The 55,568-nt window shown below is 65.4% G+C and carries 52 protein-coding genes and 1 tRNA gene; 24 read left to right on the top strand and 29 right to left on the bottom strand.

Features of this window, described 5'->3' with window-relative positions; genetic code table 11:
- Positions 1-151 precede the first annotated feature (151 nt).
- Positions 152-784, top strand: coding sequence for an EcsC family protein (locus tag AACH00_RS18740; RefSeq protein ID WP_341400709.1), 633 nt, complete (start codon positions 152-154; stop codon positions 782-784).
- 76 nt (positions 785-860) lie between these two features.
- Here the strand turns inward: AACH00_RS18740 and AACH00_RS18745 are convergent, their stop codons facing one another.
- Complete coding sequence (locus AACH00_RS18745; RefSeq protein ID WP_341400710.1) at positions 861-1,649, bottom strand: hypothetical protein; 789 nt, start codon at positions 1,647-1,649, stop codon at positions 861-863.
- 265 nt (positions 1,650-1,914) lie between these two features.
- Here AACH00_RS18745 and AACH00_RS18750 point away from each other — a divergent pair, with 265 nt between their 5' ends.
- A complete protein-coding gene (locus AACH00_RS18750; protein WP_341400711.1) occupies positions 1,915-2,127 on the top strand; it encodes a hypothetical protein in 213 nt (70 codons plus the stop codon).
- A 400-nt stretch (positions 2,128-2,527) separates the two neighbouring features.
- On the opposite strand, the gene AACH00_RS18755 is transcribed toward AACH00_RS18750, so the two are convergent.
- From AACH00_RS18755 to mltG, 7 genes are all read right to left on the bottom strand, one after another.
- The gene (locus AACH00_RS18755) at positions 2,528-2,755 is read right to left on the bottom strand and encodes a hypothetical protein (RefSeq protein ID WP_341400712.1); all 228 of its coding nucleotides are present in this window, start codon (positions 2,753-2,755) and stop codon (positions 2,528-2,530) included.
- 163 nt (positions 2,756-2,918) lie between these two features.
- The gene (locus tag AACH00_RS18760) at positions 2,919-3,578 is read right to left on the bottom strand and encodes an ankyrin repeat domain-containing protein (protein ID WP_341400713.1); all 660 of its coding nucleotides are present in this window, start codon (positions 3,576-3,578) and stop codon (positions 2,919-2,921) included.
- 15 nt (positions 3,579-3,593) lie between these two features.
- On the bottom strand, positions 3,594-4,379 hold the full coding sequence (locus tag AACH00_RS18765) for a TatD family hydrolase (RefSeq protein ID WP_341400714.1): 786 nt from the start codon (positions 4,377-4,379) through the stop codon (positions 3,594-3,596).
- 64 nt (positions 4,380-4,443) lie between these two features.
- A complete protein-coding gene (locus AACH00_RS18770) occupies positions 4,444-4,836 on the bottom strand; it encodes a PilZ domain-containing protein (RefSeq protein WP_341400715.1) in 393 nt (130 codons plus the stop codon).
- A complete protein-coding gene (locus AACH00_RS18775) occupies positions 4,833-5,888 on the bottom strand; it encodes a DNA polymerase III subunit delta' (protein ID WP_341400716.1) in 1,056 nt (351 codons plus the stop codon). Before AACH00_RS18775 ends, AACH00_RS18770 begins: the two co-directional genes overlap by 4 nt.
- Positions 5,885-6,523 (bottom strand): dTMP kinase, encoded by a 639-nt coding sequence (gene tmk, locus AACH00_RS18780; RefSeq protein ID WP_341400717.1) that lies wholly within the window; start codon positions 6,521-6,523, stop codon positions 5,885-5,887. The genes AACH00_RS18775 and tmk overlap by 4 nt, the downstream gene beginning before the upstream one ends.
- Complete coding sequence (gene mltG, locus AACH00_RS18785; RefSeq protein ID WP_341400718.1) at positions 6,520-7,515, bottom strand: endolytic transglycosylase MltG; 996 nt, start codon at positions 7,513-7,515, stop codon at positions 6,520-6,522. The genes tmk and mltG overlap by 4 nt, the downstream gene beginning before the upstream one ends.
- 57 nt (positions 7,516-7,572) lie before the next feature.
- Between mltG and ygfZ the strand changes: the two genes are divergently transcribed.
- The 3 genes from ygfZ to AACH00_RS18800 are packed head-to-tail and all read left to right on the top strand — an operon-like array spanning position 7,573 to position 9,780.
- Entirely contained in the window at positions 7,573-8,499 is a 927-nt protein-coding gene (gene ygfZ / locus AACH00_RS18790; protein ID WP_341400719.1) for a CAF17-like 4Fe-4S cluster assembly/insertion protein YgfZ, read from the top strand.
- Between the two features lie 37 nt (positions 8,500-8,536).
- Complete coding sequence (locus AACH00_RS18795) at positions 8,537-8,842, top strand: DUF4936 family protein (protein WP_341400720.1); 306 nt, start codon at positions 8,537-8,539, stop codon at positions 8,840-8,842.
- Positions 8,833-9,780, top strand: a complete 948-nt coding sequence (locus tag AACH00_RS18800; protein ID WP_341400721.1) for an NRDE family protein — start codon at positions 8,833-8,835, stop codon at positions 9,778-9,780. The genes AACH00_RS18795 and AACH00_RS18800 overlap by 10 nt, the downstream gene beginning before the upstream one ends.
- A 14-nt stretch (positions 9,781-9,794) precedes the next feature.
- Here the strand turns inward: AACH00_RS18800 and AACH00_RS18805 are convergent, their stop codons facing one another.
- Both AACH00_RS18805 and AACH00_RS18810 read right to left on the bottom strand, forming a co-directional pair.
- Positions 9,795-10,661, bottom strand: a complete 867-nt coding sequence (locus tag AACH00_RS18805; RefSeq protein ID WP_341400722.1) for a YbgC/FadM family acyl-CoA thioesterase — start codon at positions 10,659-10,661, stop codon at positions 9,795-9,797.
- Positions 10,658-11,578, bottom strand: a complete 921-nt coding sequence (locus AACH00_RS18810; protein WP_341400723.1) for an alpha/beta hydrolase — start codon at positions 11,576-11,578, stop codon at positions 10,658-10,660. Before AACH00_RS18810 ends, AACH00_RS18805 begins: the two co-directional genes overlap by 4 nt.
- Before the next feature lie 74 nt (positions 11,579-11,652).
- Between AACH00_RS18810 and AACH00_RS18815 the strand changes: the two genes are divergently transcribed.
- From AACH00_RS18815 to AACH00_RS18825, 3 genes are all read left to right on the top strand, one after another.
- Positions 11,653-12,828: an iron-containing alcohol dehydrogenase gene (locus AACH00_RS18815; protein ID WP_341400724.1), complete on the top strand. Its 1,176-nt coding sequence runs from the start codon at positions 11,653-11,655 to the stop codon at positions 12,826-12,828.
- A 297-nt stretch (positions 12,829-13,125) separates the two neighbouring features.
- Positions 13,126-14,310 (top strand): ammonium transporter, encoded by a 1,185-nt coding sequence (locus AACH00_RS18820; RefSeq protein ID WP_341400725.1) that lies wholly within the window; start codon positions 13,126-13,128, stop codon positions 14,308-14,310.
- A 44-nt stretch (positions 14,311-14,354) separates the two neighbouring features.
- Positions 14,355-14,714 (top strand): hypothetical protein, encoded by a 360-nt coding sequence (locus AACH00_RS18825; protein ID WP_341400726.1) that lies wholly within the window; start codon positions 14,355-14,357, stop codon positions 14,712-14,714.
- A 107-nt stretch (positions 14,715-14,821) separates the two neighbouring features.
- On the opposite strand, the gene aceA is transcribed toward AACH00_RS18825, so the two are convergent.
- Together aceA and AACH00_RS18835 are read right to left on the bottom strand one after the other, a co-directional pair.
- Entirely contained in the window at positions 14,822-16,138 is a 1,317-nt protein-coding gene (gene aceA / locus AACH00_RS18830; protein ID WP_341400727.1) for an isocitrate lyase, read from the bottom strand.
- A 277-nt stretch (positions 16,139-16,415) separates the two neighbouring features.
- Complete coding sequence (locus AACH00_RS18835; RefSeq protein ID WP_341400728.1) at positions 16,416-16,895, bottom strand: Lrp/AsnC family transcriptional regulator; 480 nt, start codon at positions 16,893-16,895, stop codon at positions 16,416-16,418.
- A gap of 165 nt (positions 16,896-17,060) precedes the next feature.
- Here AACH00_RS18835 and aptA point away from each other — a divergent pair, with 165 nt between their 5' ends.
- The 14 genes from aptA to AACH00_RS18905 all read left to right on the top strand — a co-directional run bounded on the left by aptA (position 17,061) and on the right by AACH00_RS18905 (position 34,240).
- On the top strand, positions 17,061-18,371 hold the full coding sequence (gene aptA / locus AACH00_RS18840; RefSeq protein ID WP_341400729.1) for an omega-aminotransferase AptA: 1,311 nt from the start codon (positions 17,061-17,063) through the stop codon (positions 18,369-18,371).
- A gap of 81 nt (positions 18,372-18,452) precedes the next feature.
- Positions 18,453-19,748, top strand: a complete 1,296-nt coding sequence (locus tag AACH00_RS18845; protein WP_341400730.1) for an NAD(P)/FAD-dependent oxidoreductase — start codon at positions 18,453-18,455, stop codon at positions 19,746-19,748.
- A gap of 5 nt (positions 19,749-19,753) precedes the next feature.
- On the top strand, positions 19,754-20,545 hold the full coding sequence (locus AACH00_RS18850) for a gamma-glutamyl-gamma-aminobutyrate hydrolase family protein (protein ID WP_341400731.1): 792 nt from the start codon (positions 19,754-19,756) through the stop codon (positions 20,543-20,545).
- A gap of 99 nt (positions 20,546-20,644) precedes the next feature.
- A complete protein-coding gene (locus AACH00_RS18855; RefSeq protein WP_341400732.1) occupies positions 20,645-22,012 on the top strand; it encodes a glutamine synthetase family protein in 1,368 nt (455 codons plus the stop codon).
- A gap of 63 nt (positions 22,013-22,075) precedes the next feature.
- On the top strand, positions 22,076-23,491 hold the full coding sequence (locus tag AACH00_RS18860; RefSeq protein WP_341400733.1) for an aspartate aminotransferase family protein: 1,416 nt from the start codon (positions 22,076-22,078) through the stop codon (positions 23,489-23,491).
- 165 nt (positions 23,492-23,656) lie between these two features.
- A complete protein-coding gene (locus AACH00_RS18865) occupies positions 23,657-24,772 on the top strand; it encodes a polyamine ABC transporter substrate-binding protein (protein WP_341400734.1) in 1,116 nt (371 codons plus the stop codon).
- Between the two features lie 18 nt (positions 24,773-24,790).
- Positions 24,791-25,906: an ABC transporter ATP-binding protein gene (locus tag AACH00_RS18870; protein ID WP_341400735.1), complete on the top strand. Its 1,116-nt coding sequence runs from the start codon at positions 24,791-24,793 to the stop codon at positions 25,904-25,906.
- Between the two features lie 8 nt (positions 25,907-25,914).
- Positions 25,915-26,844, top strand: a complete 930-nt coding sequence (locus AACH00_RS18875; RefSeq protein WP_341400736.1) for an ABC transporter permease subunit — start codon at positions 25,915-25,917, stop codon at positions 26,842-26,844.
- Positions 26,844-27,689, top strand: a complete 846-nt coding sequence (locus tag AACH00_RS18880; protein ID WP_341400737.1) for an ABC transporter permease — start codon at positions 26,844-26,846, stop codon at positions 27,687-27,689. Before AACH00_RS18875 ends, AACH00_RS18880 begins: the two co-directional genes overlap by 1 nt.
- 55 nt (positions 27,690-27,744) lie before the next feature.
- Positions 27,745-29,088 carry a DUF3138 family protein gene (locus AACH00_RS18885; RefSeq protein WP_341400738.1) on the top strand — a complete coding sequence of 448 codons (1,344 nt, stop codon included), beginning with the start codon at positions 27,745-27,747 and terminating at the stop codon, positions 29,086-29,088.
- Positions 29,089-29,278: 190 nt separating this feature from the next.
- The gene (locus tag AACH00_RS18890) at positions 29,279-30,769 is read left to right on the top strand and encodes an aldehyde dehydrogenase (RefSeq protein WP_341400739.1); all 1,491 of its coding nucleotides are present in this window, start codon (positions 29,279-29,281) and stop codon (positions 30,767-30,769) included.
- Positions 30,770-30,773: 4 nt separating this feature from the next.
- Positions 30,774-32,102 (top strand): type III glutamate--ammonia ligase, encoded by a 1,329-nt coding sequence (gene glnT, locus AACH00_RS18895; RefSeq protein ID WP_341400740.1) that lies wholly within the window; start codon positions 30,774-30,776, stop codon positions 32,100-32,102.
- A gap of 40 nt (positions 32,103-32,142) precedes the next feature.
- On the top strand, positions 32,143-33,276 hold the full coding sequence (locus AACH00_RS18900; RefSeq protein WP_341400741.1) for an ABC transporter substrate-binding protein: 1,134 nt from the start codon (positions 32,143-32,145) through the stop codon (positions 33,274-33,276).
- A gap of 43 nt (positions 33,277-33,319) precedes the next feature.
- Positions 33,320-34,240, top strand: a complete 921-nt coding sequence (locus AACH00_RS18905) for a DMT family transporter (protein ID WP_341400742.1) — start codon at positions 33,320-33,322, stop codon at positions 34,238-34,240.
- A 16-nt stretch (positions 34,241-34,256) separates the two neighbouring features.
- Here the strand turns inward: AACH00_RS18905 and AACH00_RS18910 are convergent, their stop codons facing one another.
- The 14 genes from AACH00_RS18910 to rimP form a co-directional block, all read right to left on the bottom strand.
- Positions 34,257-34,925 (bottom strand): hypothetical protein, encoded by a 669-nt coding sequence (locus tag AACH00_RS18910; RefSeq protein ID WP_341400743.1) that lies wholly within the window; start codon positions 34,923-34,925, stop codon positions 34,257-34,259.
- A 42-nt stretch (positions 34,926-34,967) separates the two neighbouring features.
- Complete coding sequence (locus tag AACH00_RS18915; RefSeq protein WP_341400744.1) at positions 34,968-35,486, bottom strand: hypothetical protein; 519 nt, start codon at positions 35,484-35,486, stop codon at positions 34,968-34,970.
- A gap of 58 nt (positions 35,487-35,544) precedes the next feature.
- A complete protein-coding gene (locus AACH00_RS18920) occupies positions 35,545-36,435 on the bottom strand; it encodes an S-methyl-5'-thioadenosine phosphorylase (protein ID WP_341400745.1) in 891 nt (296 codons plus the stop codon).
- Entirely contained in the window at positions 36,432-37,406 is a 975-nt protein-coding gene (dusA, locus tag AACH00_RS18925; RefSeq protein ID WP_341400760.1) for a tRNA dihydrouridine(20/20a) synthase DusA, read from the bottom strand. The genes AACH00_RS18920 and dusA overlap by 4 nt, the downstream gene beginning before the upstream one ends.
- 42 nt (positions 37,407-37,448) lie before the next feature.
- Positions 37,449-38,333: an alpha/beta fold hydrolase gene (locus AACH00_RS18930; RefSeq protein WP_341400746.1), complete on the bottom strand. Its 885-nt coding sequence runs from the start codon at positions 38,331-38,333 to the stop codon at positions 37,449-37,451.
- A 30-nt stretch (positions 38,334-38,363) separates the two neighbouring features.
- A complete protein-coding gene (locus AACH00_RS18935; protein WP_341400747.1) occupies positions 38,364-39,314 on the bottom strand; it encodes an esterase/lipase family protein in 951 nt (316 codons plus the stop codon).
- A 74-nt stretch (positions 39,315-39,388) separates the two neighbouring features.
- Positions 39,389-40,528: an enoyl-CoA hydratase/isomerase family protein gene (locus AACH00_RS18940; RefSeq protein WP_341400748.1), complete on the bottom strand. Its 1,140-nt coding sequence runs from the start codon at positions 40,526-40,528 to the stop codon at positions 39,389-39,391.
- Positions 40,529-40,601: 73 nt separating this feature from the next.
- Positions 40,602-41,489 (bottom strand): DMT family transporter, encoded by an 888-nt coding sequence (locus tag AACH00_RS18945; RefSeq protein ID WP_341400749.1) that lies wholly within the window; start codon positions 41,487-41,489, stop codon positions 40,602-40,604.
- 96 nt (positions 41,490-41,585) lie between these two features.
- Complete coding sequence (gene typA / locus AACH00_RS18950) at positions 41,586-43,412, bottom strand: translational GTPase TypA (protein ID WP_341400750.1); 1,827 nt, start codon at positions 43,410-43,412, stop codon at positions 41,586-41,588.
- Between the two features lie 16 nt (positions 43,413-43,428).
- Positions 43,429-44,448, bottom strand: a complete 1,020-nt coding sequence (truB, locus tag AACH00_RS18955; protein WP_341400751.1) for a tRNA pseudouridine(55) synthase TruB — start codon at positions 44,446-44,448, stop codon at positions 43,429-43,431.
- Positions 44,449-44,457: 9 nt separating this feature from the next.
- Positions 44,458-44,823: a 30S ribosome-binding factor RbfA gene (rbfA, locus tag AACH00_RS18960; protein WP_341400752.1), complete on the bottom strand. Its 366-nt coding sequence runs from the start codon at positions 44,821-44,823 to the stop codon at positions 44,458-44,460.
- An 83-nt stretch (positions 44,824-44,906) separates the two neighbouring features.
- Positions 44,907-47,822, bottom strand: a complete 2,916-nt coding sequence (infB, locus tag AACH00_RS18965) for a translation initiation factor IF-2 (RefSeq protein ID WP_341400753.1) — start codon at positions 47,820-47,822, stop codon at positions 44,907-44,909.
- Between the two features lie 56 nt (positions 47,823-47,878).
- Positions 47,879-49,357: a transcription termination factor NusA gene (gene nusA, locus AACH00_RS18970; protein WP_341400754.1), complete on the bottom strand. Its 1,479-nt coding sequence runs from the start codon at positions 49,355-49,357 to the stop codon at positions 47,879-47,881.
- On the bottom strand, positions 49,354-49,908 hold the full coding sequence (rimP, locus tag AACH00_RS18975) for a ribosome maturation factor RimP (RefSeq protein WP_341400755.1): 555 nt from the start codon (positions 49,906-49,908) through the stop codon (positions 49,354-49,356). Before rimP ends, nusA begins: the two co-directional genes overlap by 4 nt.
- A 182-nt stretch (positions 49,909-50,090) precedes the next feature.
- Between rimP and fabI the strand changes: the two genes are divergently transcribed.
- Entirely contained in the window at positions 50,091-50,891 is an 801-nt protein-coding gene (fabI, locus tag AACH00_RS18980; protein WP_341400756.1) for an enoyl-ACP reductase FabI, read from the top strand.
- Positions 50,892-50,946: 55 nt separating this feature from the next.
- Here the strand turns inward: fabI and AACH00_RS18985 are convergent, their stop codons facing one another.
- Both AACH00_RS18985 and AACH00_RS18990 read right to left on the bottom strand, forming a co-directional pair.
- Positions 50,947-52,137 carry a GGDEF domain-containing protein gene (locus AACH00_RS18985; protein ID WP_341400757.1) on the bottom strand — a complete coding sequence of 397 codons (1,191 nt, stop codon included), beginning with the start codon at positions 52,135-52,137 and terminating at the stop codon, positions 50,947-50,949.
- Positions 52,091-54,355 (bottom strand): Orn/Lys/Arg family decarboxylase, encoded by a 2,265-nt coding sequence (locus tag AACH00_RS18990; RefSeq protein ID WP_341400758.1) that lies wholly within the window; start codon positions 54,353-54,355, stop codon positions 52,091-52,093. The genes AACH00_RS18985 and AACH00_RS18990 overlap by 47 nt, the downstream gene beginning before the upstream one ends.
- Positions 54,356-54,541: 186 nt before the next feature.
- Between AACH00_RS18990 and AACH00_RS18995 the strand changes: the two genes are divergently transcribed.
- A tRNA-Ser gene (locus tag AACH00_RS18995) sits at positions 54,542-54,631 on the top strand.
- Between the two features lie 181 nt (positions 54,632-54,812).
- Here AACH00_RS18995 and AACH00_RS19000 read toward each other — a convergent pair.
- A partial coding sequence (locus tag AACH00_RS19000; RefSeq protein WP_341400759.1) for a branched-chain amino acid ABC transporter substrate-binding protein occupies positions 54,813-55,568 on the bottom strand: 756 nt, incomplete at its 5' end.

The raw sequence follows: 55,568 nt of genomic DNA on the forward strand, positions 1-55,568 counted from the left end.
CGGGTACATCCCACCCGCAGAGGCTGAGGCAAACTACTACCGGCAACTCGCCAGTCAGACTGCCTTGACGGAAGCCTGACTTAACCCAACGGGCCTCCATGAAACCCGGGGCGCTTCACGTGAGCTGGCGTCTGCCGCCATCACCAAAGCCATGAACGGTGCAGCATTGACGCTGGCCCACGAGCCCGGTGCGAAAGCGTCCACGGGCACGGGCAAGTTGTTGACTGCAGCCTCTGGCGCAGTCGGCGGTGCGTTCGGCATCGTTGGTGCCGTGGCTGAAATTCCGGCCACCACGATGTTGACCTTGCGCGCCATCGCAGACGTGGCCCGCAGCGAAGGTTTTGATGTGCGTTCACCGGCCGTGAGGCTGGAGTGTGCCCAGGTGCTGGCACTCGGCTCTGACGACGCCATCGATGATGACGCGCTGGAAGGTTATTACGCGGTGCGCAGTGGCATGGCCATGGCCTGCAACCAGGCCGCGGCGCAACTGGCGAGCGGCGCCGCCCAGATGAACTGGCTGGCCAAGGTGATCCAGATCGTGCTGGAGAAGTTCGGCGTGCAACTCACGTCGAAGGCCGCCGCGATGTCGGTGCCGGTGGTGGGCGCGGTGATCGGCGCCACGATCAACACCTTGTTCACCGACTACTACCAGACCATCGCCCGAGGCCACTTCATCGTGAAGCGCCTGGAGGAGGCGCATGGGGTGGACGTGGTTCGCGCTGAACTGCAGGCCATCTGTGTGGAGCGCGCCGAGCGCTTGGCACGAGGTCGGCGCGTGTCTTAGTGCGCTGGTCAGGGGCGTAGCGCATGCTCTACAAGCGCTGTGCAAGACAGCAGGGCGCTTGTCGCCTGAGACAACGCTACTTGCCCGGCGCCGCGCCCATGAAGGCGGCCTTGTGCCTCTCGACGATGGGAATGAGGGCAAGCTGCTTTTCGTAAGCGCCAGACGTTACGTATCTCAGCGTCAGGTCGTTGGCGTTGTTGTTGAACGAGAGAAATAGTCGGGCCCCTTCCTCACGCAGCTGTCGCTCCTCATCCTGCCATTGCGCAAGGTTGAAGTCTTTGGGGGCGACACGGCGGAAGGCCTCGTCGCGCAGCAGTGTCAGCAGTTCAAGTCTGTCCGCCTGGGCGTTCGAGCCCACCGACATGTGCTTGATCTGTTGGTCCTCCTCCCGCTTCACCCGAAGCGGGTCGGGCGCACCAACCACCGCCGGCGCGAGTGTCTTGGCAGTTCTGTAGATGTTGATCAACACCACGCTGCGCTTCAGGAACGCCGTCTCCCGGTTGAGCCACTGCAGGCAGCCCGCATCGCAGAGCGATGACAGCGGTTCGTCGAACCCAGGAAGCTGGCGCGCGTAGATCGTTGCGATGACGGTCTCCTTGCCCTTGAAGGCGGTCTGCATGTCGCCGCAGAACGAACTCATCAGTCGGGTGTACTCGGTCAGCGCTTCTTTGAGGACCTCCGGCTGGGAAGGCGCGGCTTTCAGGCGCTGGCCCCACCGCGCCACAAACAAGGGCCGCATCACGGCTCCGGCATAGGTTCCGCAGGTGTACTCGGCAACCAAGGGCGCCGGAAGAACCGCCGCGGCGACCTCGCCGCTATCCGCGGCCGCTGTCTGCGTCATCGAGCTGGCCAGAGCCAGCGGCACGAGCTTGCACAGTCTTCTCCACACCTTCAAATCACCTCCATATTGCGTCGCTGCGGTTGTGCGGCACAGCGTCCGATCTTGCCACCGCATGACCGATTCAGACGCGAACTGTGAGCACCTGCCGCATGCGGTTTACAGCGCCTTACACGCCAGCCGTTTTCCCAGCAAGGCTGCGCGATAGACTCATCGCGCCCGTGGCCTTGCGGGTGCTTTCGGGGAAGAACTCTTGCCGCTGAATATGCTTGCCGCCCTGGCGCGAACCGTGATGCCCGCCGTGCTGGTGTCAGCCACCTTGACGGCCACCGTGCTGCTGACCGCCTGCGGCGCCGATGTGTCTGGCGCAGCCGCCACGGCGGCTGATCTGAAGGCGCGTGAGCTGCAGCAGGCCACCCAGCAGGAAACGCAGGTGCGCCAGAAGCTGGACAGCGCCATGCAGGCCGCCGAGGCTGCCGCATCGGCCGCTGTGCCGCGGCCATGAGCCGCGAGGTGCCCGCAGGCCCGCCACGCAGTTCAACCTGACGACGGACGATTATTGTCACGAGCGAATCAGCAGGGCCGGTTCAGCGAATGCTCCTGTATGTGTCCCAGGCTCGTAATGCGCCGCGCGCAGGTGTTCGCGAGCACTCAGGCGCAGCGACAGCGTCCAGGTAGTGTCTCAACTCACTAAATCAGGTTCGCTATTGATCCTGCATCACTCGTGTATGTAATTTTACATAATATACATTGTCGTGCATTTATGGATCATACAGAAGGCGCTCGTCGATCCCAAAATCCACCAGAAAACCCACCACTCCCACCGCAACCAAAACGCAAAACGGACGCTCAAGGCGTCCGTTGTCGTGGGGTCTGGCGGGTGTCGGTCTGGTTCGTCGCGCGCATCAGACCTCGCTGTCGTCTTCCAGGCACATGTCGATGTCGGCATCGATGTCGTTGTCGTAGGCATCCAGGTCGGACTGCGACACCTTCGGGATCAGCGGCTTGTCGAGCGGACGGCAGATGCGGCGTTGCAGGCCGCTCAGGCGCTCGGAGCGTTCAACGGCTTGAAGGATGGCCTCCGGGTTCATCATCATCATGAACGGGTTGGCTTGGCTGTGGGACTGACGCATGGTGGTTTCTCCGGTGTTGGCTCCGGTGTGGAACCCATGGAAGCCACTGTAGGCGTCAGATGATAGAAACCGTAGTCAGCCCTGAGACAAACGGCGTGTCAGAAACATTCCTACACACGCGTCAGGTTGCTGGGCAGAAGCAGGCGCTTCATGCCCCACCACATCACTTCGCGCTGGCGCTGGCTTTGGCTGCGCGGTCGAGTTGTGCTGCCAGGCTGTCACGTCCGACAGAGCGCGCGAAGTCCGCAGCCGTCAGCCCCTGCTCGTTGCGAGCGACCGGGCTGGCGCCGGCCTTCAGCAAGGCCAGCGTTGATTCGTCAGAGCCGTAACGCGCGGCCATCATCAGCGGCGTGCTGCCGTTGGGCGATTTCGCCTCGATGTCCGCCTTCTGTGCCAGCAGCAGCTGAACCGCTTCGGCGCTGCCGCCCGTGCCGGCGTAATGCAGCGGCGTCCAACCGGTCTTGTTGATGCTGGCGCCCTGCTTGATCAGCGCGTTCATGGCGCCGATGTTCTGGCGCAGCGCGGCCATCATCAACGGCGTTTCACCGACGTCGTTGGTGGCATTCACGTTGATGCCGGGCATGGCCAGCAGCGCGTTGAAGACGTTGGGCGAGCCATCGCGCAGCGCCAGGTAGAGGGCGTAGTGGCCCTGCTCGCTGCGCACGTTCGGGTCGAGGCCTGCCTTGACCAGGTCCACCACCATCGGTGCGCGGTCGATGTTCACGGCGCGGAAGAAGTCGACCGAAGGCGCGGCATGCGCGCAGGCACCCAGCCAGAGGCTGGCGCTGATCAGGCCGATGGCCAGGGCGGGACGAAAGGTCATGGAGCTCATTCCTTGTCAGTGTGGAACAGACACGGCAAACAGATGTTCGAAATTGCGGGTCGTCGCGGCAGCAACTTCCTCGATGGCGAGGCCCTTCACGCGTGCAATTTCCGCGGCCACGTGCGGCACCCAGGCCGGGCTGTTGGTCTTGCCGCGATACGGCACCGGCGCCAGATACGGGCTGTCGGTTTCGATCAGCAAGCGGTCCAGCGGCACCATGCGGGCCACGTCGCGCAAGTCCTCGGCGTTCTTGAAGGTGAGGATGCCCGACAACGAAATGTAGAACCCCATGTCGAGCGCGGCGCGGGCCACCTCGCGGGTTTCGGTGAAGCAATGGAAGACACCGCCCGCCTCTTCAGCGCCCTGCTCTTTCAGCACGCGCAAGGTGTCGTCACTCGACGAGCGGGTGTGGATGATCAGCGGCAGTCGGGTTTCGCGCGCGGCCTGCACATGCACGCGCAAGCGGTCGCGCTGCCATTCCATGTCGGCCACGCTGCGGCCGTTGAGGCGGTAGTAGTCCAGGCCGGTTTCACCAATGGCGATGACCTTGTCGTCATTGGCCAGGGCCACGAGCGTGGCCACGTCAGGCTCGGCCAGGCCTTCGGTGTCGGGGTGCACACCCACGCTGGCCCACAAGTTGGTGTGCGCGCGCGCCAGGGCCACCACGTCGGGGCATTCTTCCAGCGTTGTGCTGATGCACAGTGCGCCCAGCACCTTGGCCTGGGCCATGTCAGCCAGGATGGCGTCGAGCCGCGTGTGCAACTCCGGAAAAATCAGGTGGCAGTGGGAATCGACAAACATGGTGCAGTTCGGCCTGCGGGTGCGGCCAACGCCGCCGTGGCGGCCCTGCCCTTGCGCGGCCTTCTCAGATGGTCTGGGTCGGCTTGGAAGACGAGATCGAGGTGCCCAGGATCTCTTCGATGCGGATCTTCAATTGCCGCGTTTTTTCGTCAGCCGGGAAACGCACACCCACGCCCTGGGTGCGGCCGCCGGAGGTGTTCGCCGGCGTGATCCAGCCGACCTTGCCCGCCACGGGGTAGCGCTGCGGATCGCCTGGCAGTGAGAGCAGCAGGTAAATGTCGTCACCCAGCTGGTATTCGCGGGTCGACGGCACGAACAGGCCGCCGTCGGCAAACAACGGGACGTAGGCGGCGTACAGCGCGCCCTTTTCACGGAACACCAATTGAATGACGCTGGGGCGGCTGCTGGGGGTCGGTGCTGCGCCGCCGGCGCCATTTCGATTGTCTTGATCGCTCATGCGCGAAGTGTACCGATACGAGGCGATTTGGCTTTGCTTGAGCTTGTATGGCCGAGTAACGCTGCACGTCCTTGTCCCGCCAGCGCCTCAATCAGCAGCGGTGCCTGCCAAGGGTGATCGGCATGCCGCGACGTGCGCACCAGCGCGCGTTGCCAATCGATCAGCGCTTGCCAGTCGGGGCCGGCTTCCAGCGCGTCGGCGGGGAAGAACCGGGGCTCGGCGCCAGCGGTCAGCGCCATCACGTCATGGCAGATCAGCTGCATGGCGCGCAGTGCATCGGGCACCGCCATCGCGGCCCATACGCGCAGATCGCCCTGCACCATTTGCGCCGGCAGGCTGGCCCACATCGCGGCGTTCAGGCCCTGCGCAGCGAGCTGTGCGGCCGCCAGAGGTTCACCGCCGGCTGCGGCCAGCAGGATGTGCGCATCGGCATGCCCTTGCTGCTTCAACCAGGCCAGCGATGTCTCCATGCTCGGCGCAGTCAAGCGCACACGCTGGCAGCGGCTGCGGATGGTGGGCAGCAGCTTCTCCGGGTCGTCCACGCACAGCAGCAGGCGCATGCCGGCGGCGGGCTCTTCCAGCGTTTTCAGCAGCGCATTGGCGGACACGGTGTTCATCGCATCAGCCGGGAAGAGCACCAGCACCTTGCCCTGCCCTCGGCCGGAACTGGTGTGTGCCCAGTCGATGGCCTGGCGGACCTGCTCCACTCGAATCTCGCGGCTCGGCTTGCGCTTGGATTTGCTGTCGCCGTCGCCGCCATCCGCATCGCCGTCGCCATCCGAAAACCACTTCAGGCTTTGCTGCAGCGCCTCGGGCAGCACCACCTTCAAGTCAGGGTGGCTGTGGGCCACGGCCAGGTGGCATGAGGTGCAGCGGTCACACGGGCCGGGCGCGCTTTCGCACAACCAGGCCTGCGCCGCGCGCAGCGCCAACTCGAACTGGCCCGAGCCCGCGCCACCATGCAGGATGATGGCGTGCCCGCGTGATTCGTCGCGCAGTGCAGCCAGGGTGTCTTTCAACCAGGGCAGATCATGTTCGTTGCGCATGCTCATGTCGGGGCGCCCCGGCGTGCCAGCACACGTTCCGTCACAACCTTGAGCACGTCGGCACGCACGGCTTCCAATGTTTGCTGCGCGTCGATCCGCACGAACCGGCTCGGGTCAGCCTCAGCGCGGGCCAGATAGCCGGCGCGAACGCGGTCGAAGAACTCCGTGTCTTCCTGTTCCAGCCGGTCTGGTGCGCGTGCTGCTGATCGACGCGCCGCAGCCACCGCCGGGGGCACGTCAAACCACAGGGTCAGGTCTGGTTGCAGGCCGTTCTGCACCCAGGTTTCGAGCTGGGTCAGCACCGCCAGATCAAAGCCGCGGCCGGCGCCCTGGTAAGCGAACGTGGCGTCAGTGAAGCGATCGCACAGCACGGTCTGGCCTTGGGCCAGTGCGGGCACGATGCGGGTGCTGAGGTGGTCCCGGCGGGCGGCAAACACCAGCAAGGCTTCGGTCAGTGCGTCCATCGGGCGGTGCAGGAACAGGCCTCGCAGCTCTTCGGCCAGCGGCGTGCCGCCCGGCTCACGCGTGAGCAGCAAGGGCAGCTCCGCCTGCCGCAGCAAGTCGGCCACGGCGTCGATGTGCGAGGACTTGCCGGCACCGTCGATGCCTTCGAAGCTGATGAAGCGTGCGGCGGTGCTCATCGACCACCTCGTTGGTATTGGTTCACGGCCCGATTATGGTCGTCCAGGTGGTCGCTGAAGACGCTGGTGCCGTCCCCGCGGGCCACGAAATACAGTGCCTTGACTGCCGCGGGGCTGGCCGTGGCCTTGAGGGCATCGCGGCCGGGCATGGCGATCGGCGTCGGTGGCAGGCCGCGCCGCGTGTAGGAGTTCCAGGGCGTGTCGGTTTGCAGATCGACCTTGCGCAGGTTGCCGTCAAAGCGCTCACCCAGGCCGTAGATCACGGTTGGGTCACTCTGCAGCGGCATGCCGATGCGCAGCCGGTTGGTGAACACGGCGGCCACCTTGGCGCGGTCGGCCGCTGCGCCGGTTTCCTTCTCGACGACAGACGCCAGCGTCAGCAACTCGGCGGGTGATTTCAAGGGGGAGTCAGCTTGCCGGCCAGCCCAGGCTGCCTGCAACTGCTGCTGCATGGCTTGATGGGCGCGGCGCAGCACGGTCACGTCGCTCACGCCGCGGCTGTAGGCGTAGGTGTCGGGGAAGAGCCAGCCTTCGATGTGCTCGGCGCTGCTGCCCACGGCCGCCGCCACCTGGGCGTCGCTCATGGTGTCGATGGTGTGGCGCAGGTGTGGCGCCTTGACGAGGGCTTCGCGCACCTGGCGGAAGTTCCAGCCTTCGATCAGACGCACGGTTTCCATGGTCTGGTCGCCGCGCACCATCTTGTCCAGCAACTCACGCGGTGTGATGCCGGTTTCCACCTCATAAGAGCCGGCACGAATGCGTCGCGCCTGGCCCGACAGCCGGAACCACTGGTACAGCGCTTCAGGGGAAGCTTCGACGCCCGCCTGCACCCACAGCCGGGCGATGTCGCGGCTGCCCGTGCCGGGCTCGATCGATACCTCGACCGTGCCCGTGCGCAGTGGCAAAGGCTGGTGCAGCCACCAGGCGGCCGCACCGGCCACAGCGCCGGCCAGCAGCACGCAGATCGCCAGGAACTTGAAAAACCGTTTCATGGGCGGGAGATATGCGCGGGTTGCTGCTCAATCATGGGCCGCGATGATAATCGCCGGATGATGCCGATTGCCTTGTCCCAGCTCTCTCCGTCCCCCTTCCCCACCGGCGTGCAGCGCCTGCAGGAGTGGGGTGTCATTCGCGCCCTGGGCGCTGACAGTGCCACGTTCCTGCAAGGCCAGTTGACGAACGACGTGCAGTCGATGGGTGCTGGCGACGTGCGTCTGGCTGCTTACTGCTCGGCCAAGGGCCGCATGCAGGCCAGCTTCGTGGTCGCGCGGCCGGCGCCGAATGAGTTTTTGCTGGCCTGCAGCGCTGACCTGCTGCCCGCCGTGCTCAAGCGCCTGTCGATGTTCGTGATGCGCGCCCAGTGCAAGTTGACGGATGCCAGCGCTGACCTCTCCGTGTGGGGTGAAGTTGGCGGCGAACTTGCTTCGCAAGCGGCTTCGCTGGACGCTGCCAGCGGCGTGCACCGTCTGCGCCTGGCTTCGGTGCTGGGTCTGGCCCGCCACCTGTGCCTGGTGCCTGCCGGTGTTGTGCCTGAAGCCCCTGCCCTGCCCGAGGGCGCCTGGGGCTGGCTGGAGGTGGGCAGCGCGGTGCCCCGCGTGGTGGCCGCCACGGCTGAGGCGTTTGTGCCCCAGATGGTGAATCTGGAGGTGGTCGGCGGCGTGAGCTTCAAGAAGGGCTGCTACCCGGGCCAGGAGGTGGTGGCGCGCAGCCAGTACCGCGGCACGCTGAAGCGGCGCGGTGCGCTACTCGCGGGCGATGCGGCCCTGGCACCCGGCCAGGAGGTGTTTCACAGCGCCGACCCGGGCCAGCCCGCAGGCACCGTGGCCCTGTCCGCACAATTTGGTGGCCGGCACCTGGCGCTGGTGGAGTTGAAACTGGCGGCGCTGGAAGGCGGCACGCTGCACCTTGGCAGCGCAGAGGGCGCCGCATTGAGCAGCGTGGCCCTGCCCTACGAGATCCCGGCAGAAGCGCCATGATCGGGTGATTCAACACCGCCACCAGCAGTGACACGGCATGAACAGGCATTGGTTCATCTATTACAGGGTTAACCCTTATGATTTGGCTGCTGCGGTGGCCGAAGTGAGGGAGTTCCAAGCCGTTTTGAAGCAGCGGTTCCCGGGTTTGCAGGCGACATTGATGCGTCGGCCAGAGCCCCGGGACGACGGCCTGATCACCTTGATGGAAACCTACGCCGTGGAAGCCACACCGCTGGAAAACGCACAAACCGATTGGCCACGCATCGTGGAGTTGGCGGCCAGGCCGTTGGCCCCGCTTGTGCAGGGTGCACGCCACGTCGAGGAGTTCGTGCCATGTGTCTAGCCTCTCTGGCCTTTGACGTGCACCGGCGATTTCCGCTGGTGGTGGCGGCCAACCGCGACGAATACTTCGCTCGGCCGGCCGGGCGCCTGGCGTGGTGGACGCCCGCCGAGGGCGGCCCCCAGATCCTGTCCGGGCGCGACCAGCAGGCTGGCGGGCTGTGGATGGGCCTGACGGCCGAGGGCCGCTTCGGCCTGGTCACCAACGTGCGCCAGCCCGGCGCGCCTGACCCTGACGCACCGTCGCGCGGCCTGATCGTGCAACGCTGGCTCAAGGGCGACATGCCGGCCCACCGCTTCTGGCCGCACATCGCCCTCACGGGTTACCAGCCCTTCAACCTGATTGCGGCCGACTTCCGGCAAGGCGACTGCTTCTGGGCGACCAGTGAGCGTGCCTCACCTGAGCGCATCGAGCGCGGCATCGTCGGCTTGAGCAACGGTGCGCTCGACAGCCCCTGGCCCAAGGTCGATGCGCTGAAAGAGCGGCTGCATGACGCGCTGGACGCAGCGGACAGCGCCGACACGCTCGCCTCGATGTTGTTTGCCGCCCTGGCCGATCGCACCGTGGCGCCAGACGAAGTCCTGCCCAGCACCGGCGTGTCGCGCGAGGTGGAGCGCATGCTTTCTGCGGCCTTCATCCGCTCGCCTGACCAGCGCTACGGCACCCGATGCTCCACCGTGCTGGTGGCTGAGCGTGTGGGCAAGCGGCTGGTCACGCACATGTTCGAGCGCACGTTCACCCCCGGGCCTGGCCTGGCGCTGCTGCGGCGCTCGACCCTGAAGGACTGGCCGCCCAAGTACCTGCCAGCCGATGCGGCCGAGCCGCATGTGCCCACCGAAGTGGGCCCGGTTTCAGACGCCGAACTGGCCGATGCGCCGGCCGTGTCTGCCCCGCCCAAGCGCCGGGTGCGCAGCCTGCTGCGCCCTGCAGACAAGCTCTGAACCCGGGCCGGCGCTCAGGCGCTGGCCAGGTTCAGGTGCATGTCGATGTGGCTGACGCCAGCCTCCAGGTACACATCGCCGCGCGCCACAAAGCCGGCGTGCTCGTAGAAGCGCTGCGCGTCAGTCTGGGCCTGCAGCCACACCCGTTGCAGGTTCTGGCGGCGAGCCTCGGCGATCAGTGTCTGCAGCAACTGCCGCCCCACCGTGGTGCCGCGCAAGGCCCGCACCACCGCCATTCGCCCGATCTTGCCTTCGCCCGGTGCGCTGATCACCAGGCGCCCACTACCAACGGCCCGCCCGAGCGCGTTGGTAGCCACGGCGTGCATGGCGCCCGCATCGGCCTCGTCCACCATCAGGTGCGCCGCAATGCCTTGTTCTTCAACGAAAACCTCATCGCGCAATTGGCGTGAGGCCGCTTCATGTTCGCCCCAGTGGCCCAAGGCCAGCTGCAACATCGGCGCGCCCGCCTCATGGCCTTCCAGCACGGCCCGAAGCACGTCGGGCACAGGCGTGGGCTGCCGGGTTTGCGGGTTGGCGAACACATAGACCAGCTCACCGCTCACCAGCAGGCTGGAGCCGCGCCAGACGCTTGCGTCGAACGTCAGCGAAGAGCTGCCGATGCGCCGCAGCTTGATGCCGACATCCAGCGTGTCGTCATACAGCGCAGAAGCGTGGTACTCCAGCGTGGCCTTGCGCACGTAGAGGTCACCGTCAAAGCCGGCCATCGTGGCCTGGTACGGCAGCGCCAGGGCGCGCCAGTACGCACCCATGGCCGTGTCGATGTAGAGCAGGTAGTGGCCGTTGAAGACGATCTGCTGCATGTCCACTTCAGCCCAGCGCACGCGCAGGCGGTCAGTGAAACGGAAGGATGACTTGTTCACGGGGTTCCTCCAAAAGCGGCGCGCAAGGTGTCGCCGGCCACTTGCTGGGCAGCTTCCGCTTCTTTCAGCACGCGGCCCAGTTTGATGAAGTCATGCGTCAGGCCACGGTACAGCTCCAGTGTCACGGGCACGCCGGCCAGCCGCAGGCGGTCGCCATAGGCCAGCCCTTCGTCGACCAGCGGGTCACATTCGGCCAGCAGCAGGCAGGCGGGCGCCACGTTGTCGACCTCCGGCACGAGCAAGGGTGCGAAGCGCCAGTCGCTGCGGTCTTGCGCATCGATGTATTGATTGAAGAACCAGCTGATGCTGGCCTTGTCCAGCAGGAAGCCGTTGGCGAAGGCTTCGTGGGAATCCGTGTCGGCATGGGCCGTGGTGCCGGGCGTGATCAGCAGTTGCATTGCTAATCTCAAGCCGGCATCCCGGGCCAGCAGCGCGCACACCGCGGCGAGCGTACCGCCGGCGCTGTCGCCGCCCACGGCGAGGCGGGTGGCGTCCAGCGACAGTTCGTCTGCGCCTGTTGATGCCAACCACTGCAGCGCCGCCCACGCGTCTTCCACCGCCACCGGGAAGCGGTGTTCGGGCGCCAGCCGGTAATCGAGCGCCAGCACCGCAGCGCCGCTGCGCAAGGCCAGCTGGCGGCACAGGCTGTCGTGGGTTTCGAGGTTGCCGATGGTGAAGCCGCCGCCGTGCAGGTACAGCAGCACCGGCAGCTTGTTGGCCGACGGCGCATAGAGACGCGCGGGCAGCAGCGCGCCGTCGGCGGCCGGCACACGCACGTCTTCGACCCGCGCCAGCGGTGCGCGCGGCAAATCGAGGATTTCGGCCGCCAGGGTGTAGGCCTGCCGAGCCTCGACGACCGACAAGCTGTGGAACGGCGGACGGTCAGCGCGGCGGATGCGCTCGAGGATCCCGGCCATGGTTGGCGTCAGCAGCGATGTACTCAAGGTTAATCTCAGGTGTCAGGCGGTGGACTGCAAAGGATACTTTGGCGATGGCACGCATTCAGTACTTGACCCAGATAGACATCGATTTTGGCGTGGTGGGCCTGCTGGCCGCCGAGTGCCAGCGGCTCGGCATCCAGCGGCCGATGATCGTGACGGACCTCGGCGTTCGCGCCGCCGGTGTGTTGAAGCCGGTGGAAGATGCCGTGGCCGGCCTGCCCGTCACCGTCTTTGACGGCACACCGTCCAACCCGACCGAAGCTGCCGTGCGCGCTGCCGTGGCGGCCTACGCCGCTGGCCAGTGCGACGGCCTGATTGCGGTGGGCGGCGGCTCCAGCATCGACCTGGCGAAGGGCGTGGCCATCGCCGCTACCCACCCAGGCCCGCTGACGACCTACGCCACCATCGAAGGCGGCAGCTTGAAGATCACGGCCGCTGCGGCGCCGCTGATCGCCGTGCCCACCACCGCGGGCACCGGCAGCGAGGTCGCCCGAGGCGCCATCCTGATCGTTGACGACGGCCGCAAGCTGGGCTTTCACAGCTGGCACCTGATGCCCAAGGCCGCCCTGCTCGACCCGGCCTTGACCGTGGGCCTGCCGCCCATGTTGACGGCGGCCACCGGCATGGATGCGATCGCGCACTGCATGGAAACCTTCATGTCGGCCGCCGTCAATCCGCCGGCTGATGGCATTGCATTGGACGGCCTGGCGCGCGGCTGGGCGCACATCGAGCGCGCCACGCGTGACGGCAGCGACCGCGATGCCCGCTGGGCCATGATGAGCGCCAGCATGCAAGGCGCGATGGCTTTCCAGAAGGGGCTGGGCTGCGTGCATTCGCTCAGCCACAGCCTGGGCGGACTGAACCCGCGCCTTCACCACGGCACCTTGAACGCCGTGTTCCTGCCCGCAGTCATCCGGTTCAATGCGGGCGCAGACAGTGTCCAGCGCGATCGGCGCCTGCAGCGCATGGCGGCGGCCATGGGCCTGCAGCTTGGCGATGCGTCACAAGCCGACGTTGCCGCTGAAGTGGTCGCTGATTTGGTGGCCAACGCCGTCACTACCCTGAACGCCCGGCTCGGCCTGCCGACCGGCTTGGCGGCGATGGGCGTTGATGCGTCGATGTTCGACGCCATCATCGACCACGCGATGAAGGACCACTGCCACGCGACCAACCCCCGCCTGGCCAGCCGGGCCGACTATCACGTCATGTTGACCGCGTCGCTCTAGGCGCAGTCGGTGCCAGCGCGATCTCCCGACACGCCAAATCGTTCTTGATGCTGCGTGCGCCATGAATTGGCGCGGAATTTGCTCGATCTCCGTCAGCAGTACACAACATGGACGGTGTCGATGGGATCGAATTTTCGTGCTTTCTGGGGGCGCGTTGCGCCGGTCTTTTTTTGCGCGGGGCTGCTGGCAGCTCAACCACCGGCCCTCGCACAGCCGGCAGCGCCAACCACCTTCACGGCCAGCGGCTACACACCGCTCGTGCCCGCAGCGCAGATCAGTGGTGGTGACACCGCCTGGATGATCACAGCCACCGTGCTGGTGCTGTTGATGACGCTGCCCGGCCTGGCGCTCTTTTACGCCGGCATGGTGCGCAAGAAGAACATCCTGTCGACCATGGCCCAGGTGCTGGCCGTTGCCGCTCTCGTGACGCTGCTGTGGTTCGGCATCGGCTACAGCCTGGCCTTCATGCCTGGCACGCCATTCATCGGTGGCACTGAAGGCGCATGGCTCGATTCACTCAAGTTCCACAAGGCCGCGGGCACTTTGTCGGTGCATCCGCTGGCACCCACGGTGCCCGAATCGGTGTTCGTGATGTTTCAGCTCACCTTCGCCATCATCACGCCTGCCCTGATCGTGGGCGCGTTCGCCGAGCGCATCCGCTTCGCCGCCCTGTTCTGGTTCGTGGCTGCCTGGCTGCTGCTGGTTTATGCACCGGTGGCGCACTGGGTCTGGTCGTCAGAGGGCTGGTTGGCCCAGCGCGGCGCGCTCGACTTTGCTGGCGGCACGGTGGTGCACATCAATGCGGGTGTGGCGGGCCTGGTGGCGGCCTGGATGGTGGGTCCGCGCCAGGGCTACGGCAAGATCGCCCTGATGCCCGCCAATCTGGGCATGACGATGATGGGCGCGTCGCTGCTGTGGGTTGGCTGGATGGGCTTCAACGGTGGCTCGGCCGGTGCTGCTGATGGCCGGGCCGGCATGGCCATGCTGGTGACACAGTTGGCAGCAGCGGCTGGTGCCGTCAGCTGGATGCTGGTGGAGTGGCTGGTGCGCCGCACGCCGACCTTGCTCGGCCTGTGCAGCGGCGCGGTGGCGGGCCTGGTGGCCATCACGCCCGCGTCCGGATTTGTTTCGCCCGCCTCTGCGGTGTTGATTGGCTTGGTGGCCGGTCTGGGCTGCTACTGGGGCGCCACGGGCCTGAAGCGGCTGCTGCGTGCAGACGATTCGCTCGATGTATTCGGTGTGCACGGCATGGGCGGCCTGATTGGCGCCTTGATGACGGGCTGGCTGGCTGACCCGCGCATTGGTGGTGTCAGCGGCTCGGTGCTGGCCCAGGCGGAAGCGGCGGGTGCCACGGTGCTGTGGAGCGCCGGCGTCACCGCCTTGATCTTGTGGGCAGTGAACGGGCTGATCGGCCTGCGCGTGACCGAGGCGCAGGAAAACGACGGCCTGGACTTGAGCCAGCACGGCGAGCGGGTGGCGTGAGCGCCCTGCTTCAACACGATCTGACCTGAACCTGGAGGACGGACATGCTTGACAGCGAAAAACTGGCCCTCGCGGCGCACCTGCATGTGGTGATGCGCCGGAAGCTCGGCCGCGTCACTGATGTGGAATGGATGGTGCGCAGTCAGGAATACGCCCGCGAGATCATCCGCGTGGCCCTGGCCGAGCCGGACCAGCCCGAGATGCACGACTGGGCGCGCAAGCTGGAGGCCGCCCTGCTGCCCGCAGTGGCGCCCGTGCGCGCGGCGCGCAACCTGGATGCGCGCGACGGCCGGCACAGTGAGTTTGCCGACAGCCGGCAAGCGCCACGCAGCGCTGTCGAGGCGGCGAGCCCGGCGCCGGCCCCGCGCGTGGCTGCCCCCCGGTACGTGGGCAGCCTGCGCTGAAATGAGAAAGGCCCGGTCGCTTGTGGCGACCGGGCCCGGTTTGCTGCCGCTGTAGGCGGCGGTTCACCGAATGGGGTGATGTCTCCTCAGGCCCCCTGCTTGTTCCTTCAGTGGAACTGTTCTTCCTCGGTCGAGCCGGTCAGCGCCTTGACGCTGGAGCTGCCGCCCTGGATGACCGTGGTCACGTCGTCGAAGTAGCCGGCGCCAACTTCCTGCTGGTGCGACACGAAGGTGTAGCCCTTGTCGCGTGCCTTGAACTCTTGTTCCTGCACTTGTTCGACGTAGTGCTTCATGCCTTCGCCGCGAGCGTAGGCGTGGGCGAACTGGAACGTGTTGTACCAGTTGATGTGGATGCCGGCCAGGGTGATGAACTGGTACTTGTAGCCCAGTGCCGAGAGCTCTTCCTGGAACTTGGCAATGGTGCGGTCGTCCAGGTTCTTCTTCCAGTTGAACGACGGCGAGCAGTTGTAGCTCAGCAGCTTGCCCGGGCAGGCGGCGTGCACGGCTTGGGCGAACTCACGGGCGAAGCCCAGGTCCGGCGTGCCGGTTTCGCACCACACCAGGTCGGCGTACGGGGCGTAGGCGATGCCGCGGCTGATGGCTTGTTCCAGGCCATTCTTGACGCGGTAGAAGCCTTCTTGCGTACGCTCGCCGGTCAGGAACGGCTTGTCGTTCTCGTCGTGGTCGCTGGTCAGCAGGTTGGCGGCTTCAGCATCGGTACGGGCCAGCACGATGGTCGGCACGCCCATGACGTCGGCGGCAAAGCGCGCGGCGATCAGCTTCTCGACGGCTTCACCGGTCGGCACCAGCACCTTGCCACCCATGTGGCCGCACTTCTTCACGGCAGCCAGCTGGTCTTCGAAGTGAACGCCGGCAGCACCTGCGGCGATCATGTTCTTCATCAGCTCGAAGGCGTTCAGCACGCCGCCGAAACCGGCTTCAGCGTCAGCCACGATCGGCAGGAAGTAGTCGACGAAGCCTTCATCGCCCGGGTTGATGCCACGCGACCACTGGATTTCGTCAGCGCGCTTGAAGGTGTTGTTGATGCGGCGAACCATCGTCGGCACCGAGTCGTACGCATACAGCGACTGGTCGGGGTACATGGTTTCGCTGGTGTTGCCGTCAGCGGCGACTTGCCAGCCCGACAGGTACACGGCTTCCAGGCCAGCCTTGGCCTGCTGCATCGCCTGGCCGGCGGTGATGGCGCCGAAGGCGTTGACGTAGCCCTTCTTGGCGCCGCCGTTCACCTTGGCCCAGAGGTTCTCTGCGCCACGCTGTGCCAGCGTGTATTCAGGTTGCAGGCTGCCACGCAGACGCACGACGTCAGCGGCGCTGTAGCCGCGCTTGACGAGCTTCCAGCGGGGGTTTTCAGCCCAGTCCTTTTCGAGTGCGGCGATTTGTTGTTCGCGGGTCAGTCGGGTCATGAGTGGCTCCTTGAGTGCAGGGAAAAAAGTGTTTCAACCTGGGACCAAGATTACGCCCGACCTTGCCGCTTGGGAAGTCCTATGTCTTATATAAGACTAAAAATGTTTTCGTTGTAAATCAATGGCTTGCGATTTTCATATCAGGATGTGAAATCAGATTTTTCGCCATGAAAAATTCTGCTGCGCTGCAACAGGCGAAATTTCCGCATCGTGAAACGCGTTTCCACTCATGGAAACTACCGAGGCCGCCGCCAGCGCGTTCGGGCGCTAAAACGCCTCACAGTGGCAAGGCGGTGGTCTTCTTCACCGTGCGCAGCACCAGCATGGAGTTCGAGCGCTCGACGCCCGGCAGGCGCATCAGCACTTCGGTGTGGAAGCGCTCCAAGTCTTCCGCGTCGCGGTAGCTGAAGCGGATCAGGTAGTCGTTCGAGCCGGCCACGTAATAACAATCGAGGATCTGCGGCTCGTCGCGCACCGCCTGCTCGAACGCACCGAGCAGCGCGTTGCTCATGGTCTCGAGGTTGATGATGGTGAAGCTGGTGCCGTGCTGCCCCACCGCCTTCGGGTTCAGCAGCGCCACGTACTGGGCGATCACGCCCTCTTCTTCCAGCTGTTTGACACGGCGCAAGCAGGCCGATGGCGACAGGTGAACCCGCTGGGCCAACTCCACGTTCGAGAGTTTTCCGTCGTTCTGGAGCTCGGCCAGAATGTTGCGGTCGATCGCATCCAATTGCGGCAAATTGTGGCTACTTCGCATGATGTTCTGATTCTTGCACGATTGTTCGCACAAAGTTGTGTGAAGCGGGGTTGCCCCCGGTTCATCGCGCAAGCACATTGCGCGCCTGCTTGGCTAGACTGATTTCCCAACAAGACGCACACTGTCAAAGCGCCAATCGGCCACGGTGTGTGAAGGAAAGCACGAATGACTGCAGCACTTGACGCTTACTGGATGCCGTTCACCGCGAACCGCCAGTTCAAACAGCAACCCCGCTTGTTGGCACGCTCCTCCGGCATGCATTACTGGACGGACGACGGTCGCCAGATCCTCGACGGCGTTGCCGGCCTGTGGTGCGTGAACGCCGGCCATGCCCGCCCGCGCATCGTTCAAGCCATTGCCGAACAGGCCGCTGAGCTGGATTACGCACCGCCCTTCCAGATGGCCCACCCCAAGGCTTTCGAGCTGGCTGAGCGTGTGGCGGCCCTGGCCCCGGGTGACATGAACAAGGTGTTCTTCACCAACTCGGGTTCCGAGTCGGTGGAAACCGCGCTGAAGATGGCCCTGGCCTACCACCGCGTGCGCGGCGAAGGCCACCGCACCCGCCTGATCGGCCGCGAGCGGGGTTACCACGGCGTCAACTTCGGTGGCATCTCGGTGGGCGGCATGGTCGCCAACCGCAAGATGTTCGGCAACATGCTGGGCGGTGTCGATCACCTGCGCCACACGCACGATCCGGCCAAGAACGCCTTCAGCGTGGGTCAGCCCGCCCACGGCGCTGATCTGGCCGATGACCTTGAACGCCTGTGCGCCCTGCACGACGCCTCCACCATCGCTGCCGTCATCGTCGAGCCCGTGGCCGGCTCCACCGGCGTGCTGGTGCCGCCGCAAGGCTACCTGCAGCGTCTGCGTGAGCTGTGCGACAAGCACGGCATCCTGCTGATTTTCGACGAGGTCATCACCGGCTTCGGCCGCACGGGCGCACCGTTCGGCGCACAGACCTTCGGTGTCACGCCTGACCTGATGACCGTGGCCAAGGGCCTGACCAATGGCTGCGTGCCGATGGGCGCCGTGATTGCCCGCCAGCATGTCTACGACGCTTTCATGCAGGGCCCGGAGCACCTCATCGAGTTCTTCCACGGCTACACCTACTCGGCGCACCCGCTGGCCTGCGCGGCCGGCCTGGCCACGCTCGATACCTACGCCGAAGAGGGCCTGCTGACGCGTGCGTCTGAACTGCAGGGCTACTTTGCCGAAGCGCTGCACAGCCTGCGCGACGCGCCGCACGTGATCGACATCCGCAACATCGGCCTGGTGGGCGGCATCGAGCTCACGCCGCGGCCGGGCGCACCCACCCAGCGCGCGTTCGATGTTTTCCTCGACGCCTTCCACAAGCAAGGGGTGCTGCTGCGCACGACGGGCGACACGATCGCGTTGTCGCCTCCACTGATCATCGAACGCACCCAGATCGACCAGCTGGTGGACACCATCCGCACCGCGTTGAAGCGTGTGGCTTGATGTGCATGGCTTGAAGCTTGCTCGCGTTCACCACGTCAACATCATCCGCACATCACAAAGGGCTTGCCTAGCGCCTACCGTATGACTTTCCTCAGCGTCGATCAAGATCTAGCCCGCCAGTCCTATTACGTCGCCACAGCGCCGCGGACCCAGCGATTTCCTTCCCTGGTCGGCACGATGGCCTGCGATGTGGCCATCGTCGGCGGCGGTCTCGCCGGCCTGACGGCCGCGCTGGAGCTGGCTGAGCGAGGGGTGTCGGTGGTGCTGCTGGAGGCCCGCCAGGTCGGCTGGGGCGCCAGCGGTCGCAATGGCGGTCAGGCCATCCACGGCCTCGCTTGTGACCAGACCACGATCGAGGCCCAGCTGGGCCTGGGTGATGCGCGCAAGGTCTGGGACATGACCATCGAGGCGCTGAGCCTGCTGCGCCAGCGCAGCGAGCGCCACGGCATCGACTGCGACTGGCGCGACGGCTACCTCGGGCTGGCCACCAGCCCGGGCAAGGCGGCTGACCTGGCCAAGTGGTGCGAGCACATGGCCCGCACATACAACACGGCCTTCACCCCCATCAGCGGTGCCGACGTGCGCCAGTGGATCGACAGCCCGCGCTACCACGGCGGCCTGCATGATCCGCAATCCGGCCACCTGCACCCGCTCAAGTACGCGCTGGGCATTGCCCGCGCTGCCGCAGAGGCCGGCGTGCAGATCTTTGAAGACAGCGCCGTCACACGGCTGCAGCGGGGTGACACCGCCGTGCTGCACACCGCCACTGGCCAGGTGCAGGCGAAGCAGGTGCTGCTGGCGGGCAACGTGTATGCCCAGGGCCTGGCGCCTGAACTTGAGCAGCGCATCATGCCGGTCGGCACCTACATCGTGTGCTCCGAAGCGATGGACCCGGCCCTGGCGGACAGCTTGATTCCAAGCCGCTCGGCCGTGTGCGACACCAACTTCGTGCTCGACTACTTCCGCACCACCAACGACCACCGCATGCTCTACGGCGGCCGGGTGAGTTACAGCACGCGCACCCCGCCGAACCTGGCTGAAAGCATGCGCCAGCGCATGGTGGGCACCTTCCCGCAGCTGGCCGGCACCAAGGTGGAATTTGCCTGGGGCGGCTTTGTCGACATCACGATGAACCGCGCGCCCGACTTCGGTCGCATCGGCTCCAACCTCTACTACCTGCAAGGCTTCTCGGGCCATGGCCTGGCGCTAACAGGCCTGGCCGGCCGCGTGGTGGCTGAGGCCATGCACGGCGATGCCAGCCGGTTCGACCTGTTCAGCCGCATCCAGCATCGCAACTTCCCGGGCGGCCCGTTGCTGCGCACACCGGCCCTGGTGCTGGGCATGGCCTGGTACCGCCTGCGTGACCTGCTGGGATGAACACCATGAGCAACGCCAATTCTTCCCCCATCCGCAAACCCGTCGTGCTGGTGCCCGCCTGCAACCGCATGCTGGGTGAGCACCCCTTCCACATCGCTGGCAAGAAGTACCTCGATGCAGTGCGCCTGGCCGGTGCCCTGCCCTTGATCGTGCCCTCGGCCGAGCCCGACGAGATCGACGCGCTGCTCGACATGGCCGACGGCGTGTTGCTGACCGGCTCGCCGTCCAATGTGCATCCGTCGCACTTCGGTGAAGACGTGCATGACCCGAGCCTGCCGCTCGACCCGCTGCGCGACAGCTGGACGCTGCCGCTCATCCGCGCCGTGGTGGCGCGTGGCATGCCGCTGTTCGGCATCTGCCGCGGCACCCAGGAAACCAATGTGGCGCTGGGGGGCTCGCTGCACCAGGCCGTGCAGGAAGTGCCCGGCCACCATGACCACCGTGCCCCCGAAGGTGCGCCTGCGGCCACGGCCTACGGCCCGGCGCACGAGGTGCATGTCGAGTCGGGTGGCGTGCTCGCCAGCATCGTTGGCCAGCCGGCGTTCACCGTGAATTCGGTGCACGGCCAGGCCGTCAACACCCTGGCCCCCGGCCTGCGGGTGGAAGCCCGCGCGCCGGATGGTTTGATCGAAGCGTTTTCAGTCGCCCAGTCGAGCGGCTTCAGCCTGTGCGTGCAATGGCACCCGGAATGGCTGGCTGCTGACAACCCGGTGTCCCGCGCGATGCTCAGTGCCTTCGGCGCTGCCTGCCGGGTATGGCGCGACAAGCACCGCGGCCCCGAGCCTGCCGGCCGCTGAGCAAACACACCGACTTTCCCATCGGGGCCCGCGCGGCCCGATGGCCTGCGTGATGCAGGTTTCCACCGTGCGCAATGAACGATTCAGCAGGTGCCTCACATGGCCAGCAAAAAACACTTCAATTTCGCCGAGCTCGAACAGTGGCTCGACCAGCAACGCGTGACCGAGATCGAATGTCTCGTGCCTGACCTCACCGGGGTGGCTCGCGGCAAGATCCTGCCTCGCCAGAAATTCACCGAAGACCGCGGCATGCGCTTGCCCGAGGCCGTGGTGGCCATGGGCGTGACGGGCGAATTCCCGGAAGAAGGCCCGTACTACGACGTCATCAACCCGACCGACCGCGACATGCACCTGCGCCCTGATCCGGCGTCCGTGCGCATCGTGCCCTGGGCCACCGACCCGACCGCGCAGGTCATCCACGACTGCTACGACCGTGACGGCAATCTGGTGCCGTTCGCGCCGCGCTCGGTGCTGCGCCGGGTGTGCGACCTGTTCGACGCCGAGGGCTGGGACCCGGTGGTGGCGCCGGAGCTGGAGTTCTATCTGGTTGCCCGCAACACCGACCCCGACATGCCGCTGAAGCCGCCGATCGGCCGCAGCGGTCGCTCGGAAACGTCGCGTCAGGCGTATTCGATCGACGCGGTGAACGAGTTCGATCCGCTGTTCGAAGACGTCTACGAGTACTGCGAAAAGATGGAGTTGAACGTCGACACGCTGATTCATGAAATCGGTGCCGGCCAGATGGAAATCAACTTCTTCCACGCCCACCCGCTGGGCCTGGCCGATGAGGTGTTCTTCTTCAAGCGCACGGTGCGTGAAGCGGCCCTGCGCCACGACATGTACGCCACCTTCATGGCCAAGCCGATTGCCGGCGAGCCGGGCAGCGCCATGCACATCCACCAGAGCCTGGTGAACCGCAAGACCGGCCGCAACCTATTCAGCAATGAAGACGGCACGCCAAGCCAGGAGTTCTTCTGGTACATCGGCGGTCTGCAGAAGCACATCCCCTCGGCCATGGCCCTGTTCGCCCCGTACGTGAACAGCTACCGCCGCCTGTCGCGCCACACCGCGGCTCCGATCAACATCCAGTGGGGCACGGACAACCGCACGGTCGGCATCCGCTCGCCAGTGGCATCGTCACAGGCCCGCCGCGTCGAGAACCGCGTGATCGGTGCTGATGCCAACCCGTACTGCGCACTGGCGGCCACGCTGGCCTGCGGCTACCTGGGCATCAAGAACAAGATCGAGCCGTCACCCGAGTGCAAGGGCGACGCCTACCTCGGCGATTACCAGCTGCCGCGCAGCCTGGGTGAAGCGCTGGAGTTGCTGCGCGCCGACAAGGAACTGGCCGCCGTGCTGGGCGAAGACTTCGTCACCGTCTACACCGAGGTGAAGGAAATCGAGCACGCCGAGTTCATGAAGGTGATCTCGCCGTGGGAGCGCGAGCACCTGCTGCTTCACGTCTGATCTCTTACCTCCTGTTGCTCAAGGCCGCCCCAAAAGGGTGGCTTCTCTAACGGAACATCCACCATGCAAGACAACACCATCGTCATCCAGGCCCCTGCCGTGGCAAGCAAGCGCAGCACCCGCGAATGGCAGCAAGCCGACGCTGCCCACTTTCTGCACCCGTTCACCGACTTTGGTGCACTGGCCAAGAAGGGCTCGCGCATCATCACCAAGGCCGAAGGCATCTACCTCTGGGACAGCGAGGGCAAGAAGATCCTCGACGCGATGAGCGGCCTGTGGTGCGTGAACGTGGGCTATGGCCAGAACTCACTGGTGGAAGCAGCCACGCGCCAGATGAAGGAGCTGCCCTTCTACAACGCGTTCTTCCAGACGGCCACGCCGCCGGCCATCGAGCTGGCCGAGCTGCTGGCTGAAGTCACGCCGCCGAACTTCCAGCATGTGTTCTTCGCGGGCTCCGGCTCCGAAGGCAATGACACGGTGGTGCGCATGGTGCGCCGCTACTGGGACATCCTCGGCCAGCCCGAGCGCAAGGTCATCATCAGCCGCAAGAACGGCTATCACGGCTCGACGATGGCCGGCGCCTCGCTCGGCGGCATGAGCTACATGCATGCCCAGGGCGGCCTGCCGATCCCCGACATCACCCACATCGACCAGCCCTACTGGCACGAGCACGGCCACGGCATGGACAAGGCCGAGTTCGGCAAGGTCGCTGCCTCGTGGCTGGAGAAGCGCATCCTCGAAGTCGGTGCCGACAAGGTGGCCGCGTTCATCGGTGAGCCGGTGCAAGGCGCCGGTGGCGTGATCGTGCCGCCGGCCACCTACTGGCCTGAAATCCAGCGCATCTGCGACAAGTACGGCGTGCTCATCGTCTCTGACGAAGTCATCTGCGGCTTTGGTCGCACGGGCAACTGGTTCGGCTGCGAGACCCAGGGCTTCAAGCCCGACCTGATGACCTTCGCCAAGGGCGTCACTTCCGGCTACATCCCGCTGGGCGGCGTGATGGTCGGCGACCGCATGGCCAAGGTGCTGATCGAGCAAGGCGGCGACTTCAACCACGGCTATACCTACTCCGGTCACCCGGTGGCGTCTGCCGTTGCCGTGGCCAACATCAAGCTCATCCAGCAACTCAAGCTGGTGGAGCATGTTCGCGACGATGTCGGCCCGTATCTTGCTCAGCAATTTGCGTCACTGAAAGACCATCCACTGGTCGGTGACACCGAGACATGCGGGCTGATGGGAGCGATTCTGCTGGTCAAGGACAAAGCCAAGAACACGGCCTTCCCGGCCGAGATCGACATTGGCATGGTCTGTCGCGGTCATTGCTTCGGCAACGGTTTGATCATGCGTGCGGTTGGCGACCGCATGATCATCGCCCCGCCGCTGGTCATGAACCGCGCGCAGATGGACGAGATGATGTCCCTGATCCGCCGCTGCCTCGATCTGACCCTGGCCGACGCAACCCGCAACGGCTGGCTCTGATCAAGGTTTTGTGGCCATGCACACACACCGCGCTTCCCCGGATGCCTGCCTGCTCGACCCGTCTCTAGACTCGCACGCTAATGGTGCTTGGTGTGTGCCCCAAAGCCACCCGCTCCTGCCTTTGTTGACCCACCAACCTTGATCCCCTCCGGAGGTCTTTCCATCATGAAGTTCAGTTCCATGCGCACCCTGATCTCGCTGGCCGCTGCGGCCCTGACCCTGGCCAGCGGCAGTGTCCGTGCCCAGGAAGAGGAAAAGGTCCTCAACATCTACAACTGGTCCGACTACATCTCCGAAGAAACCATCAAGAACTTCGAGAAGGAAACCGGCATCAAGGTGCGTTACGACAATTTCGACAACAACGAAATCGTCCACGCCAAGCTGGTGGCAGGCAAGACGGGCTACGACATCGTCGTGCCGTCGTCGAACTGGGCCAAGCTGCAGATCGATGGCGGCCTGCTGCGCAAGCTCGACAAGAGCCAGTTGCCGAACCTGAAGAACCTTGACCCGGCGGTGCAGGCGCAACTCGCGGCCATGGACCCGGGCAATGATTTCCTGGTGGACTGGCTGTGGGGCTACACCACGGTGGGTATCAACGTGGACAAGGTCAAGGCTGCGCTGGGTGGCATGCCCATGCCTGAAAACGCCTGGGACCTGGTCTTCAAGCCCGAGTACATCTCGAAGCTGAAGTCGTGCGGCGTGTCCTTCCTCGACTCGGCCACCGAAGTGGTGCCGGCCGCCCTGCACTACCTGGGCAAGCCGTCGTTCAGCAAGGTGCCTTCTGACTATGCGGCCGCCGGCCAGCTGCTGAAGTCGGTGCGTCCGAACGTCACGCTGTTCTCGTCGTCGGGCTACATCAACGACCTGGCCAACGGCTCGATCTGCCTGTCGCTGGGCTGGTCGGGTGACATCAACATCGCCCGCCAGCGCGCCATTGAAGGCAAGACGGGTCAGAACATCCAGGCCCTGCTGCCGTCCACTGGCGGCCTGCTGTTCTTCGACGTCATGGCCATTCCGGCCGATGCCGCCCACCCGAACAACGCGCACAAGTGGATCAACTACGTGATGCGTCCGGAAGTGCATGCCGCACTGACGAACAAGGTGTTCTACGCGAACCCGAACAAGGAATCGCGCAAGTTCGTGAAGCCCGAAGTGGCCAGCAACCCGACCGTCTTCCTGTCTGACGCAGAGATGAAGAAGATGATCCCGCCGGGCTCGCTGAACAACGACCTGCGCCGTCTGATGACGCGCACGTACACCTCGTTCAAAACCGGACTGTAAAAGGCAGCACGCCGCATCATGACGCTCACTCCCGCCAGCGCACCGCGCACCGATACCGCGTTCCTGCAGATCCAGGACGTGGTCAAGGACTTCAACGGTTACAAGGCCGTCAACCACGTCAGCCTCGACATTGCCAAGGGTGAAATCTTCGCCCTGCTCGGCTCGTCGGGCTGCGGCAAGACGACCCTGTTGCGCATGCTGGCGGGTTTCGAGACCCCCACTTCCGGCCGCATCATCCTGAATGGCCAGGACCTGTCCGGCTTGCCGCCTTACGAGCGGCCGCTGAACATGATGTTCCAGTCGTATGCGCTGTTCCCGCACCTTTCCGTGTGGGACAACATCGCCTTCGGCCTGCGCCGTGACGGCCTGCCGCGTGACGAAGTGGCGGCCCGCGTTGATGCCATGCTCAAGCTGGTGCAGCTGACCAAGTTCGGTCAACGCAAGCCGCACCAGTTGTCGGGCGGCCAGCAGCAGCGCGTGGCCCTGGCCCGCAGCCTGGCCAAGCAGCCGCAGATGCTCTTGCTCGACGAGCCGCTGGGCGCACTCGACAAGAAGCTGCGCGAGCAGACCCAGATCGAGCTGGTCAACATCATCGAGCAGGTCGGCGTGACCTGCGTGATGGTGACCCACGACCAGGAAGAGGCCATGACCATGGCGTCCCGCATCGCCGTGATGAGTGAAGGCCGCTTCCTGCAGGTCGGCACGCCGGGCGACATCTACGAAACCCCGCAGACCCGCTTCGTGGCCGACTTCATCGGCAACGTGAACCTGATGGACGGCGCGGTGTCGGTGGACGAGCCCGACCACGTCATCATCGATTGCGCAGATTGCAGCCACTACGTGGGCCACGGCATCACCGGCACGCTCGGCATGCCGGTGACGGTGGCGCTGCGCCCCGAGAAGATCTCGTTGACGCGCGAGCAGCCGGCGGACACCCGCAATGGCGTGCGCGGCAAGATCGAGGAGCTGTCTTACTTCGGCAGCTTCACGGTGTACCGCCTGAAGCTGGCCAGCGGCGCCATGCTGAAGGTCAGCATGGCCAACACCGTGCGCCAGCGCGCCGACGAATTCACCTGGGGTGATGAGGTCTGGGCGCAGTGGTCGGATTCGGCACACGTGGTGCTCACCACCTGAGGTCACGCATGCGCAACCTCCTCCACTCACTGACACGCCTGCTCCGGGGTCGCACGGGCGTCATCGCCGTGCCTTACCTCTGGCTGGTGGTGTTCTTCGTCTTCCCCTTCCTGATCCTGGCCAAGATCAGCGTTTCCGAAATGGAAACCGTGGTCTTCAAGGACCTGATCACCTACAAGGACGGGCTGCTGGCGCTGACGCTCAAACTGGGCAACTACGTCTTCATCACCGAAGACGCGCTGTACTACAAAACCTACCTGGCCAGCCTGAAGTACGCGGCTGTCACCACGGTGCTGTGCCTGTTCATCGGCTACCCGTTCGCCTATTTCATGGCACGCGCCAAGGCCACGGTGCAGCCCACGTTGCTGATGCTGGTGATGCTGCCGTTCTGGACCTCGTTCCTGCTGCGCGTGTATGCCTGGAAGGGCCTGCTGTCGGAGAACGGCTGGATCTCTGATCTGCTGATCAACACGGGCATCGACAAGGTGCTGGCCATGTGGGGCTTGATCGCCGCACCGGGCAACCTGATGAACTCGCCGTTCTCGCTGGTGCTGGGCATGATCTACACCTACCTGCCCTTCATGATCCTGCCGCTGTACTCCAACCTGGCCAAGATGGACTTGCGCCTGCTGGAAGCGGCGGCTGACCTGGGCGCCACGCCCTGGGTGGGCTTCTGGAAGATCACGGTGCCGCTGTCGAAGGCCGGCATCATCGCCGGCTCGATGCTGGTGTTCATTCCCTGCGTCGGCGAGTTCGTCATCCCCGAGCTGCTGGGCGGCCCGGAGACGCTGATGATCGGTCGCGTGGTGTGGGACGAGTTCTTCTCCAACAACGACTGGCCGATGGCGTCGAGCGTCGCGGTCGTCATGATCCTGCTGATCATCGTGCCGCTGGCCATCTTCAACAAATACCAGGCGGAAGCCCAGGAGGCACGGTGATGTTGCGTCTGTCTCCCGCGTTCAATCAACGCTTCGGCAAGGCATGGCTGCTGGCCGGTTTCGTGTTCCTGTACCTGCCCATCGTGGCACTGGTGCTGTTCTCGTTCAACGACTCACCGGTGGCCAACGTCTGGCGTGGCTTCACCTTCAAGTGGTATGCCGCATTGGCGAGCGACACCGAGATGCTGGCCGGCCTGTGGCTGTCGATGAAGATCGCCTTCTTCACCGCCTGCGGCTCGGTCGTGCTGGGCACCTTCGCGGCCTTTGCGCTGGTCAAGTACAAGCGCTTCTTCGGCCGCACGCTGTTCTCCGGCATGGTCAATGCCCCGCTGGTGATGCCTGAAGTGGTGGTGGGTCTGTCGCTGCTCCTGATGCTGGTGATGGTGCAGCGCGCCATCGGCTTCCCCGAGCGCGGCGCCTTCACCATGTGGCTGGGCCACCTGCTGCTGGGCATGTCGTACGCCACCGTGGTGGTGCAGGCCCGTCTGCAAGAGCTGAACCCGCAGCTGGAAGAAGCCGCGATGGACCTCGGCGCCAAGCCGCGCCAGGTGTTCTTCCTGGTCACGCTGCCGATGATCTCGCAGGCGCTGATGTCGGCCTGGCTGCTCACCTTCACGCTGTCGCTCGACGACGTGGTGCTGTCGGCTTTCCTGTCCGGCCCCGGCGCCACCACCATGCCGCTGGTCATCTTTTCCCGTGCCCGGCTGGGCCTGAACCCGAGCGTCAACGCGGTGGCCACGGTCATCGTGGTGATCGTGGCGCTGGGTGTGGTTGCAGCCAGCTACATGATCGCCCGTGCCGAACGCCGCCGTCAGCAGGAAATGTCTGCTGCCTCGCGGCAATGACGCCCCTTTGAAGACCCGACACCCCCTGATCCCACCCGCCAGAAGGAAATCCAAGATGAAGTTTCTGCGCCCCTCCCTGCTTGCCGTGGCCATGGCTGCGGCCTTCCCGGCGATGGCCCAGTCCAATGCCGACCTGCTCAAGGAACTGCAGTCCCTGAAGGGCCGCATTGCCGATCTGGAGCAGAAGCTGGCTGAAAAGCCGACCCAACCCCAGTGGGGCATGACGCCCGAACAATCGGCCGAGTTCAACCGCATCGCAGTGAAGACCGAAGCCATGCAGGACAACTTCACCGACCAGGGCTACAAGGGCCTGAAGGTGTCGGGCTACATGGAGCCGGTGTTCATCTGGAACAAGGGCCAGAACCGCGCTGGTGTCCAGTTCCTGAACCAGCAGGCCGACGGCTTCTCCTATGACACCTCGTTCATGGGCACCGCCGCGATCGACTTCACCAAGGAAACCGAAAGCGGCACCATCTGGAAGCTGACGCTGGCGCCCAACCGCGGCGTTGGTGCGGCGATTGATGGCAAGAGCATCGTCCAGGAAGCCACCGTCTCTATCCCGCTGGGCGACCTGCAAACCCGTCTGATCGCCGGTCAGATTCCGGACTGGTCGGGCTACGAGTACCAGCAGCCGACGCTGAACCCGTTCACCAGCCACAACCTGCTGTATGACTTCACCCTGCCGATCGGCTACACGGGTGTCGGCATGGACATCAAGGACGGCAAGTGGTGGCTTCGCAGTGCCGTGGGCAATGTGAACTCGACGATCAAGGCCAGCGGCCAGAAGTCGCCGATGCTGGCCTACCGCGTCGACTACGCCAAGGGTGAGTTCAACGGCTTCGGCTTCGCCGGCATGCACGGCAAGGCCGCCAACTTCAACCTGGACGGCGGCGTCACCACCGCGCACCTGTTCGAAGTCGACGGCTATTTCACCCGCGGTGACTGGACCTTCCAGGGCCAGCTGAGCTATGGCCAGCAGAAGCAGGCGTCCATCACGCCGGATGCCGACGGCAACCTGCGTGACGCACGCTGGGTGGGTGTGTCGGGCCTGATGGGCTACATGTTCACGCCGCGCCTGCAAGGCCTGGTGCGCGCCGACTACATCAACAACGCCAAGAACGGTGGCGGCCTGTTTGGCTACACCGGCGTGCAGGACGTGGATGCCGGCGTGTACGCCGACACCCGCAACGGCATCGGCGCCACCGCGGAAGACCCGGACCGCGGCGCCAACCGCTACGCCCTGACCGTGGGCCTGAAGTACGCCTTCGACACTTCCACCACCATGAAGGTGGAACTGCGCTATGACGGCGCTGACCGTGCCGTGTTTGAAGACGTGAAGTCGGGCACGCTGAAGAAGAACAACCAGATGCTGGCGACGTCGCTCGTCGTGGCGTTCTGATGACAGCGTTCTGACGAAGGCTGGCTGGCGGCAACGGGGCCTTGTGCCCCGCCGCCAAGCAGGCTCTTCGCAGCACAGACACGGAACGGGCCGCTACCACGCGGCCCGTTCATTTGGTGCGCGGCCACTTGAGGCCGGCGCAGCCCTGCCGCCACGAGCGGCATGACACAACAAAGAAGGATCACTCGCCATGACTGCTTCCACCTCCTGGGCGCAACGCGCCACTGAACTGCGGCTGGACGGCCGCGCCGTGATCGACGGCCAGCGCGTCAGCGCCGTCGACGGCCAGACCTTTGCCAAGCACTCGCCCATCGACAGCCGCTTCCTGACCGACGTGGTGCGCGGCCAGACGGCCGACATCGACGCCGCCGTGCGTTCCGCCCGCGCCGCTTTCGACGACCGCCGCTGGAGCGGCAAGGCTCCGGCCGTGCGCAAGAAGATCCTGCAGCGCTTTGCCGACAAGATCCTCGGCGCAAAGGACGAACTCGCCCTGCTGGAAACGCTGGACATGGGCAAGCCCATCCAGCACTCGCTGGGCGTGGACGTGCCTTCCACCGCGCGCTGCATCGCCTGGTATGCCGAAGCTGTGGACAAGGTCTATGACGAGATCGCACCGACCGGCGACAACGCGCTGGCCCTGATCACCCGCGAAGCCATGGGCGTGATCGGCGTCATCGTGCCGTGGAATTACCCGATGATCATGGCCGCCTGGAAGCTGGGCCCGGCCCTGGCCGCCGGCAATTCGGTGGTGCTCAAGCCCAGCGAAAAGAGCCCGCTGACCGCCTGCCGCCTCGCTGAGCTGGCCGTGGAAGCCGGCATTCCGCCGGGCGTGTTCAACGTGGTGCCCGGCTACGGCCATGAAGCCGGCGAAGCGCTGGCGCTGCACATGGACGTCGATGCCATCGGCTTCACCGGCTCCACCCGCGTGGGCCGCCGCATGCTCGACTATTCGGGCCGCTCCAACCTCAAGCGCGTCTACAACGAGCTCGGTGGCAAATCGGCCTTCGTGGTGTTCAACGACTTCGACGACATCGCCCGTGCAGCTCGCACGGTCGCTGGCTCGATGTTCTTCAACCAGGGCGAAAGCTGCAATGCGCCATCCCGCGTGCTGGTGCACGACAGCGTGGCCGACGAGTTCGCCGCCCTCGTGGCCGCAGAGGCACCGAAGTACGCGCCGGGTGACCCGCTGAACCCCAACACCGAGTTGGGTGCGCTGGTCGACGAGACCCAGCTCAAGACGGTCATGGGCTACATCGACGCCGGCCATGCCGAAGGCGCCACCTGCGCGGCCGGTGGCCGGCAGGTGCGGACCGAAACCGGCGGCTTCTATGTGGAGCCGACCGTGTTCACCGGCGTGTCGAACGAGATGAAGATCGCCCGCGAGGAAATCTTCGGCCCGGTGATGAGCGTCCTGCGCTTCAAGACCGAGGAAGAGGCGGTGGCCCTGGCCAACAACTCGAACTACGGCCTGCAAGCCAGTGTCTGGAGCCACAACATCAACCGCGCCCACCGCGTGGCCAAGGCCCTGCGCGCCGGCACGGTGCACGTCAACCAGTACGACGAGGACGACATCACGGTGCCCTTCGGCGGCTACAAGCAGAGCGGCAACGGCCGCGACAAGTCGCTGCACGCCTTTGACAAGTACACCGAGTTGAAGACCACCTGGATCCGCCTGGACTGAGCCCATGAAAGACCTGGCCCGCCAACTCGAAGCCGCCGGGGTGCACACCCTGCTGGCCCAATTCACCGATGTTCATGGCGTGGCCAAGGGCAAATACGTGCCGCTGGCACACCTCGACGACCTGCTGCGCACGGGCGCGGGCTTCGCCGGGCCTTCCATCTGGGGGACCGGCTTGCCGCGCACCGGCGCACGGGCCGAGTACTACGCGCGGGCTGACGCCGCCCTCATCAAGCCGATGCCCTGGCAGCCCGGTTATGCCCGGGCCGTGTGCAGCGGCTTTGTCGATGGCCAGCCCTTCGAGGCCTGCCCGCGTCAGGTGCTGCAGCGCGCCACCCAGCGCCTGGCTGAGCGCGGCTGGACCCTGAAAACCGGCATCGAGCCGGAGTTCTTCCTGCTGCGCCAGGAGGCGGGCAAGTGGGTGCCGGCCGATGATGCAGACCGGCTGGACAAGCCCAGCTATGACCTGCGCAGCCTGCCCCGCCAGGCAGAGTTTCTCGACGCGCTCAACCGCACGCTCACGGCCTGGGGCCTGGATGTGCTGCAGCTTGACCACGAAGACGCACACAGCCAGTTCGAGGTGAATTTCGCCTTTGACGAAGCGCTGGCGAGTGCCGACCACCTGATCGGCTTCAAGCTGGCCGCGCAGGCGCTGGCCGAGGCCCGGGGCATGGTCTTCTCGATGATGCCCAAGCCGTTCGCCAACCAGCCGGGCAGCGGCATGCACTTCCATGTGTCGCTGTGGGACGAGGCCGGCCGCGGCCTGTTTTCGCCCGAGGCGGGCAGCGGTGCAGATTTGTCCGAGCTGGGCCGCCATTTCATTGCGGGCGTGCTCGCGCATTCACCGGCACTGTGCGCGCTGGCCGCCCCCACGGTGAACAGCTACAAGCGGTTGGTGGTCGGCGAAAGCCTGTCGGGCACCAGCTGGGCGCCGGCCTATGTGGCCCATGGCCCGAACAACCGCACGGCGGTGGTGCGCACCCTGCCCGGCCGCTTTGAATGGCGCTTGCCCGACGCCAGTACCAACCCGTATCTGGCCACGGCAGCGCTGATTGCCGCGGGCCTCGACGGCATCGACCGCCGACTCGACCCCGGCCCGGCGTGCACAGACGATCTGTTTCAGATTCCGCTCGGTGACATCCGTGCGCGCGGCATTCCTGTGTTGCCACAATCGTTGTCAGAAGCCGTGCAGGCCCTGCAGGCCGACGAGGTGGTGTCCGCCGCCCTGGGGCCCGTTCTGACCGCCGAGTTCATTCGCCTCAAGCAGGCCGAGTGGACTGCCTATGCACGGCATGTGAGCGATTGGGAGTTGAGCAGGTATGCCGCGATGTTTTGATGCCGAGCGCCGGCGCAGCCTTCTGGCTGCGGGGTGGTCGATGGCAGGGCTGTCATGGTCCTCCGGCGCGGGTGCTCAGGCCCAGGCCGGCGGCGGCGGGCCGATCCTGCTCGGCCAGTCCGTGCCCCTGTCCGGGCCGGCACAGCATCTGGGCATCGAATACCAGCGTGGCTGGCAGATGGCGATCGACGTGGCCAATGCGCAGGGCGGTGCGAACGGTCGTCGCATCGAGCTCATCAGCTACGACGATGCCTACGAGCCCGAGCGTGCCGAGGCCAACACGCGTGATCTGCTGGATGCCGACCGCGTGTTCGCGCTGGTGGGCTATGTCGGCACCGAAGCCACCCAGCGCAGCCTGGCGCTGGCCGTGAAGGCTGGGGTGCCGATGGTGGCGCCGCTCACGGGGGCTGAATCATTGCGCCGCCAGCCGACGCGCTGGCTGTGGCACCTGCGACCGGGGCTGGACGCGGAATTGGGTGTGGTGGCGCAGAACCTGTCGACGCTGATGGTGCAACGCGTGGCTCTGCTCATACAAGCGGACGCTGATGGCTCTGCCGGGCTGGAATCCTGGCGCAGCCAGGCGGCGGCGGTGAAGCTGCCGGAGCCCGTCGGGGTGATCAAGGTGCAGCGCAACAGCACCGGTCAGGTCGAGCTGAAGAACCAGGACTTGCGCGCCGCCACCCAGGCTCTGCTGGCGCTCAAGCTGCAGGCTGTGGTGCTGGTAGCCGCGTATGCCTCCACCGCCACGGTCATCCGCATGCTGCGCGAAGCGAACTATGCGGGCGGCGTCTACACCACGAGCCTGTCCAGCACCGCAGCCATGGGACCGTTGCTGGGGGAGCGCGCGGCCGGGGTCTCCATCACGCAGGTGGTGCCCTCGCCGTTTGATGCCGCCCGCCCGGTGGTGGCGGCTTATCAGTCGCGCTTGCGGGTGACCGGCAGCGCCGCGCCCGAACACGCATCACTCGAAGGCTGGGTGGCGGCGCAGGCCTGCATCGAGGCCTTGCGCCGCATGCCGCGCGGCGGCCGCCGTGACCAGTTCATGGCCGCACTGGAAGGCCTTGGCGGACTCGACCTGGGTGGCCTGACGCTGCGCTGGGACGCCCTGCACCGGCAGGCGCTCGGCCAGGTCAGCCTGATGGTGCTGGACGCCAGCGGCCGACCACGTCGATGAGGCGATACTGCCGGCCCCGCACCTGATTGAACTCGTTCCTCGCATGAATCAACGCCCTTGGCTGGCCTATGGCTACCTTGCCGCCAGCATGATCCTGGTTGGCAGCTATGTCGGACTGTCCCGTTCGCTCGTGGCGGTGTTCCCCATCTTCCTGCTGGCCTGGATGCGCTTCGGCCTCGCGGCCGTGGCCATGCTGCCGTGGTTGAAGCGACCGGCCGGCGAAGCGCCCTTGAGCCCGCGTGACCGCGTGCTGCTGTTCTGGGAAAGCTTCCTCGGCAACTTCATGTTCTCGATCTGCATGCTGTTCGGCGTAGCCGCCACATCGGCGGTGGCTGCTGGCGTGGTGATGGCGGGCATTCCGGCGGCGGTGGCCGTGCTCTCGCGCGTCTGGCTGGGTGAGCGGATCGAGCCCCGTGTGATGGCCGGCATCGGCTGCGCAGTGGCGGGTGTGGCTGCACTGGCCTTGGTGGCGGCGCCGGCGCATGGTGGCGCCGCTGGTGGTGCGTCAACAGCCGCCGCTGCGCCGCTCTGGGGCTACGCCCTGCTCGTGGCCGCCGTGTTCTGCGAGGCCAGTTATGTGGTGATCGGCAAGCAGCTCACCGGCAATGTCTCGCCCAAGCGCATCAGCGCACTGATCAACCTCTGGGGTTTGGCGCTGGTGACGCCCTTCGGCATCTGGCAGGCGCTCTCGTTCAACTTCCCCGCAGTGACGCTGCCGCAGTGGGGCCTGCTGGCGTTCTACGCCCTGGCTGCCAGCGTGATCACGGTGTGGCTGTGGATGAAGGGCCTGATGACGGTGCCGGCCCAGCAGGCCGGGGTATTCAGCGTGATGCTGCCGCTGAGTGCGACCGCCGTGGGCGTGCTGCTGCTCGGCGAGCCGCTGGGGCTCGGGCAGGTGATGGCCCTTGGCCTGGCCTTGGCTGGCCTGGTGCTGGCGACCTGGCCGCGCAAGGCCGGGGCCTGAGCGACCACGAGGATTCTCAAAGGCGCCAAGGCGCCGTGCTGATCTTCTCGTCGAGTGCACCGCCTGAGCGGCACTCGGGTGAAAAGTAGGTCTGGCTCTGGTGAGGGTACTGCTCGTTCCAGTAGAAAAGCGCAATGCTGCGCGCCACGTCGCGGCTGGCCCCCAGCGCCTCGGCCACTTCGAAGTTGCGCTGCACGGCCTGGCATTCAGCTTTGTCCTCGCGGTGCTCACCGGCCAGATGGCGCGCTTCGTGGGACACCACATGCAGCGCCTCCACCATCGGCCGCGGGTTGTCTGGCAGGCCCTTCTGGCGTTGCTTGAAGAACTCGGCCAGGCCCTGGCAGCTGTCGCGCCGCAACTGCGCCACGGTGTCGGGGCCATGCTCGGTCCACATCACATAGCCGCGGGCCATGTGCCCGTGTCGATCAAAGAACAGTGACCACAGGTTGCCGCACTCGTAGGTGACGGGCTGACCCAGCAGCCGGCTCATCGCCACCGAGGTGTCGCGCTCCATCGTGCGCACGCGGCGCTCGGGCGTGTCGGCCACCGCCCCTATCAGCAACACCACGCCAATCGGCATCCACGGGAACGCGGCCTTGCCGTCCCGGTTGCCCATGCTGTCGGCGCGCCACCAGTGCCAGACGTAGTAGCTGCAGAGTGCGGCGGTGAGCGTGATGACAACCATGAACTTCCGGTGCCTCGGGGGTTGGGTGTTTGACGGGCAGACTCAGCGGCGTGCGCGTGGCATCTGCGCGCTGGGGATGCGGTCGAGCGAGGTGATGACGGTGCGGTCCAGCCAATCTCGGAAGGCCGTGGTGTGTGCATCGGTGGCCGGTGCCAGCCACGCCATCAGGTCATCAACCTGCACACAGGTGGCAGCGGGCATGCCGATACGCTTGAGCCGGGCACCGTGCACCCGCGCCAGCACGGCGGCCGTGGGCAGGCGAGGCAGGATGCGACGCACATCGTCCACGTTCACCCAGGTGGGCTCGCCGACGCGACGGTGCACGTCCACCGGTATGCCTCGGAAGGCATAGAAGCGCGCCCGTGGCCGCAGCACGAGGAAGCGGACAAAACCGTGGGCGTCACTCGCCAGTTGAATCAGGTGCGAGGCCAGCGCCTTGCCGGCCAGCGGCGCACACAGCAGCAAGCCGAGCACGCCCATCCAGCTGTAAAGCCAGTAGGCCAGCGCGCCGATCACGCCGGCCACCGCCAGTGCTCTGGCGAGATTGCTGAAAACGCCCATGTCTGTTCGCCTGGTTCCTTGCTGGCGCGTGCAGCTTCGATCGATGACTGGGGCCGTTTCAGCCCTGCGCCTGCAACACCCGCCCGGCAATGCCTTGCAGGCGGTGGATCATCTCGGGGCTGCGGGCCGAGGGCGCGGTGATCAGCGCATGGTCCAGCGCAGAGCGGCAGCCACAGGCGGGGGCCTGCGTATCGGCATGCAACTGCGCCACCAGCCCGCTCACCAGCTGCCGGGCCTGTGCCGCATTGCCCAGCAGCACGCCGATGATGGCGTCCACGGTGACACTGTCGTGGCCGGGGTGCCAGCAGTCGAAGTCCGTGACCATGGCGACCGAGGCATAGCAGAGCTCGGCCTCGCGGGCCAGCTTGGCCTCGGGCATGTTCGTCATGCCGATCACGTCGCAGTTCCACGAGCGATACATCTGGCTCTCGGCCAGCGTCGAGAACTGCGGGCCTTCCATTGCCAGGTAGGTGCCGCCGTCAGCATGCGGCACTTCCTGGGCGGCCAGCTGGGCCAGCACATGGCGACCGAGGCGGTGGCACACCGGCTTGGCCATGCTCACATGCGCCACCAGGCCGGTGCCGAAGAAGGACTTCTCGCGGGCAAAGGTGCGGTCGATGAATTGATCGACCACCACGAAGGTGCCCGGCGGCAAGTCGGCGCGCAGGCCGCCCACGGCGCTCAGCGACAGCACATCGGTGCAGCCCATCTGCTTCAGGGCTGCGATGTTGGCCCGGTAGTTCACTTCGCTGGGCGGCACACGGTGGCCCCGGCCATGGCGTGGCAGGAACACCAGTTCCACCTCACCCAGGCGGCCGAAAAACAGCTCGTCAGACGGCGCACCCCACGGCGTGTCCACAGCCACCCAGCGGGTGTCGGTCAGGCCCGGCAGGTCATACAAACCGCTGCCCCCGATGATGCCGATGCGCCCGGTGGGCGGCGCGCTCATGCGGCCACCTCGCGCCGGTGTGCAATCGCATGCACCTGGCTGGCGGGCAGCGCCTTGAGGTGGTGGTCGCTCCAGACGCGGCGCCAGGTGCGCGCGCCGGGCAAGCCGTTGTACAGGCCCAGCATGTGCCGCGCGCCATGCGCCCAGGGCAGGCCCTGGCTCTCGGCTTGTCGGCCGAGGTACTCCACCATCGCACTCTCCACCGCTTCGCGGCTGTCGTGCGGGTTGGCATCCGCGCCCAGGAAGCGCGTGTCCCAGGCCGCCATCGACCAGGGGTTGTGATAGGCCTCGCGGCCCACCATCACGCCGTCCACATGCTGCAGTTGCTCGGCGATGGCGTCATCGCCCACCACGCCGCCATTCACGACGATGGTCAGGGCCGGGAAGTCGCGCTTCAGCCGGTGCACGAACTCATAACGCAGTGGCGGAATGTCGCGGTTTTCCTTCGGGCTCAGGCCCTTCAGCCAGGCATTGCGGGCGTGCACGATGAACACTTGGCAGCCGGCCTGCGCCAGCGTGCCGACAAAGTCGCGCACGAAGTCGTAGCTCTCGATCTGGTCGATGCCGATGCGGTGCTTGACCGTGACCGGGATCGACACCGCATCCAGCATCGCCTTTACGCCGTCAGCCACCAGGCTGCTTTCGGCCATCAGGCAGGCGCCGAAGGCACCGCGCTGCACGCGCTCGCTCGGACAGCCGCAGTTCAGGTTCACCTCGTCATAGCCCCATTGCTCGGCCAGCTTGGCGCAGGCGGCCAAATCGGCCGGGTCGCTGCCGCCGAGCTGCAGCGCCACCGGGTGCTCTTCGGTGTTGAAGTCGAGGTGGCGGTGCTGGTCACCATGCAGCAAGGCGCCGGTGGTCACCATCTCGGTGTAGAGGCGGCTGTGGCGGCTGATCTGGCGATGGAAATAGCGACAGTGTCGATCTGTCCAGTCCAGCATTGGGGCCACAGACAGGCGCCAGGGCGACATCAAAGGGGTTTGCGGGGCATTCACCCCACGATTATCCCTGCCCTACTCTGCCCGTGCACCGTTGCGCGTGATGCCGTCTGCCAGCCGGGGCATCAGGGCGAGAGGAAAGTCGTGGCCCATGCCTGGCACGAGGTCGATGGTGGCCCCTTTGATGTGCTGAGCCAGATGGCTGCCGCAGGCACTCGGCACCAGCGGGTCGGCAAGGCCGTGCATGACGTGGGTGGGCGCGCTGATGCGGGCCAGCAGCGGGGTGCGGTCGCCATCAGCGGCCACGGCCACCAGTTGCCGGGTGGTGCCGCTCGGGTGCCAGGCGCGCAGGATGCTGGCCCGGACCTGCGCTTCAAAGGCCGTCGGGTCAGGTGGATAGTCCGGGCTGCCAATCCGGCGGAACACATGCAGGCCGTGGGTGACGCGGGCCTGCAGGCTGTCATCGGCCGGACGGCTGAGCAGCACTTGCTGGGCCGCCAGCGTCGGACCCGGCAGGTGGCGGGCGCCGGCGGTGGTCATCAGCAACGTGAGGCTGCGCACGCGCTGCGGCCAGCTGGCCGCCACATGCTGCGCCACCATGCCGCCCAGCGAGGCGCCGCAGACATGCGCGCGCTGAATGCCGAGGGCGTCGAGCACGCCGACGGCATCGGCGGCCATGTCTGCCAGCGTGTAGGGTGGCTTGATCGGCATCCGCGTGAAATGCCGTGCGGTGGCCATCAGCATGTTGGGCACGCCGAGGTGATCGAAACCCTGGCTGAGGCCGGCATCGCGGTTGTCGAACCGGATGACCCGAAAGCCCTGCTGCAACAGCTGGCGCACCAGCACATCGGGCCAGGCGGTGAGCTGCATGCCCAGCCCCATGATGAGCAGCACAGCCGGCCCGCTGGGCGGGCCTTGATCGTCCACTTCCAGGGCGAGGCCGTTGGCGCTCAGTTGCATGGGGTGTGTCTGCTCAGGTCAGGTGGCTTGTCAGCCGGAGTTGGCCAGCGGGCCGCTGCCCGTGGCGCGGAAAAACCACTTGCGTGCGCCGCTGGCATCAAAGCGCTGCCAAGTTTCGGGCGTTTGCTGAAGCCGATCAGCCACAGCATAAAGCGCCAGCGGGTTCATGCCCATGCCGATGTGGCTGGCATGCACCTCGATGTTCTCGGTGTGCGGGTGATCGGGGTTGAGGCTGCATTGCCAGGCCACCACGCCATCGCTGCGCGAGTAGATCGAGGTGGTGGGCACCTCGGGCGACTGGCGGATCTGCTCGATCAGTTCGTGGTCGTGCGAGGATTGGCCGCTGACCAGCTCGAACAGCCGCCAGGCGTTGGTGGCCTTGGGGTGGCCGGTGAACGGCGAGCCCAGCGTGATGACGCAGCGCACCAGCTCAGGCGCTTCCTTGGCCAGCTCGCGGGCGTAAATGCCGCCGAGGCTCCAGCCCACCAGGCTCACCCGCTGGCCATGTTTGGCGTGCAGCTGTTTCAACTGCTGCAGGCAGGCGGCCATCACGCCTTCCTTCGGGCCGAAGTTGAAGCCTTGGTGCCAAGGGTGCACGTCGTAACCCAGCCAGGTCAGCAGCTGGCGCATGGGCACAGTGCTGAAGTCAGAGACGCCGAGGCCGGGGAACACGATGACCGGATGCCCGTCGCCGTCGGGCAGCTTGCGCATCCAGGGCAAGCTGGCCAGCAAGGCCGCGCACTCCCAGGGCGCGCGGGCCTCCAGCATGATCTTGGCCCAGTTGGGCGCAGTGGGGTGGGCTGCCGCGTCAGACGGCGCTGCGGCCTTGGCCCGGGCGTTCGCTTTTGCGTTTGTCACACCGGCTGAGCGGGCAGCGCGGCCCGGGCTGGCTGTTTTACGGACAGGCTTGCGGGCAGTCTTGCGGATGGTGGTGCCGGTTGCGGCGGCGGTGCCTTCAGGCACTTTGGAAAGCTTCGGCATGGCGTGCCATCTTAGCGAGGGCAAGCGCCCACAAATGGAGCGCTTGCCCTAGGACGGTGCCCTGCCCCGCAGGCTCAGTCCAGCTCTCGCAGCGGGTGCACGTGCTCGGGCCACGGGCTGGCGAAGAAGGCTTGCACCATCTCGGGGCTGACGTCTTCGGCATGGCTCGGGTTCCAGCGCGGCTGGTGGTCCTTGTCGATCACCAGTGCGCGGATGCCTTCCACGGTTTCGCTGGCCGTGCCGGGACGCAGCTGGAAGCAATGGCGCACCAGATCACGCTCCATGCGCAGGTCTTCCGCCAGGCTCATCTGGCGGGCGCGGCGCACCTGCTCCAGCGTCACGGCCATCATCAGTGGCGAGCGCTTCTGCAGCGCGGCCAGCGTCTGGCGCGCCCAGGTGCCCGGCCGCGCCTCCAGGGCCTGCAGGATGCTGGCGAGGTCGGGCAGGCTGAAGACGGCGTCGATCTCAGGCTGGTGCTCGGCCAGGCCATCTGCACCCACGGGTTGCGCCCAGGCCTGGACGGCATCCAGCAAGGTGTCTTCATCGTCCCACGGCGTGGCGCACAGCTCGGCCAGCATGGCGGGCAGGTCAGCGGCCGTCACGCGCAGGTCGGCCATGCCTTGGTGCACGGCGTTGTCGGCGTCCAGCACATGGCCGGTCAGCGCCAGGTATTCGCCCATGTGGCCCGGGCAGCGCGAGAGGAACCAGCCGCCGCCCACGTCCGGGAACAGGCCGATGTGGGTCTCGGGCATGGCCAGCTTGCTGTGCTCGGTGGCCACGCGCAAGGCCGCGCCCTGGCTGATGCCCATGCCGCCGCCCATGCACACGCCGTCCATCAATGCGATGTAGGGCTTGGGGTAGTGGTGGATCAGGTGGTTGAGCGCGTACTCCTCGGTGAAGAAGTCTTCGAGGCGTGGATCACCCGCCAGCGCGGCTTGATGGAAAAAGCGGATGTCGCCCCCGGCGCAGAAGGCCGGCGCCTTGCCTTCACGGCCGGCGCCCAGCACCACCACGGCCATCACCTGGTCTTCGTCGTGCCAGTGCAGCAAGGTGGTGGTGAGGTCGCGCACCATGTTGAGCGACAGGGCATTGAGTGCGCCCGGGCGGTTCAGCGTGATCACGCCGATGCGGCCGCGGACTTCGGCCAGCACATGGCCGTCAGCGTGCAGCGCCGGGGTCAAGGGCGCCGCGTGGGGGGTGTTCGTCGTCGTCATGTGGTGAGGTCTCCTGCAGGGCATTGTGCCGTTGTCAGATGTCACTTTCCGTGCGTCACGGGGTGGTTCGCGCTCAGGCGTTGGCGCGCTGGCGCAGAGCCAGCCATTCATTGACGGCCAGCGCGACCAGCACGAGCGAGCCGCCGCCCAGCACCGCCGCCGTGGGGCGCTCGTCCGAGCCTGCCCAGGTCCAGGCCACGCCAAAAAGGATTTCCAGCAGACCCAGCAAGGCTGCCTCCGGCGCTTTCAGCACCCGTCCGGCGGACACCGCCATCATGCAGGGAATGGCCAGCTGCACCACGCCGAGGCCGCAGAGCAGCAGCACATCGTGCAGCGAGGCTTGCATCGGCAAGCTCAGCGGCAGCGTGATCAGCGTTGACAAGGCAGCACCCAGCAGCACGGCGGGCGTCATGTCGCCCTGCCCTGCGCCGCCCTGGGCGTTGTGCTGCAGCAGCGTCCACATGCTGGCGCCGGCCACTGGCACGGTGAGTGCCACCAGCGTGCCCGCCATGTCGCTGGCACGGCCACCGGCCAGTTGTGAGCCGTACATCCAGCCGATGCCGAGCGCCGCCACCAGCATGGCCAGCCAGGTGCGCAGCGGCAGACGGTGGCCGAGCGCAAACCGGGCGATGAGCGCGGTGAAGATCGGGGCCAGCGCCATCGTCACCAGCACGTTGGCCACCGTGGTCAGCGTCATGGCGACCATGAAGGCGGTGAACATCACGCACCAGCACAGGGCCGACAGCCACAGCAGTCGCCCGCCGTGGCGGATGCGGTGGCTGAGCGCGCCCGCGCCGTCACGCCAGCACAGCAGAGCCAGCAAGGCCACGGCGTTGGCGGCGCTGCGCCAGAACGTCACCTCGAAGGCCGCGGCCGATTCAAGGTGCCGGGTGACGACCCCGGCGATGCTCCAGAGCAGCGTCACGATCAGCATGGTCAACACGGCACGGCGATGGGTCAACTTGTGTGCTTTCCAATGAAACAACGGCCCTCAAGAGGGCCGCTGCGGGGATGGGGCGAGGGGCGCGAAGGCCCCTCATGCGCTGAGCGCCCGGGCTCAGGACTCGCGCGAAGCACGCTTGCGGTCGTGCTCGCTCAGGTGTCGCTTGCGCACTCGAATGCTCTTCGGCGTGATTTCCACCAGCTCGTCGTCCTCGATGAACTCGACACCGTATTCCAGGGTCAGGTCGATCGGCGGCGTGATCTTGACTGCGTCTTCCTTGCCCGAAACGCGGAAGTTGGTCAGCTGCTTCGTGCGGGTGGCGTTTACGACCAGGTCGTTGTCACGGCTGTGGATGCCGACGATCATGCCTTCGTACACCGGGTCATTCGGCTTCACGAACATGCGGCCACGGTCGTCCAGCTTGCCCAGGGCGTAGGTGAAGATTTCACCGGCGTCCATCGAGATCAGCACGCCGTTCTTGCGGCCGGCGATGTCACCCTTGTGCGGCTCGTAGCCGTCGAAGATGTTGCTGATCAGGCCCGAACCACGGGTCAGGTTCAGGAATTCCTGGGTGAAACCGATCAGGCCACGGGCCGGGATGCGGTATTCCAGGCGCACGCGGCCACGGCCGTCCGGCTCCATGTTGACCAGCTCGCCCTTGCGCTCGCCCAGGGCCTGCATCACGCCGCCCTGGTGGGTTTCTTCCACGTCGGCGGTGACCAGCTCGATCGGCTCATGACGCTCGCCGTTGATGTTCTGGAACACCACGCGCGGCTTGGAGACGGCCAGCTCGTAGCCTTCACGGCGCATGTTTTCCAGCAGGATGGTCAGGTGCAGTTCGCCCCGGCCCATCACTTCGAAGATGCCGTCTTCGCTGGTTTCGCTCACGCGCAGGGCCACGTTCGATTGCAGTTCCTTCTGCAGGCGGTCCCAGATCTGGCGGCTGGTGACGTACTTGCCTTCACGGCCAGCCAGCGGGCTGGTGTTCACGCAGAAGTTCATGGTCAGCGTCGGCTCGTCGACCTTCAGCATCGGCAGCGGCGACGGGGTGACCGGGTCGGTCACGGTCACACCGATGCCGAGTTCCTCGATGCCGTTGATCAGCACGATGTTGCCCGGGCCGGCTTCGGTGACCTGCACGCGGTCCAGACCCTGGAAGGTCAGCACCTGGTTGACACGGCCCTTCGTGGCCTTGCCGTCCGGGCCTTCCATCACGACCACGTCCATGCCGGGGCGGACGCGACCGGCGTTGACACGGCCCACGCCGATGCGGCCGACGAAGGTGGAGTAATCCAGGGCCGAGATCTGCAGCTGCAGCGGGGCAGCCGGATCACCGGCGTGCGGCTGAACGTGCTTCAGCACGGTGTCGAACAGGGCCGACATGTCGGGGCCCCACTGCTCACCAGGCGTGCCTTCTTCCAGCGACGACCAGCCGTTGATGCCCGAGGCGTACACGACCGGGAAGTCGAGCTGTTCGTCGGTGGCGCCGAGCTTGTCGAACAGGTCGAAAGCGGCGTTGATCACGGCGTCAGGCTTGGCGCCCGGCTTGTCAACCTTGTTCACGACGACGATCGGCTTCAGGCCGAGGGCCAGGGCCTTCTTCGTCACGAAACGGGTCTGCGGCATCGGGCCTTCCTGGGCGTCGATCAGCAGCACCACGCCGTCGACCATCGACAGTGCACGTTCCACTTCGCCGCCGAAGTCCGCGTGTCCCGGGGTGTCGACGATGTTGATGTGGGTGTCAGCCCAGCTCACGGCGCAGTTCTTGGCCAGGATGGTGATGCCACGCTCACGTTCGATGGCATTGCTGTCCATCACGGTGTCGACCACCTTCTCGTGCTCGGCGAAGGTGCCGCTCTGGCGCAGCAACTGGTCAACCAGCGTGGTTTTGCCATGGTCCACGTGGGCAATGATGGCGATATTGCGAATCTGTCGGCTCATGATCGGCTTTCGGGGTTCAGGTAGTCATCAACGCCTGGACCTCGATCGGGCTCAGCAGGCGGTCGGCGATCAATTCGCCGGCGGTGATATGGCCACTGCCCAGGAAGGCAGTGGGTTCAGGGCCGTACACACGCACGGCGGGGTGGTCTGGCAGCTTGATGCGGCGGCGCAGACCGGTGAGAAATCGGGCGGCGTCTTCCGCGTTCAGTCGAACTTCCGGCCATTCGGTCAGCAGGCAGTCGGGTGAACGCAGCAGCGCGTCGCGTTGGGCTTCGTCCATGTCGGCCAGGGCCTCCAGGGACACCACGTCGTTGATAGACAGCGTGCCGCTGCCGGTCCGGCGCAGTGCAGCCAGGTGGGCGCCACAGCCCAGCACTTCGCCGATGTCTTCGGCCAGCGTGCGGATGTAGGTGCCCTTGGTGCATCGAACGTGGATCGTCAGGTGATGCCCGACAGGATCCCAGCTCAGCATGTCGATGCTGTGAATCGTCACGGTACGGGTCGGACGTTCGACCTCGATGCCGGCACGGGCGTATTCGTACAGCGCCTTGCCGTCCTTCTTCAGCGCCGAGTGCATCGGCGGAAGCTGGTCGATGGCGCCGGTGAAGCGCGCGCAGGCGGCTGCCAGCATGGCCTCGTCGACCTGCACGGGGCGCTCGAGCACCACTTCGCCTTCGCGGTCGCCGCCGACCGTGGTCTGGCCGAGCTTCAGCGTGGCCGTGTAGGCCTTGTCCGCGTCTAGGCTCACCTGCGAGAACTTGGTGGCAGCACCGAAGCAGATCGGCAGCAGGCCGGTGGCCAGCGGGTCGAGCGTGCCGGTGTGGCCCGCCTTCTCCGCCTTGAAGATGCGCTTGACCTTCTGCAGCGCGTCATTGCTGGACAGGCCGATCGGCTTGTCCAGCAACAAAATGCCATGCAGCGACCGGCGCGGGATGCGCACGGCGGGCGCACCACGACGACCGCCCGCGCGTGCGGGGCGTTCGTTGCGTTGCACCTGCGGAACGTCGCCGGTGTGGATGGGATCAGGAGCGTTCATGAAAAGGGATCAGTCTTCCTTGGCCCGGGTCGCATTGGCCTTGACGATCAATGCGCCCAGCTCGGCCGCGCGCTCGGTCGTCTGGTCAAACTTGAAATGCAGCGTGGGCACCGTGTGGATGGCCAGACGCTTGAACAAACCGTTTCGAACGAATCCGGCGGCCTCGTTCAGGGCGATTTCGGTCTCGACCGGATCACCGATCAGCAGCGAGAACAGCACCTTCGCGTGGGCATAGTCGGGCGTCACGTCAACGGCATTGATCGTGACCATGCCGATGCGGGGGTCCTTCAGGTCGCGGATGAGCTCGGCCACATCACGCTGGATCTGGTCGGCCACACGAAAGCTGCGGTTTGGAATTTTGCGTTTATGTCGCATGGATTTTCCTTTGCGCTGGTCGGCCTATCAAGCAAAAACCCCGCCGGTTTCGGCGGGGTTGCTGGGATGAAGCCAGACCCGCCTTACAGCGTTCGTGCCACTTCCTTGACCTCGAAGATTTCCAACTGATCGCCCTCGGCGAAGTCGTTGTAGTTCTTGAGCTTGATACCGCACTCGAAGCCTTCCTTGACTTCGCGCACATCGTCCTTTTCGCGGCGGATCGATTCGATCTCGCCGGTATAGATGACGATGTTCTCGCGCAGCAGGCGGAACTTCGCGTTGCGGCGAACCAGACCCGAGGTGACCATCGAGCCGGCAACCGTACCGATCTTGGACGCCACGAAGACCTTGCGGATCTCGGCGGTGCCCAGCGCTTCTTCGCGCTGTTCCGGAGCCAGCATGCCGCCCATCGCTGCCTTCACTTCATCGACGGCGTCGTAGATGATGTTGTAGTAACGCAGGTCGACACCGCTGTGTTCAGCCAGCTTGCGAGCCTGGGCATCAGCACGGGTGTTGAAGCCGATGATGATGGCCTTCGAGGCGATCGCCAGATTGACGTCGGATTCGCTGATGCCGCCAACGGCCGCATGCACGATCTGCACCTTGACTTCGTCGGTCGACAGCTTGAGCAGCGAGGCAGCCAGAGCTTCCTGCGAGCCTTGCACGTCGGCCTTGATGATCAGCGGCAGTGCCTGCGCAGCGCTCTGGCCCATGTTCTCGAACATGTTCTCGAGCTTGGCTGCCTGGCGACGGTTCAGCGTCACTTCGCGGTACTTGCCTTGGCGGAAGGTGGCGATTTCACGGGCACGACGTTCGTCGGACAGCACCATGAAGTCATCACCCGCCTGCGGCACTTCCGTCAGACCCTGGATCTCGACCGGGATCGACGGACCAGCTTCAGTGATGGTCTTGCCGTCTTCGTCCAGCATGGCGCGCACGCGGCCATAGCTGGAGCCCGCCAGGATGACATCACCGCGCTTGAGCGTGCCGGACTGGATCAGCACGCTGGCGACCGGGCCGCGGCCCTTGTCCAGACGCGCTTCGATCACGATGCCCTTGGCCATCGCTTCAGCCGGTGCCTTCAGTTCCAGCACTTCGGCTTGCAGCAGCACTTGCTCCAGCAGCTCGTCAATGCCCTGGCCGGTCTTCGACGACACGCCGACGAACGGCGAATCACCGCCGAATTCTTCCGGCACCACCTGCTCGGCCACCAGTTCGCCCTTCAGGCGTTCCAGGTTTGAATCAGGCTTGTCGATCTTGGTCATCGCGACCACGATCGGCACGCCAGCGGCCTTCGCGTGGTGGATGGCTTCCTTCGTCTGCGGCATCACGCCGTCGTCGGCTGCCACCACCAGGATGACGATGTCGGTGGCCTTGGCACCACGAGCACGCATGGCCGTGAAGGCCGCGTGACCCGGGGTGTCCAGGAAGGTGATCATGCCGCGCGGGGTTTCCACGTGGTATGCACCGATGTGCTGGGTAATGCCACCGGCTTCGCCTGCGGCCACACGGCTGCGGCGGATGTAGTCGAGCAGCGAGGTCTTGCCGTGGTCAACGTGACCCATGACGGTGACGACTGGTGCACGAGGCAACACTTCGCCGGTGACTGCTGCTTCTTCTTCCTCGGAGAAGGCTTCCGGATCGTCCAGCTTGGCGGCGAACGCCTTGTGGCCCATTTCTTCCACGACGATCATCGCGGTTTCCTGGTCCAGCTGCTGGTTGATGGTGCACATCTGGCCGAGCTTCATCAGATGCTTGATGACCTCGCTGGCCTTGATGGCCATCTTGTGCGCCAGATCGGCCACGGAGATGGTCTCAGGAATGTGCACTTCCTGGATTTGCGGCTCGGTTGGTGCCTGGAAGTTCGAAGCTTGCTGACCGTCGCGGCCGTCGCCACGGCGACCACCACGCGGCGCGCGCCAGCCCGGACGGTTGGCGGCGGAGTCAGGACGACCCTTGCCAGCCGGCGTACCGCGCTTCTTCGCATCGTCTGCCCAGCTCGAGGACAGCTTTTCCGACTTGACCGACTTCTTGTCGCCCGGCTTGGCAGCGGCGCCAGCGGCAGCCGGAGCAGCGCCCGGAGCGACCTTGGCCTTGTGCAGGGTGCCCTTGATGCCTTCCTTGGCGGCTTCCACCACGACCGGCTTCGGCTCTTCCTTCTTGGCGACCATGACCTTCGCCTTGCGATTCATCATGTCGCGAATCGCAGCGGCTTCGGCTTCGGCGGCCTTGCGGCGGCCTGCCAGATCAGCGGCCTTCTTCTGCTCTTCCGCTTCCGAATCGCCAGCCTTCACCACGCGCAGGGCGGGCTTCGGCGGCTCAACCGGTGCGGGAGCAGGCACAGGGGCCGGCGCTGGTGCAGGCGCGGCCGCGGCAGCAGCCGCCTTGCCAGCGGCGGCAGACTTGCCAGCGGCAGCAGCGGCCTTGGCCAGAGCGGCAGCGGCTTCCGCAGCGGCGGCCTCGGCAGCGGCCTTGGCGGCAGCAGCTTCAGCGGCGGCCTTGGCAGCGGCTTCACGATCAGCACGTTCCTGCTCTTCACGCAGGCGGCGCTTCTCGGCCAGTTCTTCTTCCTGCTTGCGGATCAGTTCAGCCTGCAGGCGAGCCTCTTCCTCGCGACGAGCCAATTCGGCTTCCTCGGCGGCGGAGGCGGCTTCAGCAGCGGCTTGTGCGTCTTCTTCGGTGGCGCCTGCGGGCAGGTCGTCACGCTTGATGAAGGTGCGCTTCTTGCGCACTTCCACCTGGATGGTGCGGGCCTTGCCAGAGGCATCGGCCTGCTTGATCTCGCTGGTCGACTTGCGGGTCAGCGTGATCTTCTTGCGGTCGGCACTGTTGGTGCCGTGCGACGTCCGGAGGTAGTCGAGCAGGCGTTCCTTGTCAGACTCGGAAAGCGAGTCTTCGAACGATTGCTTCGCGACGCCGGCCGACTGCAGCTGCTCGAGCAGCGTCGCGGCGGGCCTGTTCAGCTCCGCAGCGAGTTGAGCGACGGTGGTCACTGCCATTCTTGGGTTCCTTGATCTTTTTGCCGTGTGCGGGTGTCTGTCCTGGGGCTGTTCGTTCAGGCGTTGAACCAGTGTTCACGCGCCTTCATGATCAGCGCCTTGGCCTGGGCCTCGTCGACACCGGTCATGTCGACCAGTTCATCGACAGCGAGGTCCGCCAGGTCGTCCCGGGTGTGCACACCACCGTCAGCCAGCTTGGCGATCAGGTCGGCATTCAGGCCTTCAAGGTCGCGCAGATCCTGCGACACCTCGTCCACCTTTTCCTCACGGGCAATCTCCATCGTCAGCACTGCGTCCTTCGCACGGTTGCGCAGTTCACTGACGGTGTCTTCGTCGAAGCCTTCAATATCCAGCAGCTCTTGCAGCGGCACATAGGCCACTTCTTCGAGGCTGGTGAAACCTTCGCCGATCAGGATGTCGGCCACTTCCTCGTCCACGTCGAGTTTCTCGACGAAGAGCTTGCGGATGGAGCCCGACTCTTCAGCTTGCTTGGCGGCCGATTCCTCGGCCGTCATGATATTGATGCGCCAGCCCGTCAGCTCGGAAGCCAGACGGACGTTCTGGCCACCACGGCCGATGGCGATGGCGAGGTTTTCCTCGTCAACGACCACATCCATGGCGTGCTTCTCTTCGTCGACCATGATCGACTGCACGTTGGCCGGAGCCAGTGCACCGATCACGAACTGCGCCGGGTCTTCCGACCACAGCACGATGTCGACGCGCTCGCCGGCCAGCTCGTTCGTCACGGCGGTGACGCGGGAGCCGCGCACACCGACGCAGGTGCCGATAGGATCAACACGCTTGTCGTGCGACACGACGGCGATCTTGGCGCGCGAGCCGCTGTCGCGGGCGCAGCTCTTGATCTCCAGCAGGCCTTGCTCGATCTCGGGCACTTCCTGGGCGAACAGCTCGACCATGAAGCCAGGCGCCGAGCGCGACAGCATGATCTGCGGGCCGCGGGCCAGGGTGTCGATGCCGGCAATGAAAGCCCGCACGCGGTCGCCCGAACGCAGGTTTTCCTTGGCGATCATCTCGCTGCGCTTCAGGCGGCCTTCGATGCGGCCCGACTCGACGATGATGTCACCCTTGTCCAGGCGCTTGACGGTGCCGACCATGACCTTGTCGCCACGCGACAGGAAATCGTTCAGCAGCTGCTCACGCTCGGCGTCGCGGATCTTCTGCAGGATGACCTGCTTGGCCGCTTGCGCACCGATACGGCCGATCGGCACGGATTCGATGGCTTCCTCGATGTGGTCGTCCACCTCGATGTCAGCGATCTGTTCCTTGGCTTCGAACAGCAGGATTTCGGCGTCGGGGATTTGCAGACCGGCTTCATCCGGGACAACGTGCCAGCGGCGGAAAGTCTCGTACTCACCGGTGTCACGGTCCACCGTGACACGGATGTCGACTTCACCACCGTGCAGCTTCTTCGTGGCGGAGGCCAGTGCAGCTTCCACCGCACCAAAAACGACGTCGCGATCCACGCTCTTCTCGCGAGAGATGGCGTCCACCAGCATCAGCATTTCGCGGTTCATTGTTCTTGACCTCCGTCAGTCGTCTTGTCGCTCTCGGCAGCATCCGCTGCCTGGCCCGTCTTGCCACGGCGACCCTTGAAATCCAGCACCGGTACGAGCCGGGCTTCCCGCACTTCCTCAAACGCAAAGTCGAGCACTTGATCGACCTTGCCGTCGTGGAAGATGATCTGCCAGCCGTCGCCCTCTTCGGCGTTGGCCAGCAGGCCTTCATATTTCTTGCGACCCTGAAACGGCAGCTTCAGGGTGATCTGCACCTGTTGGCCCACGAAGCGGGCGTAGCTCTCGAGCGTCTTCAGCGGCCGGTCGAGGCCGGGCGAAGACACTTCAAGGCGTGCATAGTCGACGTTGTCGACTTCCAGCACGTGCTGCAGCTGCCGCGTCACGGCTTCACAATCCTCCACCGTGACGAACTCGTGCTCGCCAGTCGGGTAGGCATGTCCAGGGATGCGGTCAATGCTGACGCGCAGCAACCCGCCGACCACTCTTTCGATGTCGACGAGTTCATATCCCAATCCGGTCACCGTGCGCTCGACGGCCTGACTCCAGCTCATCAGGGTGTGAATACTTTCCTAAAAATGCCGACCGACAAAATCGATCGGCCAAAAAAAATGGGCTGGATGAATCCGCCCATTGGGTCTAATTCTAGCGAAGGTCGAATTGTAGCCTGAGGCAGGTGCGTCGGCAAGTTGGTCATGCGAGAATCCGCCTTGAACTTCAACAATTTGGAGACCGCATGGGATTCCTCGCCGGCAAACGCCTGCTCATCACGGGCTTGCTCTCGAACCGCTCGATCGCCTACGGCATTGCCAAGGCTTGCCACCGTGAAGGTGCCGAGCTCGCATTCAGCTACGTGGGTGAGCGCTTCAAGGACCGCATCACCGAATTCGCCGCTGAATTCGACTCGAAGCTGGTTTTCGACTGCGACGTGGGTGACGACGCACAGATCGAGAAACTCTTTGTCGACCTGAACCAGGCGTGGCCGGAAGGTTTCGACGGTTTCGTGCATTCGATCGGTTTCGCGCCGCGCGAAGCGATTGCCGGTGACTTCCTTGACGGCCTGACGCGCGAGAACTTCCGCATCGCCCACGACATCTCGGCTTACAGTTTCCCGGCGATGGCCAAGGCGGCGCTGCCGACCCTGCGCCCGAAGGCGGCTCTGGTGACGCTGTCGTACCTGGGCGCCATGCGCTATGTGCCGGCCTACAACACGATGGGCCTGGCCAAGGCCTCGCTGGAAGCCAGCGTGCGTTACCTGGCCGCGAGCCTGGGCCCCAAGGGCATCCGCGTGAACGGCATCTCGGCCGGTCCGATCAAGACCCTGGCTGCCTCCGGCATCAAGGGCTTTGGCCGTCTGCTCGAGCTGTTCTCCAAGAACGCACCGCTGCGCCGCAACGTGACGATCGAGGACGTGGGCAATGTGACCGCCTTCCTGCTGTCTGACCTGTCGGCTGGCATGACCTCTGAAATCACCTACGTCGACGGCGGCTTCAGCCACGTCATGGTGGGTGGCATGCCGGGCGAAGACGGCGAATAAGCCGTCCGCTGCTCTGCGGCTTGCCTGACGAACCCGGCCTTTGCGCCGGGTTTTTTCATGTCTGGACGACCACCACGCGGTTGCGTCCCTCGGTCTTGGCCTGGTAGAGCGCCTCGTCGGCGCGGCCCACGGCACCCTCCCAGGTCTCATCCGGACGGACGAGCGCAAGGCCGAAGCTCATGGTCATGGGAATCAGTTGCCCGTCGGGCGCTCGGAGCACCACGGCCTGCACCAATGCGCGCAGTCGCTCGGCAATCATCCGGGCTGCAGACGGGTCGGCCGGCCGGAGCAGCACCAGAAACTCTTCGCCGCCCCAGCGGCCCAGCAGGTCGCCGTCGCGCAGGCCGGACTGAAGCGCCTGTGCCACCGACTGCAGCGCCAGATCGCCCGTCGGGTGGCCGTGCAGGTCATTGATGCGCTTGAAATGGTCGATGTCGCCCATCAGCAGGCATGGCGCCGGTACGTGCCCGTCGGCCCAGTGCCGGGCGGCCATCTCGGCCACTTGGCGACGATTCAGCAGCCCGGTCAGCGGGTCGGTGCCGGCCAGGCGCCGCAGATCACCTTCAGCAGACATGACCAGCCGCCCGTAAACCGCGTTCATGCCGGCGAGCAAGCCGAGCGCCGCGAGCAGATTGACGCTGTGCAGCAGGCCCAGACCCAACGAAGACACGCTGGCGGTGGGCAGGCTGTGGTGGGTGAACTGGTCGAGGCACAGGAAGCCGATCAGCACCAAGCCCCCTGCCCGCCATTTCTGCGCCGGCCGCAGCTTGTGCGACATCATCATCGGCGGCAGCACCAGGATCAGGTAGTACTGAAAACCAGCTTCCCAGCCCAGCACCCAGGTGGCGAGCATGGCATGCGCCGTGATTTCCGTGCCAATCAACATGGCACCCCATTGCTGCAGCCCCGGGCGACGCAACAAGGCCCATGCGCTCAGGTGAATGCCGACACTGAAGACGTTCGTGGCCGCGAGCCACGGCAACTGCCAATGCAGGAACAAGCCCGCGAAGGCCAGATGAATGACCGCGCAAAGAGCAGCCGCCACACCCAGCGCCCGCCAATAGTGCGCCGGATTGACCGTGAACTGGCGGTCAAAAGGTGGGCGGGGCGTAGCGGTGGTCATCGAGGGGGTCGCGGCGAGGGCTGGGCGCAATGCCCTGCCCCGTTTTCGGCGCGAACCGCTCGAACTTGATGCCGCGTCAGGCTTCTGCGCGCACGCAATCGACGAAGTAGCGGCGGCCGCCAAGGCCGTCGTCCTCTGCGACCAGCCCGTGCACGTCGGCGCCGAAGCCCGGGAAGGCGGCGTTGAACTCGCGCGTGAAGCGCAGGTAGTCAACGATGCGCTTGTTGAAGCGCTCGCCCGGGATCAGCAGCGGGATGCCCGGTGGGTACGGGGTCAGCAGCGCGGTCGTCACACGGCCTTCGAGTGCATCGATCTCGACGCGCTCGGTCTGGCGGTGCGCGATGTAGGCGTAGGCATCGCTCGGCTTCATCGCCGGCTCCAGATCGGACAGGTACACCTCGGTCGTCAGGCGCGCGATGTCGCCCTTGGCATAGGCTTCGTGCACGCTCTGGCAGAGGTCACGCAGGCCCATGCGCTCGTAGCGCGAGTGGGCTGCGACGAACTCCGGCAGGATGCGCCACAGCGGCTGGTTGCGGTCGTAGTCGTCCTTGAACTGCTGCAGCGCGGTCAACAGCGTGTTCCAGCGGCCCTTGGTGATGCCGATGGTGAACATGATGAAGAACGAGTACAGGCCAGTCTTCTCGACCACCACGCCGTGCTCGGCCAGGTACTTGGTGACGATGGAGGCGGGAATGCCGGACTCGGCAAACTTGCCCGACATGTCGAGACCCGGGGTGATGATGGTGGACTTGATCGGGTCCAGCATGTTGAAGCCGGTGGCCAGACCACCAAAGCCGTGCCAGGTCTCGTCGGCCTGGAGCACCCAATCCTGCTGCCGGCCAATGCCGTCTTCCGTCAGGTGATCAGGGCCCCACACCTGGAACCACCAATCCTGGCCGTACTCGGCATCGACCTTGCGCATCGCGCGGCGGAAGTCGAGTGCTTCGCGGATGCTTTCTTCCACCAGGGCGGTGCCGCCCGGGGGCTCCATCATGGCCGCGGCCACATCGCAAGAGGCGATGATGGCGTACTGCGGCGAGGTGGAGGTGTGCATCAGGTAGGCCTCGTTGAACAGGTGCTTGTCCAGCTTGACCGTCTGCGAGTCTTGCACCAGCACCTGCGAAGCCTGGCTGATACCGGCCAGCAGCTTGTGGGTGGACTGGGTGGCATACACCATGGCCTGCGTCGGACGCGGCCGGTTCTTGCCCATCGAGTGGAAGTTGCCGTAGAACTTGTGGAAGGCGGCGTGCGGGAGCCAGGCTTCGTCGAAGTGCAGCGTGTCCACCCAGCCGTCGAGCTTGGCCTTTATGGTTTCGGTGTTGTAGAGCACGCCGTCGTAGGTGCTCTGCGTCACGGTCAGGATCTTCGGACGCACCGTTTCGGCATCCACATGCTTGAGCAGCGGATGGCGGGCGATCTTCGCGCGGATGGACTCCGGGCTGAATTCGCTCTCCGGGATCGGGCCGATGATGCCGTAGTGGTTGCGCGTCGGCGTCAGGAACACCGGCACGGCGCCCGTCATGATGATCGAGTGCAGGATCGACTTGTGGCAGTTGCGGTCCACCAGCACCACATCGCCCGGCGCCACCGTGTGGTGCCAGACCATCTTGTTCGACGTGGACGTGCCGTTGGTGACGAAGAAGCAGTGGTCGGCATTGAAGATGCGCGCGGCGTTCTTCTCGCTCGCGGCGACCGGGCCGGTGTGGTCCAGCAGCTGACCGAGTTCTTCCACCGCGTTGCACACGTCGGCGCGCAGCATGTTCTCGCCGAAGAACTGGTGGAACATGCGGCCGATCGGGCTCTTCAGGAAAGCGACGCCACCGGAGTGACCCGGGCAATGCCAGGAGTAGGAGCCGTCCTGTGCATAGTGCATCAGCGCGCGGAAGAACGGCGGCGCCAGGGAATCAACGTAGCTCTTGGCTTCGCGGATGATGTGACGCGCCACGAACTCCGGCGTGTCCTCGAACATGTGGATGAAGCCGTGCAGCTCACGCAGGATGTCGTTCGGGATGTGCTGCGACGTGCGCGTCTCACCGTACAGATAGATCGGGATGTCCGCATTGCGGAAACGGATCTCGGTGATGAAGTTGCGCAGGTTCAGCACGGCCGGGTCCAGTTCGGGGCCGGGCGTGAACTCTTCGTCGTCGATCGACAGGATGAAGGCGCTGGCGCGGCTCTGCTGCTGGGCGAACTGCGACAGGTCACCGTAGCTGGTCACGCCGAGGACTTCGAAGCCCTCTTTCTCGATCGCTTCGGCCAGGGCGCGGATGCCCAGGCCCGAGGTGTTCTCGGAACGGTAGTCCTCGTCAATGATGACGATCGGGAAATTGAAACGCTGCATGGCGGCTCCGGTAAGGCGGGGCGGTCTGAAAATTGAAGGGCGAAGTGTAGGGCCGAACCCGTGTCATGCGTGTGATGCCGGCCATCACATTTCGACAGGCCGCATCTGCAGAGGGCCATCAAACTTTCTTTGGGGGCGATGTTGGGCACATTGAATTCATGCGCTAGAATGGAAGGCTATCCCGACGGAGGGATGGATGAGTGGTTTAAGTCGCACGCCTGGAAAGCGTGTGTGGGTTAATCCCCACCGCGGGTTCGAATCCCGCTCCCTCCGCCAACCATTGCGAAAGCCGCCAGCACCTCACGGTCTGGCGGCTTTTTCTTTGGCGTATCAGCGTTGGTGCGTGATCTTTGGTACGTTGCCCTTGCGCTTCCTCCAGCTGAGCGCGGAATGAAAAAAGGCCACCTTGCGGTGGCCTTCGCAGCGCTGGCCCGAGGGCCAGATCAGTTGAGGTCGATCAGCGCACGACGGCGATCTGCTCGCGGTTGCCACCCTTGTAGGTGAACAGCGTAAGGGCGCCGTTCTTCACGTCACCCTTTTCGTCGAACGCGATCGTGCCGGTCACGCCCTTGTAGCCGTTCGTCTTCGCCAGCACCGGCAGGTACTTCGCCGGGTCAGCCGAGCCGGCCTTCACCATCGCGTCCACCAGCACCATCGTCGCGTCGTACACGTACGGTGCGTAGATCTGCACGTCAGCATTGAACTTCTTCTTGAAGTCCGTCTTGAACTTCTCCATGCCGACCTTCTGGGTGCCTTCAACGCCACCGGCTTCCGCGCACACGACTTGACCGTCGTCCATCGCGCCAGCCGACAGCTTCGGCAGCTCGCCCGAGCAGATGCCGTCGCCGCCCATGAACTTCGCCGTGATGCCCAGCTGCTTCATCTGGCGGATCATCGGGCCAGCCACTGCGTCCATGCCGCCGTAGAACACCACGTCAGGCTTCGCAGCCTTGATGGAGGTCAGGATGGCGGTGAAGTCCGTGGCCTTGTCGTTGGTGAATTCGCGCTTGGCGATCTTGCCGCCCTTGCCCTTCACGCCCTTTTCGAACTCGTCAGCCACGCCCTGGCCGTAAGCCGTGCGGTCATCGATGACGGCGATCGACTTGCCCTTCAGCTGCTCCACCGCATAGCGGCCCAGCGTGCCACCCAGGTGCACGTCGTCAGCCACCACGCGGAACGTGGTCTTGAAGCCTTGACGCGTGAACTTCGGGTT

It is taken from the genome of Ideonella margarita (assembly GCF_038066635.1).
GTDB classification, from domain to species: Bacteria; Pseudomonadota; Gammaproteobacteria; order Burkholderiales; family Burkholderiaceae_C; genus Ideonella; species Ideonella margarita.

Bases quoted from the DNA above. Each gene is read 5' to 3' on its own strand.
- nusA (WP_341400754.1), bottom strand. From the start codon at position 49,357: ATGAACCGCGAAATGCTGATGCTGGTGGACGCCATCTCTCGCGAGAAG.
- AACH00_RS18770 (WP_341400715.1), bottom strand. From the start codon at position 4,836: ATGAGCGATCAAGACAATCGAAATGGCGCCGGCGGCGCAGCACCGACC.
- typA (WP_341400750.1), bottom strand. From the start codon at position 43,412: ATGAGCCGACAGATTCGCAATATCGCCATCATTGCCCACGTGGACCAT.
- AACH00_RS18855 (WP_341400732.1), top strand. From the start codon at position 20,645: ATGGCCAGCAAAAAACACTTCAATTTCGCCGAGCTCGAACAGTGGCTC.
- AACH00_RS18910 (WP_341400743.1), bottom strand. From the start codon at position 34,925: ATGGTTGTCATCACGCTCACCGCCGCACTCTGCAGCTACTACGTCTGG.
- AACH00_RS18825 (WP_341400726.1), top strand. From the start codon at position 14,355: ATGCTTGACAGCGAAAAACTGGCCCTCGCGGCGCACCTGCATGTGGTG.
- mltG (WP_341400718.1), bottom strand. From the start codon at position 7,515: ATGAAACGGTTTTTCAAGTTCCTGGCGATCTGCGTGCTGCTGGCCGGC.
- AACH00_RS18935 (WP_341400747.1), bottom strand. From the start codon at position 39,314: ATGCCGAAGCTTTCCAAAGTGCCTGAAGGCACCGCCGCCGCAACCGGC.
- ygfZ (WP_341400719.1), top strand. From the start codon at position 7,573: ATGATGCCGATTGCCTTGTCCCAGCTCTCTCCGTCCCCCTTCCCCACC.
- aptA (WP_341400729.1), top strand. From the start codon at position 17,061: ATGACTGCAGCACTTGACGCTTACTGGATGCCGTTCACCGCGAACCGC.
- AACH00_RS18765 (WP_341400714.1), bottom strand. From the start codon at position 4,379: ATGTTTGTCGATTCCCACTGCCACCTGATTTTTCCGGAGTTGCACACG.
- rimP (WP_341400755.1), bottom strand. From the start codon at position 49,908: ATGAGCTGGAGTCAGGCCGTCGAGCGCACGGTGACCGGATTGGGATAT.
- AACH00_RS18835 (WP_341400728.1), bottom strand. From the start codon at position 16,895: ATGCGAAGTAGCCACAATTTGCCGCAATTGGATGCGATCGACCGCAAC.
- AACH00_RS18875 (WP_341400736.1), top strand. From the start codon at position 25,915: ATGCGCAACCTCCTCCACTCACTGACACGCCTGCTCCGGGGTCGCACG.
- AACH00_RS18760 (WP_341400713.1), bottom strand. From the start codon at position 3,578: ATGACCTTTCGTCCCGCCCTGGCCATCGGCCTGATCAGCGCCAGCCTC.
- AACH00_RS18795 (WP_341400720.1), top strand. From the start codon at position 8,537: ATGAACAGGCATTGGTTCATCTATTACAGGGTTAACCCTTATGATTTG.
- AACH00_RS18815 (WP_341400724.1), top strand. From the start codon at position 11,653: ATGGCACGCATTCAGTACTTGACCCAGATAGACATCGATTTTGGCGTG.
- AACH00_RS18865 (WP_341400734.1), top strand. From the start codon at position 23,657: ATGAAGTTCAGTTCCATGCGCACCCTGATCTCGCTGGCCGCTGCGGCC.
- AACH00_RS18870 (WP_341400735.1), top strand. From the start codon at position 24,791: ATGACGCTCACTCCCGCCAGCGCACCGCGCACCGATACCGCGTTCCTG.
- AACH00_RS18845 (WP_341400730.1), top strand. From the start codon at position 18,453: ATGACTTTCCTCAGCGTCGATCAAGATCTAGCCCGCCAGTCCTATTAC.
- AACH00_RS18990 (WP_341400758.1), bottom strand. From the start codon at position 54,355: ATGCAGCGTTTCAATTTCCCGATCGTCATCATTGACGAGGACTACCGT.
- AACH00_RS18885 (WP_341400738.1), top strand. From the start codon at position 27,745: ATGAAGTTTCTGCGCCCCTCCCTGCTTGCCGTGGCCATGGCTGCGGCC.
- AACH00_RS18905 (WP_341400742.1), top strand. From the start codon at position 33,320: ATGAATCAACGCCCTTGGCTGGCCTATGGCTACCTTGCCGCCAGCATG.
- AACH00_RS18740 (WP_341400709.1), top strand. From the start codon at position 152: ATGAACGGTGCAGCATTGACGCTGGCCCACGAGCCCGGTGCGAAAGCG.
- AACH00_RS18755 (WP_341400712.1), bottom strand. From the start codon at position 2,755: ATGCGTCAGTCCCACAGCCAAGCCAACCCGTTCATGATGATGATGAAC.
- AACH00_RS18890 (WP_341400739.1), top strand. From the start codon at position 29,279: ATGACTGCTTCCACCTCCTGGGCGCAACGCGCCACTGAACTGCGGCTG.
- AACH00_RS18900 (WP_341400741.1), top strand. From the start codon at position 32,143: ATGGCAGGGCTGTCATGGTCCTCCGGCGCGGGTGCTCAGGCCCAGGCC.
- rbfA (WP_341400752.1), bottom strand. From the start codon at position 44,823: ATGCGACATAAACGCAAAATTCCAAACCGCAGCTTTCGTGTGGCCGAC.
- glnT (WP_341400740.1), top strand. From the start codon at position 30,774: ATGAAAGACCTGGCCCGCCAACTCGAAGCCGCCGGGGTGCACACCCTG.
- AACH00_RS18915 (WP_341400744.1), bottom strand. From the start codon at position 35,486: ATGGGCGTTTTCAGCAATCTCGCCAGAGCACTGGCGGTGGCCGGCGTG.
- tmk (WP_341400717.1), bottom strand. From the start codon at position 6,523: ATGAGCACCGCCGCACGCTTCATCAGCTTCGAAGGCATCGACGGTGCC.
- AACH00_RS18880 (WP_341400737.1), top strand. From the start codon at position 26,844: ATGTTGCGTCTGTCTCCCGCGTTCAATCAACGCTTCGGCAAGGCATGG.
- fabI (WP_341400756.1), top strand. From the start codon at position 50,091: ATGGGATTCCTCGCCGGCAAACGCCTGCTCATCACGGGCTTGCTCTCG.
- AACH00_RS18860 (WP_341400733.1), top strand. From the start codon at position 22,076: ATGCAAGACAACACCATCGTCATCCAGGCCCCTGCCGTGGCAAGCAAG.
- truB (WP_341400751.1), bottom strand. From the start codon at position 44,448: ATGAACGCTCCTGATCCCATCCACACCGGCGACGTTCCGCAGGTGCAA.
- AACH00_RS18775 (WP_341400716.1), bottom strand. From the start codon at position 5,888: ATGAGCATGCGCAACGAACATGATCTGCCCTGGTTGAAAGACACCCTG.
- dusA (WP_341400760.1), bottom strand. From the start codon at position 37,406: ATGTCGCCCTGGCGCCTGTCTGTGGCCCCAATGCTGGACTGGACAGAT.
- AACH00_RS18920 (WP_341400745.1), bottom strand. From the start codon at position 36,435: ATGAGCGCGCCGCCCACCGGGCGCATCGGCATCATCGGGGGCAGCGGT.
- AACH00_RS18800 (WP_341400721.1), top strand. From the start codon at position 8,833: ATGTGTCTAGCCTCTCTGGCCTTTGACGTGCACCGGCGATTTCCGCTG.
- AACH00_RS18820 (WP_341400725.1), top strand. From the start codon at position 13,126: ATGATCACAGCCACCGTGCTGGTGCTGTTGATGACGCTGCCCGGCCTG.
- infB (WP_341400753.1), bottom strand. From the start codon at position 47,822: ATGGCAGTGACCACCGTCGCTCAACTCGCTGCGGAGCTGAACAGGCCC.
- AACH00_RS18930 (WP_341400746.1), bottom strand. From the start codon at position 38,333: ATGCAACTGAGCGCCAACGGCCTCGCCCTGGAAGTGGACGATCAAGGC.
- AACH00_RS18810 (WP_341400723.1), bottom strand. From the start codon at position 11,578: ATGGCCGGGATCCTCGAGCGCATCCGCCGCGCTGACCGTCCGCCGTTC.
- AACH00_RS18750 (WP_341400711.1), top strand. From the start codon at position 1,915: ATGCCCGCCGTGCTGGTGTCAGCCACCTTGACGGCCACCGTGCTGCTG.
- AACH00_RS18940 (WP_341400748.1), bottom strand. From the start codon at position 40,528: ATGACGACGACGAACACCCCCCACGCGGCGCCCTTGACCCCGGCGCTG.
- aceA (WP_341400727.1), bottom strand. From the start codon at position 16,138: ATGACCCGACTGACCCGCGAACAACAAATCGCCGCACTCGAAAAGGAC.
- AACH00_RS18850 (WP_341400731.1), top strand. From the start codon at position 19,754: ATGAGCAACGCCAATTCTTCCCCCATCCGCAAACCCGTCGTGCTGGTG.